Raw genomic sequence first — 55,757 nt, forward strand, 5'->3', positions numbered from 1 at the left:
CCTTTTTTCGGGGAAGTCACAAATTCTTCGCGGAACTCTGCGAAAATCCAACAAAACAAGGTGATTACAACGCGAAGAAATTCGCGTCAGCCTGGCGTTTTCGCAGGCCAGAAGTGGCCATCAGAAAGAATATTGCGCAAACCACCCTGAATGACGGAAGAAAAATCAGTCACTTAGCGTAAATCGGCGAATCCCGTCCGAATCTGCTCCCGCCTGGCGCGAATCCGCGCCTGAATCAGCCGCCAGATCAGCAGCCCGGCCAGAATCGCCGCCCAGATCCAGCCCTCCGGCCGGATGATCTTCATCTGCCAGAGGTAGTGCAGCACTGCGAGAACAGTGGCCGGCCAGATCAGCAGATGCAGCCTGCGCCAGCTGCGCCCCATCCGCCGGATCGAGGCTGCGTTCGAAGTCACCGCCAGCGGGATCAGCAGAAGGAAGGCGACGACCCCCATGATCAGATAGGGACGCTTCACCAGATCACTCAGCGCCTGCGAGATCAGCAGCCCCATATCCAGCCAGATCCAGGCCAGAAGGTGCAGCGCTATATAAAGGATCGCCAGCAACCCAGCCGCCCGGCGATGCCGGATCAGGTTCACTCCGGTCAGCGCCCGCAGCGGCGGAATCGCCAGACAGATGAACAAAAGCCAAAGCCCGGTCTTGCCCAGATCATGCTCGATCGCCTTGACCGGATCGACCAGCATCCCGCCCGAAAGCACCTGGAATGCCAGCCAAGCCAGCGGCAAGAGCCCGAGAAGCCAGACACCCCATTCCGGCAACCGTCTTGAGACCGCATTCAACCGGTCGGAAACCGCGCTCAATAGTTCACCGCCAGATCCATGCCTGCATAAAGCGCGGCCACCTCTTCGCCGTAACCGTTGAACATCAGCGTCTCCTCGCGCCCGGCGAAAACGCCGGCGCCGATCCGCCGCTCGGTCGCCTGGCTCCAGCGCGGATGATCCACCTCAGGGTTCACATTGGCATAGAAACCATATTCCGAAGGCTGCAATTCCTGCCAGGTTGTGCGCGGCTGTTCGGCGGTCAGGGTGATCTTCACAATGCTCTTGATCGACTTGAAGCCGTATTTCCATGGTACCACCAGCCGGATCGGGGCGCCGTTCTGCTTCGGCATCTCCTCGCCATAGAGGCCCGTGGCAAGGATCGTCAGCGGATTCATCGCCTCATCCAGCCGCAGCCCTTCGACATAGGGCCAGTTGATGCCGCCACCGCGCTGCCCGGGCATCTCATCGGGCCGGTAGACGGTCTCAAAAGCCACATATTTCGCCGAAGCCTGCACGCCGACCCGGTCCAGCAGGCCCGCAAGCTGAAACCCCTGCCATGGAATCACCATCGACCAGGCCTCGACACAGCGGAAACGGTAGATGCGCTCCTCGATGGGCTGGCCCTTGATCAGATCGGCGAGGTCGTAACTTCCGGGCCTGTCCACGAGGCCGCCGATACTGACCGCCCAGGGATCGGTGGTCAGCGCCCCGGCATAAGCGGCCGGATCATCCTTGTTCCAGCCGAACTCATAATAGTTGTTGTAGTTGGTGATCTCTTCCAGCGTATTCGGCGCCGCATCGGTGGAATAGCGCCCGACATCAGCGCGCGCGACCACCGGCAGCGCCAGCCCGGCCACCGCGCCCGTCAGCAAAGCGCGCCTGTTGATCCATGTCGCCTTCGGCGTGACATCTGACCAGCGCAGGGGTCCCGGGGCTCTTGCAGGCATGACATACTCCATCACGGCTTGGCTGCGCTTACCCTGACACAGAAGGCACAATTATCCAGACACAGATAAGAGAGGCCCCACGCGGCCCGCCCCTTTCATCTGTCCTTAAATATCCCCGCCGGAGGCATCCGCAGCCAGCAAAGGGGCGGCAAGGTCTCCCCTGCCGCCCCCTGTTCAAGTGCCGCACCCGCTCAGTGGACCTTAGCCTCACTCGGTCGCTGCCGGTGCGAGGCGACCACGCGGTCGCCCACCTGCAGCCCCTCGTCGCTCGCCGTCACCTTCACGACCGAGCCGTCAAGGATCTCACCGCCCAGGAGCATCTCGGCCAGCGGGTCCTGCAACTGGCGCTGGATCACCCGTTTCAGGGGCCGCGCGCCAAAGACCGGATCATAGCCCTCCTCGGCCAGCCACTCTTTCGCCTTGTCGTCCAGCTCAAGCGTGATCTTGCGATCCGCCAGCCGCCGCTCCAGCCGTTTCAGCTGGATCGAGACGATGCCCGACATATCGGCGCGGCCCAGCCGGTCGAAGATGATCATCTCATCCAGACGGTTCAGGAATTCGGGGCGGAAATGCGCCCGCACCGCTTCCATCACATCGCGTTTCGCCTGGGTCGCATCGGCGCCATCCGGCAGTTCCGACAAGGCCCGCGCGCCAAGGTTCGAAGTCAGGATGATCAGCGTCTGCTTGAAGTCGACGACACGCCCCTGACCATCGGTCAGCCGCCCGTCATCGAGCACCTGCAACAGAACGTTGAACACATCCGGATGCGCCTTCTCGACCTCATCGAACAGCACGACCTGATAGGGCCGGCGCCGCACGGCCTCGGTCAGCACACCGCCCTCATCATAGCCGACATAGCCCGGAGGCGCCCCGATCAGCCGCGCCACCGAATGTTTCTCCATGAATTCCGACATGTCGATGCGGACCATCGCAGTGTCATCGTCAAAGAGATATTCGGCCAGGGCCTTGGTCAGCTCCGTCTTGCCCACGCCGGTCGGGCCAAGGAACAGGAACGAGCCAAGCGGCTTATTCTCATCCGAAAGCCCGGCGCGCGCGCGCCGCACCGCTTTCGACACCGCTTCCACCGCCTGATGCTGGCCGATCACCCGTTTGCCGAGCTCCTCTTCCATCTTCAGGAGTTTCTCTTTCTCGCCCTCCAGCATCTTGGTCGTGGGGATGCCGGTCCAGCGCTCGACCACCTCGGCGATCTGCTCGGGCCGCACGGATTCCGAGACCAGAGCCTCGCCCTCACGCCCCTCGGCCTCACCCAGCTGCTTTTCCAGCTCGGGGATGGTGCCATATTGCAGCTCACCGGCTTTGGCGAAATTGCTTTCGCGTTTGGCCTGATCCAGCTCTGCCCGGGCGCGATCAAGCTGTTCCTTGATGTCGCGGGCCTTGTTGAGATTGTCGCGCTCGGCCTGCCATTTCGCAGTCAGCTCGGACGAATGGTCCTTCAGATTGGCAAGCTCCAGCTCCAGCTTTTCCAGCCGGTCTTTCGACGCCGCATCGTCTTCCTTCTTCAGAGCCTCGGCCTCGATGGTCAGTTGCAGGATCTGGCGATCCAGCGCGTCCAGCTCTTCGGGCTTGCTGTCCACCTCCATCCTGAGCCGGGCCGCGGCCTCATCCACCAGGTCGATGGCTTTATCGGGCAGGAAACGGTCGGTGATATAGCGATGCGACAGCTGAGCCGCCGCCACCAGCGCCGAGTCGGTGATCTTCACCCCGTGATGCAGCTCATATTTCTCTTTGATACCCCGCAGGATCGAGATCGTATCCTCGACCGTCGGCTCTTTCACCAGCACCGGCTGGAAGCGCCGGGCGAGGGCCGCGTCTTTCTCGATATATTTGCGGTACTCATCCAGCGTGGTCGCGCCGACGCAATGCAGCTCTCCCCGGGCAAGCGCGGGCTTGATCAGGTTGGCGGCATCCATCGCGCCATCGGTCTTACCGGCACCGACCAGAACATGAAGCTCGTCGATGAAGAGGATGATCTCGCCAGCCGCCGACTCGATCTCTTTCAGAATGGCTTTCAGCCGCTCCTCAAATTCACCGCGATATTTCGCACCGGCGATCAGCGCGCCCATATCCAGCGCCATCAGCTTCTTGTTGCGCAAGCTCTCGGGCACGTCACCGTCAACGATGCGCAAAGCGAGGCCTTCCGCGATGGCGGTCTTACCGACACCGGGTTCGCCGATCAGCACCGGGTTGTTCTTGGTGCGGCGCGACAGCACCTGCATGGCGCGGCGGATCTCGTCATCGCGGCCGATGATCGGGTCGATCTTGCCCTGCTCTGCGGCCTCGGTCAGGTCGCGGGCATATTTCTTCAGGGCCTCCATCGTCTCTTCCGACGAGGCAGAATCGGCCGTCCGGCCCTTGCGGATATCGTTGATAGCAGCGTTCAGCCCCTGAGCCGTCACAGCCCCGGCGGTCAGCGCATCTTTCGCGCGGGTATTCACCAAGGCCAGCGCGGTCAGCATCCGCTCGACCGGCACGAAGCTGTCGCCCGCCTTTTTGGCAACCGCTTCCGCCTCATCCAGCACGCGGACAAGCTGCGGGTCGATATAGGTCTGGCCGTCGCCGCCGGTCACTTTCGGCAGCTTCGCAATGGCAGCATTGACCGCCTCGTTGACGCGCTCGGGGCTGCCCCCCGCACGACGGATCAGATTGGAAGCAAGGCCCTGGTCATCATCCATCAGGGCTTTCAAGAGATGGTCGGGCAGCACACGCTGGTGGCTTTCCCGCATCGCAATGGTCTGGGCGGCCTGAATGAAACCGCGCGAACGCTCCGTGAACTTTTCGATGTTCATCGGTCTCTCCTTTTCATAAGCGCCGATCTTTGCGGGCGCCCTGAAAAGGCACGCCCACCCCGGCCTTCGATTTCCAATCTGGGGCGGCGGCGGGGTGGGTTCAAGCCGTCCCGCGCCTGAGTCAGCGAAAATTTCCACCCGGGTTTCCACCCGACCGGAGGGGCCGTTTTCCGCCTGGAGGCGACAGGGCTTTCGGCGGCTTTCATCCCGGTTCCCGGCGAGAGGGGCGCCGGATCTTGTCGCAGCGGCGCCCGCATGGGCAAAGTTACCAAAAAGAGGAAAGAGCATGACCGACCGACTCGAACCCATTTTGCCACAAGTGCCCGTCGAAGGCATCGCCGTCCATATCGGCCGGGCCGGGATCTGTATGGGCGACATGGCCGAGGCGCGGCTGTTGCCCGACGGGCGCGTGGGGATCTTCGCCATGGCGCGGCAGCGCATTCTGGGGATCTTTCCGGTACGCCGCGTCAGCTATCTTGGCCATCTCGGCCCTGTGGCCGAACGCATCCTGGCCCCGGCCCTGATCGAGGGGCTGATGCTGCGGCTCCGGATCGTGGTGCTGACGCCCGAGCATCTGGCGACCTCGGGCCCGCCCGAGATCCATGTCTCGGTCTGGGCCGATCCGCAGCGGCTGGCGCCCTGTCTCAGCCCGGATGCCCTGTTCGTGCCCGAGGCGTTGCAGAAGGAGGCCAATAAAGGCGACGCCCTCAGCCCGGCCTGAAATCAGGGCTCATAGCGGATATAGGCAAAGGCATGCCCATCCGGCGCCCAGGACGGTACATTGATCGTGCCCTGGCCGCCGGTGACCTCGGCCAGCACCCGCTGATTGCCGCCCTCGGGGTCCGAGATCATCAGCCGCACCGGCAGATCCGCCGGATGCCCCTCGGTACCGGGCGGGTAAGACAGCCAGCAAAGCCAGCGACCGCAGGGCGAGGGATGCGGGAACCAGTTCACCCGCTCATCCGCGAAAAGCTGGCGCTGATTGCTGCCATCCGCATCCATCACCCAGATCTGTGCATGACCGGAACGGTCGGAGTTCCAGTAGATCCGCCTGCCGTCATGGCTGAAATCCGGGCCATCACTTTGCCCCTCGCCCCAGGTCAGACGTCGCTCAGCCCCGCCCTTCACGGCACGAGTATAAACATCAATCACCCGACTGCCCTCCCTGGCAGCGACATAGGCAATCACCCGACCGCTGGGAGAAATGCCATGAAGCCAGCTCGGAGCCTCGCCGGAGACCTTCTCCGGCACGGCATCAGCGGCAATCCCAGGGCGTGGCACAGTATAGATCTGCGCCCCTTTTCCCTCATAATGGCTTCCAAACAGGATTTTCCCACGCCGCGTCACGAGATGATCATTGTTGCAACGATCCGCAATCCCGGTGCTGATCGGCTCCAACGGCAGCGGCCCCGCCTGCGAAAACATCCAGAAGCGGCCATTGATATTCACCGGAGTGACCCGCCACAGGCGACCGCCGGAATTGACAATAAGGCATCCCCCTCCGGGCCACCAGTTCGGGGCTTCCAGTCTTTCCTGGCCAGGGCGGCCTTCATGGCGCAGGATTTCGGTCACCCGGCCTTCCGGCGTGATGGTCTCAAGAACGGAAATCACTCGCGCGCCTTTGGCGTCAGCAGTTTTTTGGGGCGCAGCGCTTCAGCGGCTTTGAACAGGCCAAAGGTCTGGTTGACGTAATTCACCGCACCGCCGATCTGGTCGATATAGGTGTCAAGCTCGACTGTGCGTTCAGCCGCCAGCACCTGCACGGTGCGGGACGGGTCGATCCCCTCGAATTGCGCATAGAACAAAGGCTCCCCCCGGCGCAGCACGATATCCTTCTGCGGCTCATGCCATTCGAACGCCCACATCAGCGGGCGCGGCCAGACCGAGATCGGAAAGCGGCCGCCAAAGATGGTGCCGGGCAGCGGATCGGGGCGGTAATGCATGAAGGGGGAAAGCTGCGTGAGGTAAACCAGCTCATCCGCAATGAAACAGTAAGGCAGCGAAAGCTGGATCGTCGGGCGATCCGGGTAGCGCCATTCGGATTCATTCACAAGCGTGAGCATCTCATTCAGTTTGTTGCCCCGGACCGGGCTGGCCGTCCCCAGCCGGTTGATCAGCACCGCGCGCCCGTCTTTGTCGCGGGCAAACCCGATCTGCAGGTCGAACGGGCATTTCACCATGAAATACCGGCTTTCCAGCTGGATCACGCCCGGGCAGCGCGCGGCACTTTTCGCATGTGTCCGGTTTTGCTGGCGGAACATCACCCGTTCTGGCGGGTCATAAAGCACCGCATTCTTGTCTTTCGTCAGAAACCAGCCCACCTGGATCGGGCCTGAGCCGGGCCCTTCCTCGGGGCGCTCGACGGTAATCGTGATATCCATTGACCTGCCTTGAGATACTTTCCACCAGACTCGCGCCATTAACCTTGTCTGTCAATGAAACCCGCCCAGGTGAACAGCGGCTTAACGGCACACGCCTGTCTCTTGTCAAACCCGCGCGCGCGTGAGACAGGGGCGCATCCCCAGCCAGAACCCCGGAGAAGACCGATGGATGACCGCCTGATCGTCGCGATGGATGTGCCGAATGTGGTCGCAGGCCTCGCGCTGGCGGACCGGCTGGGGGATGCGGTCAGCTTTTACAAAGTGGGTCTGGGGATGCTGACCGGCGGCGGCCTCGCGCTGGCGATGGAGCTGAAGAACGAGCGCGACAAGCGGGTTTTCCTTGACCTCAAGCTCTTTGACATCGGCCAGACGGTTGAGAATGCGGTGAAGGGGATCGCCGGGCTGGGCCTTGATTTCCTGACCGTGCATGGCGATCCGCAGGTGGTGCGGGCGGCGGCCGAGGGCAAATCCGGCACCGATCTGAAGATCCTCGCGGTCACCGTGCTGACCTCGCTCGACCGCGCCGATCTGGATGCGAATATGATCCTGCCCGGCGATATTCACGAGATCACCGTCGAGCGTGCCCGCCGCGCGCTGGAGGCGGGGGCCGATGGTGTCATCGCCAGCCCGCAGGAAGCCGCGCTGATCCGGGCCTTGCCCGAGACGAAGGGCCGGCTGATTGTCACCCCGGGCGTGCGTCCGGCGGGGTCGGCCAGCGGCGATCAGAAGCGGATCGCCACGCCAGAAGCTGCGCTGCGCGACGGGGCCGATCATATCGTGGTCGGACGCCCGATCTGGGCCAGCGCCGACCCGGCGGCGGCAGCCCGCGCGATTATTGCGGAACTCCCCTGATCAGTGAAGCGGCCCTTCCGCGCTGAAATGGCGCGGGAAAAACGCGGCGACGCAGACCATCAGCGTCGCCAGGGCCTCTGCCGCCTCATAAGGTGACTGCATCGTCATCATATCCAGCCAGACGCCCTCGGTCGTGACCCGCAGCACCCGCGCGGTGCGGGTCGGATCGACGCTATAGCCGTGATCCGCATTCATCCGGCGGCAGAGCGTTTCCAGATAGTCATTATACTGCTCATCGTTTGAGCCGCATTTCTCCTGGTAAAGCGGTCGCCCCGAGGTCTCGCCCCAGAACGAACACCAGGCCGCCAGCCGCCCCGGCGTGCAGATCTCGGGCCGGAAATCCGCCGCCAGCATCGCATAGAGCTGCTCCGCCGCATCCACACCCGCCGCGTCGACCGCGCCGGTCCAGTTCTGCCGGTATTCGTCCGACAGATAGAGCAGCGTTTCCGAAAGGAGGTTCTCCTTGGTCTGGAAATGGAAATTCACCAGCCCATGCGACAGCCCCGCCATCCGCGCCACCTCGGACATGGTCGTCCTGGAATAGCCAAAGCGCGCGATCGTCTCGATCGTCGCCTCGATCAGCTGCACGCGCCGGGCGTCGCGCGGCATCTTGCGGGGCTGGGACTCAGGGGTATCGGTCTGCTCGATTGCGGCCATCTGTGTCTCCGTTCGCAGCCAGTCTTGCCTGAAAAATCGCTGCGTTAAAAGCGCTTTCAGATTCTGATTGACAGTTCAGTCAAAATAATTCGAGACTTTGACCAGCCGCAACAGGAACAGGTTGACGCCATGACCACCGCGCTGCATCGCAAGCTCGCGAAGTCGAATGCCCATTTCAAAAAGGCGCTGAAGAAGCTGCCGCTGGGGGTGGCCTCGACCTTCCGATACTGGGGTGACGAGCGGACGATCTATGTCCATCACGGCAAGGGTGGCCGGACCTGGGATATCGACGGCAATAATTACGTCGATTACCGGCTGGGTTACGGCCCGGCGATCCTCGGTTATGCAGACGACCGGGTTGATGCCGCCGCGCGGCGGGGGATGGAGGTCGGCGGCGTCTTCGCCCTTTCGACCGAACGCGAACTCGCCGTGGCCGAGCGCATCTCGAAAATGGTGCCTGCGGCAGAGCTGGTGCGGTTCTCCAATTCCGGCACCGAGGCGGTGATGTCGGCGCTGCGGCTGGCGCGCGCCTATACCGGCCGCGAGAGCTATCTGCTGGTCGAGGGCGGCTATCATGGCCTCTTCGACGCCGCCATGTGGATGGCCAATATGGATGAATGGGACGCCAAATCGAACAGCGACCCCGAGATCGTGCCCTATGGCAAGGGCATCCCAAACACGGTCAAACAGCTCGCCCATCTGGTGCCGATGAACGATATGCAGCGGCTGGAGGACACCTTCCGCAAGCATGGCGACGATATGGCCGCAATGCTGATCGAGCCGATCCAAGGGAATTGCTGCGGCATCTCGGCACGTAAAGACTATGTGCAACTCGCCCGCAAACTCTGCGACCAATATGGCGTTTTGCTGATCATCGACGAGGTGAAAACCGGCTTCCGCGTCGGCAAGGGCGGCATCCAGGGCATTCTGGGCGTGAAGCCCGATATCACCACCTTTGCGAAAGCGGTCGGCAATGGCTATCCGATCTCGCTGGTCGCGGGGCGCGAGGACATCATGCGCACCTTCCGCTATGGCGGCGCCTCGCATGGCGGCACCTATACCGCCCATTCCGTCAGCCTCGCCGCCGCCGAGGAGACGCTGCGCATCCTTGATGAGACTCCGGCGCTGGAGACACTGGCCAATTACGGCACGCGTCTGAAAACCGGCATCTCGGAGATCCTTTCGGCGCGCGACATCACGCATAGCTTCTCGGGCCACCCGTCGATGTTCGGCATTTTCTTCGATGCCGTGCCGCCGGACAATTACCGCGCCTGGAAGACCTCGGATTACTCCTTCTACGACCGCATGGCCTACTATCTGCATGACATGAACATCATCGTAGAGCCGGATAGCCGCGAGCCCTGGTTCATGTGCGAGGCGCATGGCCTGGACGAGAGCTGCTACACCGACACCATCCGCGCGGTGGAAACGGCGGTCGACCTGACGCTGCGCGACCAGGCAGAGGGCAAGCTGGACGCCGCCGAATGACTTATGACGCGTTGATCCTCGGCGCGGGGCATAACGGGCTGGTCACTGCCTGTTACCTCGCCCGCGCCGGGATGAAGGTGCTGGTGGTCGAGAAAAACGACTGGGTCGGCGGCGCCGCCGTCTCGCGCGAACTGACCCCGGGCTTCACCTATTCCAATTGCTCCTATGTCGCATCGCTGTTCCGCCCCGAGATCATGCGCGATCTGGAACTGCCGCGCCACGGGTTGCAGATCCTGCCCTATGAGGGCGGCGCGGTGTTTCAGGAAGGCGGCGGCTATCTCGGCATGTATCGCGACCATGACGCGAACCGTCGCGAATTTGCCCGCCATTCCGCCCGCGATGCCGAGGCCTATGACGTCTATTCCCGCGACGTGCTGCGCTTTTGCCGCTTCATCCGCCCGATGCTGTTGCGCACGCCCCCCGATCCGGCCCGCTTCCGGCCCCGCGATCTGGGGGAGCTCATGTTCATCGGCAAACAGGTCTCCGGCCTGTCGGAGCGGCAGATTGCCGAGATGGTCCGCTTCTGGACCATGTCGATCTCCGACTATCTCGACCACTATTTTGAAAGCCCGGTGATCAAGGCCTATCTCGCGGTCTCGGCGATCATCGGCACCGCCCTTGGGCCGATGTCGCCCGGCTCGGCCTATGTCCTGCTGCATCACTATATGGGCGATGTGGACGGCAATATCGGCGCCTGGGGCTTTGCGCGGGGCGGTATGGGGTCAATCACCAAAGCGCTGTCTTCGTCGCTGATGGCCTCGGGCGGAGATATCCGCACCGGTTCGCCGGTGGCGCAGGTGCTGGTGAAGAACGGACGCTCGGTCGGCGTCGTGCTGGAAAACGGCGACGAGATCCGGGCGAAGCGGGTGATTTCCAACATGGATGTCAAACGCACCATGCTGAAACATGTCGCCGAGGCCGAGCTGCCCGGCGATTACGTCGCCTCGGTCAGGAAATTCAAGACGCGCGGCTCTTCGGGCAAGCTGAACATCGCGCTGGACGGGGTGCCGAAATTCACCGCCCTGCCCGAAGGGTCAAGCGCGATCAAAGGCGATCTGCATTTCACCGATTCCATCGAGAAGATGGAGCGCGCCTATGATGACTGGAAGAATGGTCATTTCAGCCGCGATCCGTTTCAGGACGTGATGATCCCCACCATGATCGACCCGACCATGACGCCGCCGGGCAAGCATTTCATGTCCTGTTTCGTGCAATATGCACCGCCAAAGATCGGGGGCCTGGCAGAGGGGGGCCGCGACTGGGCCGATGCCGATCGCGATGCTTTCGGCCAGGCCTGTCTCGACCAGATCGAACGCTACGCGCCGGGGTTCAAAAACCTCGTCCGCCATGTCGAGGTCCGCACGCCCCGCGAGCTGGAGGCCGAGGTCGGGCTGACCGAAGGCAATATCTTCCAGGGCGAGCTGACCTTTGACCAGTTGCTCTTCAACCGCCCGGTGCCGGGCTATGCCAATTACCGAACGCCGGTTCGTGATCTCTGGATCTGCGGCTCGTCGACCCATCCCGGCGGCGGGGTGATGGGGGCGCCCGGCCGCAATGCGGCGGCCGAGATCCTGCGCGATGCGAAACTCTCTCCAAAGGATATGAGCGATGCCTGGCCCGTCCTTTGACCGCACATCCTCTGATCGCAGCGTGATCGTCATCGGGGCCGGGCCGAATGGCCTTGCCTGCGCCCATCGGCTGGCGTCAAAAGGCCGAAAGGTTACGCTGATTGAGGCCGAGGCCCATCCCGGTGGCGGTGCCCGCGCATTGCCAGACCTCGCGCCGGGCCTGACTCCCTCACTCGCGCATCTGGTCTGGCAGCTTGACCCGCGCGTCGAGGCAGCGATGGACCTTGCGCGCCATGGTCTCGCCTGGGAGGCGACCGATATCCCGACCACGGTGATCGGGCGCGAGGGCAATCTGGTAATCCGGGGCGCGCTGACCGACGGCCCGGATGCCGCCGCCTGGAAAGAACTGCACCAGCGGCTGATGTCCTTCGCGGCAGCCCTGGAACCCTTTCGTCGCATGGCACCGCCGCGCCTCCAGGCTGCGGGCAATTCCTGGGGCAGGCTTGCGAAGAATCTGATCGGCATCCGGGCGCTTGGCACCAGGGATTTCCGCGAACTTTTGCGGGTCATCCTGATCAACGCCCATGACGTGGCGCAGGATGAGCTGAGCGACCCGCGCCTGCGCGCCGCGCTTTGTTTCGATGCGGTACTGGGTGCCTGGGCCGGGCCGCGTTCGCCCAATACGCTGATCCTGCTGCTGGACCGGCTGGCGGGAGAGATCGCGGGCCGCAAAGGTGCCCTGGCTTTGCCCAAAGGCGGCATGCCGGCGCTGGCACGCGCCATGGCCAATGCCGCAACCGCAGCAGGCGTTTCGCTGCGCAGCAATGCGCGGGTCAGCCGGATCAACATCGCCGATGATCAGGTCACCGGCATCACGCTGGAAAGCGGCGAAACCCTTGCAGCCCCGCTGGTCATCTCGGCCATCGGTCCGAAGGCGACGATCCTGTCGCTGGCCGGTGCGCAGCATTTCGACACCGGCCTTGTCACCGCGCTCAGGCATCAGAAATCGCGGGGCGGCACGGCAAAGCTCCACCTCGCGCTTTCCGCGCTGCCGGATTTCCAGGGCGCCGATCCGCGCGCGCGCATCCTGCTGACACGCGATGAGCATGAGGTCGAGACCGCCTTCAACCCGGTGAAATATGGGGAAGTGCCGGCGCGTCCGGTGATGGAAGTGGTGATCCCGACCGCCTTTGGCGGCACCGGCGCCCATCTTCTGTCGGCCAATGTACAATTCGCCCCCCATGCGCCAAAGGCGGGCGAGGATGCTGCGCGGGCTCAGATGCTGGCCGCCTGCATGACACGGCTGGAAGAGGCCGCGCCGGGGATCGGCGCGCTGATCACCAAAGCCGATCTGCTGATGCCCTATGATATCGAACGGCAATTCGGCATGGCAGGCGGCAACTGGCATCATGGTGAGCTGGCGGTGGAACAGATGCTTTTCAACCGGCCCATTGCACCGCTGTCGCGCTATGCGACACCGCTGAAAGGGCTCTGGCTGACCGGCGCCGGCACCCATCCCGGCGGCATGTCGGGCGCGGCCGGACGAAACGCGGCGGATGCCGTGCTGGAGGCGAAAGCATGAGTGCATCCCCCTCTCTTCATGCGCCGCAGGCGCTGAACCATTTCAGATCTCCGCTGGCGCAAACGCCTTTCCATCCGCGCACCAATGCCGCGAACCGCTTGCAGGGCTGGGCGCCATGGGCCGGCTATATGACCGCCACCTGTTTCGGCGATTCCACCATGGAACATACGGCGATCCGCAATGCCGCGACGCTTTATGACATCTCGCCGATGGTGAAATACCGCATCACCGGGGCGGATGCGGTGGCTTACCTCAACCGCCTGACTTTGCGCGATGTGGGGAAGCTGGCGACAGGCCAGGTGCATTACACCGCCTGGACCGATGATCTGGGCAAGGTGATGGATGACGGCACGGTTTTCCGACTCGGCCCCGCCGATTTTCGCCTCTGCTGTCAGGAGCGGCATCTGCCCTGGCTGACGGAAACCGCCTGGGGGCTGGATGTGGGGCTGCGAGACGAGAGCGAAGACCTCGCCGCGCTGGCGCTGCAGGGGCCGGTCTCGGCAACCGTGCTGCAAGAGGCCGGGTTCAACGTGCAGACGCTGAAGCCCTTCCGCATGGCGAGTTTCGCCTTTCAGGGCACCGATGTGCTGATCTCGCGCACCGGATTCACCGGCGATCTGGGCTATGAACTCTGGATCACACCCGACCAGGCGCTGCCGCTCTGGGATCATCTGATGCAGGCCGGTGCGCTTTACGGGCTGATGCCGGCTGGATCCGAGGCGGTGATGCTGGCGCGGCTTGAGGCCGGCTTCATCACCACCGGCATGGATTTCGTCCCGGTGCAACATGCGGTGCGTGAGGATCGGGCGCGATCGCCATTCGAGCTGGGCCTCGACTGGATGATCGCCTGGGACAAGGGCCATTTCACCGGCCGCCGGGCGCTGGCGGCAGAGCGCGACGGCAAAACCTCGAAATGGGCGCTGGTCGGACTGGACATCCCCGGTAATGTCAGTGCGGAGGGGGCGATCCTTTACTTCGACAAGCGCCGCGAGGCCGGGTTCATCACCGCCGCCTGCTGGTCGCCGACGCTGAAACGCAACATCGCCATCGCCCAGGTCGAGGCGCGCCATGCCTCCTGTGACCATCTCTGGGTCGAAATCTACGCGCTGCGCGAGCTGCAATACCAAAAGCTGATGCTGCCGGTCACCAAAACCGCCCGCCCGTTTTTCGCACCCGAACGCCGTCGTGCCACACCACCGGGGAGATACTGATGCCACATGATATTGCACAGAACGCCCCCCATCCCGACAGCCCCCGCCTCAGCCATTGCCCCGAAACGCTTCCCCGCGCAGCCTGGATCGCCCCCGACTGGTTCACGCGTGAGATGGAGACGATTTTCGCCCGGCAATGGGTGATGGTCGGGCGGCTGGCCGATCTTCCCCCTGGCACCCTGCGCGGCGTGAAGGCCGGCGCGGCACCGGTCCTGCTGGCGCGGGCGGCGGATGGCTCGCTTTCGGCCTTTCACAACAGCTGCCGCCATCGCGGTTCGGAACTGTGCCGCGAGGGCGAGGACCGGTCCTTCGGAAAGCTGATCACCTGCCCCTATCACGCCTGGGCTTATGGCGCCAAAGACGGGCGGCTGATCTCGACCGCCCATGCGATCCCGACCGCCGATTTCCGCAAAGAGGATCACGCGCTGAAGCCGGTGGCCCTGCGTCTCTGGAACGGGTTCATCTTTCTGAACCTCTCGCGCGATCCGGGTTCGATCCTGGCCGATATGCCGCTGGACACCTATGCCAACTGGCCGATGGAGGGGCTGGTCACCGGCCATCGCTGGGAATCGGATCTCGGCTGCAACTGGAAAGCCTTTTGGGAGAATTACTCGGAATGCCTGCATTGCCCGGGCATCCACCCCGAGCTTTGCGACATGGTGCCGGTCTACCGACAGGGCATCATGGGCGCGAATGAGGCGCGGGGCTGGAGACCCGGTCAGCCCACCGGCCCGACCCTGAAACCCGGTGCCGAAAGCTGGACGCCCTCGGGCGCGCCCTGCGGGCCGGTCTTTCCCGGGCTGACCCCCGAGGAACGCGCGCGCGGCTATACATTCGTCACGCTCTGGCCCTCGACCTATATCGTCGCCCATGTCGATTATGTCCGCGCCGTACGGCTGGAGCCGGTCTCCCCCACCCGCACCCGCCTGGTGGCTGAATGGTATTTCCCGCCCGAGACGCTGGGGCAGCCGGGTTTCGACCCCGCCGCCATTGCCGCCTTTGCAAAACTGGTGATGCAGCAGGACGGCGCGGCGTCGGAGATGAACCAGCGCGGCATCGCCTCGCCTGCCTTCACACGCGGCACGCTGATGCCCGAGGAATATGAAATCCATCGGTTTCACCAATGGGTGCTGGCCGAAATGGCCAAGGATGACAGGGTCCTGGATACGGAGGCAACCCAATGACCGGCTTTCCCGCTACGCCGCTGCAATCAGACCCGATCCCTTCTGGCTGGGATCGTCGCGGACTGCCGGCCTGGACCTACCATTCCCGCGCGTTGTTCGACCTGGAACGCGAAGAGGTGTTTCTGAACCACTGGCAGGTCGCCGGCCATGTCTCGGATATTCCGGCCCCCGGCGACTGGCTGTCTTTTGATCTTCTGGGCGAGCGGGCGGTGATCATTCGTGGCCAGGACGGCGTGGTTCGCGCCTTTATGAACCTCTGCCGCCATCGCGGCGCACGGGTGGTTGACGGCGCGCAGGGGAAATGCCGGGGCGCGCTGGTCTGCCCCTTCCATGGCTGGGTCTATAACCTTGACGGCACCCTGCGCGGCGTCTCGCGCCCCGACACGTTCGGCGAGGGGCTGGACAAAAGCGCCTTCGGCCTGAAACCCCTGGAGCTGGAGATTTTCGCAGGCTTCCTGTTCCTGCGCTTTCGCCCCGGCCCGCAGCCAGCGGTCGCGGAATTGCTGGCCCCTTACGCGCCCGATTTCGCGGCCTGGCGTTCTGACCGGCTGATGCCGCTGGATATTTCCGGCTGGTCGGCCGAACTGGAGGTGAACTGGAAATCGGTCCGCGACGTGGATAATGAAGGCTATCACGTCGCCCTCGCCCATCCGTCTTTGCAGGACCTTTACGGCCGCGATTACCGCGACCTCTATTTGCCCGGGGGCTTTCATGTCAGCTACGGCTTTTACGGCGACCGCCCCGGCCGGCGCTGGTCGGTGAAGAACTATGTGAAACACTCGCCGATGCGAGACGACCTGCCGCCGCATCTGAGGCGGAACTGGGCCTATTACGGCCTCTTCCCCAATATCGTGATCGCCTTCACCCCCGAGACCGCGCAATTCTACCACGACGTGCCGCTGTCGCCGGGCAAGACCCTGCTGACCGGCCGCCAATACCGGATCGCCGATGAGGACCGCCAGACCCGCGCCGCCCGCTACCTGGCGCATCGGATCGACCGCGACACTTCGGCCGAGGATCAGCAGCTTTCCATCTGGTCGAACGAATCGATGCGGTCGGAAAATTTCGAGGGCTTCCACCTCTCGGATCTCGAATACGGGCTGCGCCGCCATCACGATCAGCTGCGCCGCCTGCTGCCGGTGATGACCCGAGGTGCCGCACCCGCAGAGGGTGAAATGCGCGCCGTTAACAAGGATTTGCTTTGCGCAGGAGAGGGCCGGGCATAGGCTTTCTTAAAAACATATAACAAACCACCCAGGGAGAACGACATGAAGCTGACCCGTCGCCACGCGCTTTCCGCCCTATCCGGTGCAGTCCTCGCCACTCCGCTTTCGGCGCCCTTCATCCGCCCGGCACGGGCCCAGTCCGGTTCGGTCAATGTCTATAACTGGTCGGACTATATCGGTGAAACGACCGTCGCCGATTTCGAGGCCGAGACCGGGATTTCCGTGGTCTATGACCTTTATGCCAGCGCCGAAGAGGTGGATGCGAAAATGCTGGTCGGCGGCACCGGCTATGATCTGGTGCTGCAATCGGGCATGTCCTATCCGCGCATGGTGGCGGCGGGGATCTATCAGCAGCTCGACCGCTCGAAACTGCCGGGCTGGAAAAATCTCGACCCCGATATCCTGAAGATCGTCGAAGATTACGACCCCGGGCTGCTGCATGGTGTTCCCTATATGTGGGGATCGGTCGGGATGGCCTACAATATGCAGATGGTGCGCGAGCGTCTGCCCGACGCCAACCTCGACAGTCTCGACGTGCTGTTCAAACCGGAGAATGCGGCGAAACTGGCGGATTGCGGGATCTCGGTTCTCGATAGCCCGACCGATGCCGGCTATATGATGCTGAAATATCTGGGCATCGACCCGAATACCGCCGGCGCCGCCGAATATGCGAAAATGGCCGAGGCCTTTGCGCCGATCCGGCAATATATCTCGACCTTTGACAATGCGAATTATCTCAATGCGATCCCCAATGGAGAGCTTTGTGTGATCAATTCCTGGTCGGGCGATTACGGCGTCGCCAAGACCCGCGCCGCCGAGGCCGGGATCGAGATGGAGCTGGCCTATTTCGTACCGGAAACCGGCGCTCCGGCCTGGTTCGACCTCTTCGGCATTCCCGCCGATGCGCCAAATACCGAGAATGCGTATAAATTCCTCGATTACCTTTTGCGCCCCGAAGTGGCGGCGGCCTGCACCAATTACACCGGCTATGCCAATGCCAATGCGGCAGCGACGCCGCTGGTCGATCCCGCGATTGCCAGCGACCCGGCGATCTATCCCGATGATGCGACCCTGTCGCGCCTCTTCACCACAAGGCCAATGTCTGAAGAGCAGGAGCGCGACCTGAACCGCGCCTGGCAGCAGATCAAGAGCGGCGGCTGAGGCGAACCCGTCATGTCAGACCCGGCCCCTTTCATCCGCATCGAGGGCGTCTCCAAACGCTTTGGGCATTTCGAAGCGGTGCGTGACGTCAATCTGACCATTGGCAAGGGCGAGATCTTCGCCCTGCTCGGCGGCTCCGGCTGCGGCAAGACCACGCTTTTGCGGATGCTGGCGGGGTTCGAGACGCCGACATCAGGCCGTATTTATATCGACGGTCAGGATATGGCAGATACCGCCCCCTGGGACCGGCCGGTGCATATGATGTTCCAGAGCTACGCGATCTTCCCGCATATGAGCGTCGAAAAGAACATCGCCTATGGGCTGAAACATGAGAAGCTGACCGCGGCCCAGCGGGCGGCCCGGGTCGGGGAAATGCTGGCCCTGGTGCAGCTGACGCCGTTTGCCAAACGCAAACCGCATCAGATTTCCGGCGGGCAAAGACAGCGTGTGGCGCTGGCGCGCGCGCTGGCGCGGCAACCCAAGGTGCTGCTGCTGGATGAACCTCTCGCGGCGCTGGACAAGAAACTGCGCGAACATACCCAGTTCGAGCTGATGTCCATTCAGCAGCGCACCGGGGTCACCTTCGTTGTGGTCACCCATGACCAGGAAGAGGCAATGACACTCGCCGACCGCATCGCGGTGATGGACAAGGGCGAGGTGAAACAGGTCGGCCCGGCAAACGAGATCTACGAATACCCGAATTCCCGCTTTGTCGCCGGCTTCATCGGCGCCATCTCCACCTATCCCGGCCGCGTCATTCGTCTCACCGGCGATATCGCCGAGATCGACATCCCCGCGATGGAGGGCACCTTCGCCGCCCGCAGCCTTCCCGGCCTGACCGAGGGCCAGCAGGTCACCGTCGCGTTGCGCCCCGAAAAAATCGCCATCTCGAAAACCTGCCCCGACGCGGTGAACGTGGTCGAGGGCCAGGTGAAAGACCTCGCCTATTTCGGCAAAGACAGCCTCTACCGCGTCACCCTGCCGGGCGGCGAGCTGATCTCGGTCCATGCGGTCAATGCGCGCCGTGCTTCGGAATCCGGTCGCCCCGCCGATTGGGATGACCGCGTCTGGCTCTCCTTCGAGCCCGCCTCAGCCATAATCCTCACGGATTGAGGAGCCAGATCATGTGGACAGAAAGCGCCCTCTCCTTCCTCTTGACTGAAATACTCCCGGGGGGTGCGGGGGGCAGGCAGCCCCCCGTCTCCGACGCCAGCCACACACCAGGAGGCCAGATATGAAAGCCCTCGCCTCCTGGTTCCACCGCCGCGGCTGGCGCGAGCTGATCATCGGCATCCCCTATCTCTGGCTGACCCTCTTCTTCCTGATCCCCTTCCTGATCGTCGTGGCGATGAGCGTCGCCACCCGCACCCCCACAGCACCCCCCTTCGGTTATGGCGGCGAGAACCCGATCCTCAATTTCGAGGGCTATGGCCGGCTTTTCACCGAAACCCTCTATATCCGCGCCTTCGTCACCTCGCTGATGAATGCCGCCATCGCCACGCTGTTCTGCCTGGCTCTCGGCTATCCGATGGCGCTCGGCCTCACCCGCGTCTCGAAATCCTGGCGCAATATCCTGTTGATGCTGGTGATCCTGCCCTTCTGGACCTCGTTCCTCTTGCGGGTCTACGCCTGGATGGGGCTGATGGGCCGGAACTCCTGGTTCAACTCGATGCTGACCGACGCCTGGAATTTCGTCGTGCCGCAGGCTTACACGCTGAACTCGATCCCGATGATGAACACCAATTTCGCGGTGATCCTCGTCATGGTCTATACCTACCTGCCCTTTATGATCCTGCCGCTTTACGCCAATCTCGAACGGCTCGACCCTGTGCTCGACGAGGCGGCAATGGATCTCGGCTCCCGACCTTTCCAGGTCTTCCGCGACGTGACCCTGCCGCAATCCATCCCCGGCATCATCGCGGGCGGCATGCTGGTCTTCATCCCTGCGGCCGGAGAGCTGGTGATCCCCTCCCTCGTCGGCAACCCGTCCTCGCCGATGATCGGCCGCATCATCTCGGATGAATTCGCGCAAGTCAGGGACTGGCCGATGGCTTCCACCGTCGCTGTGGCGCTGCTGATCCTGATGGTCGGGCCGACCATGCTTTACGCACGATACCAGCAAAAGGCCGAAAGCGCCGGCGCGGAGGACAAACCATGACCCGCCGTCCCGTCTTCCTGATCACCGTGATGTGCTTTGGCTTTGCCTTCTTCTACATCCCGATCCTGTCGATGATCGTCTATTCCTTCAATGAAAGCCGGCTTGCCACCGTCTGGGGCGGGTTCTCGACCAAATGGTATGTCTCGCTGTTCTCCAACCGCCAGGTCGGCGCCGCGCTCTGGCTGTCGTTAAAGATCGCCCTGGTCTCGGCCAGTATCGCGACGATCCTTGGTGCCATGGCCGGGATCACGCTGGCACGGTTTCGCAAATTCCGCGGCCGCACGCTGTTTTCCGGCATGGTCACCGCGCCTCTGATCATGCCCGAGGTGATCACCGGCATCTCGCTTCTGATCTTCTTCACCCTGCTGGCCAACTGGATCGGCTGGCCCGGGCAACGCGGCTTCACCACCATCACCCTGGCACATATCACCTTCTCCATGGTCTTCGTCACCACCGTCGTCCATTCGCGCATGACCCAGATGGACCGCTCGATCGAAGAGGCGGCGATGGATCTCGGCTCGCGCCCCTGGCAGGTTTTGCGGGATGTGACGCTGCCGGTGATTTCGCCGGCGCTGCTTTCGGGCTGGCTGCTGGCCTTCACCATTTCGCTGGATGATGTGGTGATCTCGTCCTTTGTCACCGGGCCGGGTGCGACCACGCTGCCCTTGCTGATCTGGTCCAAGGTCAAGCTGGGCGTCACCCCCGACATCAACGCGCTGGCGACGCTGATCGTGGCGCTGGTCGGCATCTGCGTGATCCTTGCCGGCTGGCTGATGAGCCGGGCCGAAAGGCGCCGCCTGGCCGAACAACGGCTTGCCTACAGGACGAATGGATGAGCGCCGCGCTCTGGCTTGCACTGGCCGAGCCTGCCGGTCCCGCCGGGTCCGGCAGGCGCCGCTACGCTGCTGCGATGGCACTGCATGGCGCCGGCCTTCTTTCCACCGCCCAGCTGGAATCCTACCGCGAGGCCGCCACCACCGACGCCATCGACCCGCATCGCGTCATGGCGGATCGCGGCCTCGCCCCGCCCGAACCGCCGGAGCCTGATCTGGCCGCCCGCCTCTCGCATCTTCTGCAGGAGACCGACCGCTGCCTCTCTGCCCTGACCGGTCCCGGCATTGCCGAAATCCGCAGCCTGCTCGCGCCCTCGCTGCTGCAAAGGCCGGTGCCACGGACCGGCTCTGACAATCCGGTGGTCCGCAGCCATATCGCGGCAGCGCTCGAGGCGATGCATCCCACCGATCCGACCCTTGCCGCCGCCATCGGCACGCTGGCCCGGGATCTGCCCTGGATCACCTATGACGCCTATCCCCTGTCCGAAATAGGGCCGCATTTCGGGCGCGTGCATGCCTTTTGTACGCTGGTCGGTGCGGGGGCCGCCTGGCCTGCCGATGATTTCGACCTCGGGCTTTTCCTGGTGGCGCCCGGCGTGCTTTACCGCGACCATGCCCATCCCGCGCCCGAACTTTATCTGCCGCTGACCGGCCCGCATCGCTGGCGTTTCGCCCCCGATACGCCCTTCCGGCCGCTGCCCGCCTTTCACCCTGTCTGGAACCCGCCGCTGCAACCGCATGCGACCCTGACCGGCGCCGTCCCCTTCCTCAGCCTTTTCGCCTGGACGCGCGATGTCGATCAGCCCGCCCATGTGCTGCCCGCCAGCGACTGGAGCCTTTATGAGTGACACCCTCCTGATCAATGGCCGGATCCATACGATGGATCCGGGCCTGCCGCTGGCCTCTGCCCTCCTGATTCGCGATGGGCTGATCGCCGCTGTCGGAGGCGCGGAAATCGCCGCCCTCGCACCGGGTGTCAGACAGGTCGACCTCGGCGGCCGGCTGGTGCTGCCCGGTTTTCAGGATCCGCATACGCATCTCTTGTCCGGTGGCACCGATCTCACCACCGCCGCGCAACTCTATGATGCCGAAACGCTGCATGATCTGGCGCGGCTGATCCAGGACCATACCGCGCGACGGCCCGATCTGCCGCTGATCATCGGCGCGGGCTGGCAGCCGGGCTATTTCGGCGATCACAACCTGACCGCCGCCTGGGTCGACCCGCTGACAGGCCACCGCCCGGCGCTGATCTACGATTCCAGCTTTCACTCCGCCTGTTTCAACACAGCCGCGCTGGAAATGGCGGGGATCGGAACGGACACGCCCGACCCGCCCAATGGCCATATCCTGCGTGACACCGCCGGACGCCCCACCGGGATGCTGCATGAAGACGCCATTCCCTGGGCGCTGGAACGCCTGCCCGCCTTCACCGATGACCAGCTGATCGAGGGGCTCCTGGCCGGCCAGGCCCATGCCAATCGCCACGGCATCACCGGCGTGATCGACGCGAAGATCACCGCGACGGAGGCGCGGATTTATGCCCGTGCCGCGCGTGAGAACCTTTTGACCCTGCGCGTCGCCGGTGCGGCGCATGTGTCCGAGGCCGATACACCGGAAAGCGCCGTCGCCCGGCTCAGCGCGCTGCGCGCCGCCCATCCCGGCCCCGATTTCCACATCAATGCCGCGAAATTCTTCATGGATGGGGTATTCGAGAACCGCACAGCCGCCTGTCTCGCCCCCTATGCCGATGGGCCCGGCGGCAATGCGCCCTGCATGTTCACCCGCGATCAGACGCTGGCCCTGATGACCGCGCTTGATGCGGCGCGGTTCCAGATCCATGTCCATGTGATCGGGGACGCCGCCTGCACCCGCGCGCTTGACGGGCTTGAGGCGGCTTTGGCCGCGAATGGTCCCTGGCCCGCCAGCCATCAGATCACCCATCTGCAACTGGTCGCAGCCCAGGATTTCCCCCGCCTTGCCCGCCTCGCCATGGCGAATATCCAGCCGCTCTGGGCCCGGTTCGACCCGAAAATCCCTGATATTGCGCTGGAGATGATCGGTCCTTCGCGCCTGCCACAGACCTATGCCTTCCGCGACATGCGCGACCCCGGCACCCCGATCACCCTGTCTTCGGACTGGCCGGTCTCGACCCTGAACCCGTTCGAGATCATCGAAACCGCCATCACCCGCCAGGCCCGCCAGGTCGAGGATCCAGGTCCGCCCTTCCTGCCTGACCAGGCGCTGAGCATCGGCGAATGCGTGGCGGGCTATACGGTCCAGGCGGCGCGTGCCTGCTGGCGCGAGGGCTATAGCGGGCGGCTCACGCCCGGGTTTTCCGCCGATCTGATCGTGACCGACCAGGATATCTTCACCTGCCCGCCGACGCAGATTTCCGCGACCAGAGTTCTCCTGACCCTGTTCCGAGGCCGCATGGTCTGGCGCGATCCGGGCTGCGATCTCGCAGTCTGATTGGGCGGTCTGATCTGGCATAAACCCATTCTAAACGCTCTGCATCGCAAACTGGCCCTGTTTTTCAGCAAGGGCCGGCAGGCATGGTTCCGTTTCATCTTTTTCTCCGGCTCGAAACCGGCACAGGGCGCGAGGACTGGCTGCTCATCAGCGCGGCGGCGGCGGCTCTGACGACTTTTCTCGGGCTCTGGCTCAGCGCGGGCGGGGCGGATCACGTCACCCAAAGCCTGCGCGGCGTCATCTCGGATGCGGTGAATGAAATCGGCAGCGAGGGGGCGGCCGCCACCGCCTTGCCACCAGAGCAAGGGGAAATGCCATGAAAGTCAGGATCTTGATGCTTATCCTGTTGGGAATTCTGCTTTCTGTGGTCGCGGGCTTCGGCACGTTCCAATATTCCCGCGCCCTCGAATCCGAGCTTGCGACGGCCAGGGTCAGCCTGCGCGCCTTTGGGGAGACGGTGCTGGTGCCGGTGCCCGTCCGCGACCTCGCTCCGGGCAGCATCCTCGGTCAGGACGATTTCATGCCGGTCAAGATGCCGGGCAGCTATCTGCCGGACAATGTGCTGCAAAAACTTCCCCCGGAAACCGAGGGAGGATTCGTCGCACTGGCCGCTTTGCGCAAAGGGGCGCTGGTGCTGAAAGGCGATATCGCGACCTCGGCCGGGGGGCCGGATTACGGCTTCATCCTCTCCGGCGACGCCCGGGCCATCGCGATCCGGGCACAAAATCTCGACGATTTTATTGATCGGCTGAAGGCCGGCGACCCCCTTGACCTGCTCTGGACCCGCAATACCGGCGGCGGCACCACCGAGACGCGGATGCTGGGTTCGGCGCTCCGGATCCTGGCGCTGCCCACTGGCGGTGGCGAAGGGCCGCTTGCCGACAAGCTGATCCTGGAAGGAGCCTCGCAGGATGCGATGCGGGTGGTCGAGGCCTCGTCCTCAGGTGTGTTCAGCATCCTGCCCTCGGCGCACAAACTCAGCCTTGACCAGGAGGAATTCGTCGTGGGCCCCGCCGATCTTGCCACCCTGCCGCTGGTGGTGCGTGAGGGTCAGGCAGACGGCGTCGCCCAGGTCGCGGCCCGCGCCAGGTGCCAGACCGCCATCGTGCGCGGCGGCGCGCGCTCGGTCATGGATGTGCCATGCTGAGCGAACCCCCGCCGCCGGAAGACGAGGGCCCGATGCGGATCTGCGCGATCTGCGACGGATTTGACGCGCTCCTGCGCATGTCAGCCTGGCTGGTGCATGTGCCAGCCAATGCCATCCGCACCGATCTCGGCCTCACCGAGGCGCTGGATCTGCTGCACCAGCCAGCACTCCAGGATTTCGACCAGATCATCCTTGCCCCCGATACCGGCAAGACCGCGGCGCCCAAACTGGTGACAGGTGTGTTGCAGGCGGCGGCCGGCACGGGCAGAAATCTCGTCCTGCTGCTGCCCCCGGGATCACGGCTGACCTTGCCGCAGATCCCCGGGATGCAGATCCATTACGGCCCGCCCTTCGCCGCACCGGAGCCTGTTCCCGATCATCCCGCCGACGGCAATGCCGCTTCAGCGGGCGAGGCTGCGCGGCAAGACCAGAAACCCTCCACCCCCGCGAAAGGTCTGCTGACCCGCCTTCTGCGCCGCGGCCCGGCTCAGCCGGTGGCGCAAAACGGGGTTCTGTTCGCCCCCGAACTGCCGCAACAGCCCTGCCGCATTCTGGCGTTCCAACCGGTTGCCGGCGGGACAGGCGCCACCACCCTGGCCGTCAACCTCGCTGTCGAGCTGTCGCGCCTGCCCGACCCGCCGGAAATCTGTCTGATCGACCTCAATCTGCAATTCGGCAATTCCGGCACCTATCTCGATCTGCCGGCCAATTCCCGGGTGACCGATGCCTATCGCCAGCTCGGCGCGCTGGATTTCGATTCTTTTCAATCCTGCCTCTTGCGGGTCTCGGACCATCTGCGCATCTTCGCTGCCCCGGCGGAAATCCTGCCTATTGACGGCATGTCCGACCGGGATCTGCGCCGCATCCTCTCGCTCGCGCGCGATCATGCCGATCTGGTCCTGCTCGATCTGCCGCATCTGATCACCGACTGGAGCGGGACCGCCTGGGCCGAGGCCGATGCGGTCTTCACGATCAGCCGCTCCGATGTCCGTTCCGCGCAGAATATGGTGCGCCTGCTGGCCCTTTTGCGGGCGGAGCGGCTGGCGGAAGGCCGGCTCTTTCATCTGCTGAACATGGTGCCGCCCCGCCCCGATGCCGCATTCACCGCCTCACGCAACGGGTTTGAGGCCGGGATAGGCGCCGCCTTCTTCCGCCAGCTGCCCGATGGCGGGCATGAGGTGGAGACCGCCTGCAATTCCGGAACGCCGCTCTGGAAAGCGGCTGCCACCAACCCCCTGCGCAAGGGCATTCTCGACCTCTGCGAGGCGCTGGCCCCGAAAATCGACCGCCGCCGGCAGACTGAAACGGGGGCCGTCTGATGTTCGACAAGTTCCGCCAGAGCAAATTCGGCGAGGCTGTACCGGTGCCCGATCCGGATCAGCCGCTGCTTCCGGCCGGCGATGGCGATGCGCCCCCTTCGCCCGAGATTGTCATCGCGCGCCAGCGGCGCCGGAAACTCGCCGAAATCCGCCAGCAGGCACATCAGCAATTGCTGGAAATTCTGAACCTTTCCGCACTGGTCCAGGCCTCCGAAGCCGATATCAAGGCCGAGATCGCGGCGGTCCTGAAATCGCTGATCCCCTCGCAAAGCGTGGCGGTCAGCCGCTCTGAACGCGATGGCCTTGTCGAGGATCTTTATTATGAGGTGATGGGCCTTGGCCCGCTTGAGATCCTGATCAATGACGAGATGGTTTCCGATATCCTGATCAACGGGCCCGAACAGGTCTTCGTCGAACAGGGCGGCTTGCTTGAGCTGACCGATGTGCAGTTTCAGGATGAGGCGCATCTGCGGCGCATCCTGCAAAAGATCGTCGGCATGGCGGGCAGGCGGCTCGATGAATCAAACCCTTATGTTGATTCCCGGCTGCCTGACGGCTCGCGTCTGAATGCGGTGATCGCGCCGATCGCGCTGGATGGCACGCTGGTTTCCATCCGTAAATTCCGTAAGGACAAGCTGAGCCTCGACCAGCTGACCTTCCTTGGCGCGATGAGCGAAAAGATGGCGATCTATCTGCGCACCGCCGTCGCCTGCAGGCTGAATATCGTCATTTCGGGCGGCACCGGTTCGGGCAAAACCACGCTGATGAATGCGCTTTCGGCTTTTATCGGCAAGCGAGAGCGCATCATCACGGTCGAGGATACCGCCGAATTGCAACTCCAACAGGCGCATGTCGGGCGAATGGAAAGCCGGCCCGCCAATATCGAAGGCAAGGGCGCAATCACGCAGCGCGACTGTCTGCGCAATGCGCTCCGGATGCGGCCCGACCGGATCATCGTCGGCGAGACACGTGGCGATGAGGTGATCGACATGTTGCAGGCGATGAATACCGGCCATGACGGCTCGATGACCACGATCCACGCCAATTCCGCGCGCGACGCAACCAGCCGGCTGGAGAATATGGTCGCGATGTCAGGCGTTGAGATCCCGCTCGGCGCGCTCAGACGCCAGGTCGCCAGCGCGGTCAACCTGATCGTCCAGGTCAACCGCTTGCAGGATGGCAGCCGCAAGGTGACCTCGATCACCGAGGTGACCGGCTGCGAGGGCGAGGTTCTCACCATGCAGGAGCTGTTCTATTTCGAGCATACCGGCGTCACCCCGGATGGCCGGGTCGAGGGCGGCTTTGCCGCTTCGGGGGTGCGTTCGGCCTGGACCGACCGGTTTCGCCGCTGGGGCATCGCCTTGCCTGCCGATCTCTGGGGGGTGTGACAATGCCGCTTTCCCTGACCTTCGGCCTGATCCTCTCGGCCGGCTGTGGTCTTGTCGTGCTGGCGCTGTGGCTGATTTCGGATCTCGGTGCCCGACACCGGCGGCTGACGGCGATACGGCGTTTTTCCGGAGAAGTCCGCAGCGGCGACCCGCTGCTGGAAGAGGCCGATGCTGTCGCCCTGCGCCGCGACGCACTGCACCGAAACTGGCTGACCCTGTTCGCCTCCCCCACGGGCGGGCGGGCGGATATCGTGCCCCGCCACCTCGCGCTGATCCTCATCCTCACCGTGACCACGATTATGACCCTGTTGGCGCATGTCGTTCTCGGCCTCGGCCTGACCATCGGGATTGCCACCGGGCTGATCCTGTCGCTGGTGATCTGGGTCATGCAGGTCCGCCGGCTGATCCGCCGCCGCGCCTTCGCTATCGAAGAGGCGCTGCCCGAGGCCATGGATCTGATCGTACGCTCGCTCAAGGTCGGGCTGCCGGTCGGTTCTGCGGTTCAGACCGCTGGCAAAGAACTGAGCGGCCCGCTTGCCGAGGAATTCTCGGAGACTTCGGCACGGATCAGCTATGGCCAGGAGCCGGTCGGTACGCTGCGCGACATGGCGAACCGCACCGACAGCCAGGGGTTGCGCTTCTTCGCGGCAGCCGTGGCGATCCAGTCCAGCACCGGCGGCAATCTCGCCGAGGTTCTGGAGCGGCTTTCTTCCATCGCGCGCGGGCGACAGCAATTGCGCCGCAAAGTTCGCTCCATCACCTCCGAGGCGAAATGGTCCGGCCGTTTCCTGTCCTTCTTCCCGCTGGGGGCAACGGTGATGCTGCTTGTGGTAAACCCCGACTATTTCTCGGAAATCTCCGACAAGCCCTTCTTCGTGCCGATGCTGGGCCTGGTGGCGACGCTGCTCTTTCTCAATATCCTCTTCATGCACTGGCTGGTGAAAGTGGAATGACCAATGCCGCACAACCCGGAACAGGAGGCCGGCAATGACCTCATCAGCATTCTTCCTTGGTGCCTTCATCCTCAGCGGGTCGCTGTTCTCGCTGGCGATGCTGGTGGTCAGCCGCCTGCCCGAAGGCGTCTTCCGCAGCAGGCCCCGTAATGAGCCCGCCGCCGCGCCCCTCTCTGGCGATGCGGCCGAGCTGCGGCGCCAGCTTTTCCAGGCCGGCTTCAGCCATCCCGAGGCTGCGCGCTATTTCACCATGACCAAGATCGGGCTGGCGATCGGCATGGTGGCGCTGGTGGCGGCGCTGCTCGTGCTGTCTGCGCCCCTCGCGGCGCTCGCGCCCGTGAAGAAGGCCATCGCGCTGATTGCCGGCTTTCTGCCTGGGTATTTCCTGCCCACCATGATCGTCGACCGCCGCCGCAAGGCCTGGCAAAAGCGAATTGCCATCGCCCTGCCCGATGCGCTGGATTTCATGCTGGTCTGTGTCGAGGCCGGGCAGACCACCGACCTTGCATTGATGCGGGTGGCCGAGGAAATGGCACCGGTTCACCCCGATCTCTCTGCCCGGCTGCACGCCCTGACCGAAGCCCTGACCGCTGGGGCCGAGCGCCAGGACGCCTGGAACCGTCTGTCCCAGGAGACCGGCAATGATGATCTGCGCCAGCTTGCCACTATCATTGTGCAATCCGGCACCATGGGCACCCCCGTCGCCCAGACCTTGCGGGTGTTCAGCGCCGATCTGCGCGACCGGCGGGTGCGCCAGATCGAAGAGCGCGCCAATGTTCTGCCAACCAAAATGACGCTGGGAACCATGCTCTTCACCGTGCCCCCGCTGCTGATCCTGCTGTTGGCACCGGCGGTCTATCGCCTGATGACCACCAACTGACCAGGGAGAAAGGGCATGGAACAGGGCGAAAAACAGACCGCGAATGAGGGCAGCTGGCGGCCGGCTTCGGTCTTTTGCCTGACCCTGCTGCCGGCAGCCAGCCAGATCCTCACCCCGATTGCCACCCGGCCCGAGGTGCAGCCGCTTTCTGCAGCCGTCTTCGCCGCGATCCTGACCGGGATCCTCGCCGCGCTCTTGCCGACGGACAGATTCGGCAACCGGATCATGCATCTGCTCGTCCTGATCACAGCCATGGTGCTGCTGCCTGTTTTCGGGATCAGCAGCCTCTTTCTGCCGGAAAGCCCGGGCAATGGCGGCACGGTTTTCATCACCGCGCTTTGCTGGGTGGCCGGGATCCTGCTGGCGCTGCTCGCCCGCGCCTCACGCCAGGTTCTCAGCTGGCAGGCGGTCGCCAACTCAACCGCCCTGATCCATCCGATCCATCTTTTCTTTGCCTTTTCCGTCTACTCGACGGGATTTTGGCTGATCGCGACCATGGTTCTGCCTGGTCTCAGCGCGCCATTCTCCCTTGAGCGCGCCCTTCTGGCCGCCGGGCTGGCGGCCTTCACGCCAGGCGTCACATTGCTTTTCGGCCTGGCCGTAGCCATTGCCGGCGACCGGAAGGAGATGGCTCCCTCCGATCTGACGCCGGTGCTTCTGACGATTGCCGCCGTGCTGGGCCTTGGCCTTGCCGCAAGCAATCGGATCACCGCAGAAATTCCGGCGGGCTATCTGACCCTGCTGCTTGTGCCTGCCTTGCTGGCGGTCTTCCTCTTCCGGCGTTTCGCGGCACTGACCCTTGCGGGGATGTTGCTCTTCCTTTCGACCCCTCTGCTCTGCGCCTGGCTGCTTGCCAGTCCGGCGGGTGATCCGGGCCTGCTTGCCCTGCTCGCCGCCCTGCCTTTCAGCATCATGCGCACCAGCCGCCGAAGCGGTGGCAATCTGGTGCGGCGCGCCGGCGACCCGCCGCCCGCCGTCCTTTCAGCCTTCAGCCGTAGCTCGACCAGCTGGCTGATCCTGCTCGACCTGGAAAAACGCACCGTGCATTTCCCCTTCGGATCCGCCTTCTCGGCCGAGCGCGGGCAGCCGGTCGGCTTCAACCGCATCTTTCAGGAAAGCGGTTCCGGCGGCTTGCTCGATCTTCTGCGCGAATTGCAGAAACCGGTGGGCGAGAAGCCCGCCCCGGTCCGAATTCGCCTCCAGATGAAACCGGGCGGCGAAGCGCGGCGCCAGGACAGCGAGCCGCAACTCTTCGAGGCGCGGATCCTGGAAAACAATCGCCCCATGGCCTGGCTCGCGCTGTTCAGCCTTTCGCATGAGAAGGAACTGGCCGAGCGCGCCGAGCAATTGCTCGCCGATGCCGTGCTGCGCGAAGAACGGCTGCTCTCCTTCGCCGCGCATGAATTGCGCACGCCGGTCGCCATCCTCTCCATGCTCGCCGAGGAGTTGCGCAACGGCTCTCTCTGGGAGGATGTGCGCGAGGGGTTTGAGCAAACAATGGAGCGGATCACCACTATCATCGAAGACCTCAGGGCCGACAGCGGCACCAACGCCACTCCCAGCGGTCAAAGTTTTACCCCGGCCGATCTGATCTCGCAGCTGTTCGAAATTTTCTCGCCGGTCGCCACCACCCATGGCGTCACCATCGAGGCCAGCCAGACCGACAGTGCCGATCTGCAGCTACTGGGGGATTTCGGCAGAGTTTTCATTGCCTTGTCTAAGCTGATCCACAATGGCATCATCCATTCGCGCGGCAGCATGATCCGGATCAGCGTGATTGCCAGCCGTGGCGCCGGCGCCGAGGTCACCCTGACCTGGCAGGTCGCCGATAATGGCATCGGCATCCCCGAGCCAGAGCGCGAACGGATGTTCGAGCCCTTCTGCACACCGCCCGGCGCGGCCTCGGGGCGCACGGGGGCAGGGCTTGGCCTTTATACAGCGCGCAAGGCCATAGGGCTGCTCGGGGGTGATCTCAGCCTCCTTGAATCGCAGCAGGGCACCCATTTCGTGCTGAGCCACCCGGTGCGCAGCGCCGTTCCGTCCGGCCCGGTGACCGAAGCAGCGGAGGAGGACGACCTGACGGATCCGGCGACTGCCCCACGCTGGTTTGCCCGCCATGTGCTGCTGATCGAGGATAACCGCCTCGTCGGTGAAATCACCCGCACCCGGTTGCGGCGGCTGTTCCGCCATGTCGATTGGGCCGAAACGGGGACCGATGGTCTCGAAATGTGGTATCGCGGCAGCTATGATCTGATCCTGGTCGATCAGCTGCTGCCAGGCGCCACCGGCTGCGAAATCGTGCGCGAGATCCGCAAGACCGACAAACAGGTGCCGATCATCGGCATCACGGCATCGACCCTGGGGTCAGAATGCCGGGATCTTGAGGCTGCCGGCGTCACCCTCGCCCTGGAAAAACCGCTGAGTTACACCCAGCTTATGGGCCTGGCCGAGGAATGGTTCCCCGATCAGCGTGCGCAGGCCAGCTGATCCCCGGCGGGTCCTGGGCGGTCGCAGATTCGGGACACTTCACCCCCTGTTCACCCCCTGTATCGCGCGAAAGACGTCGGGGTGCGGGCCTTTGCCAGCACCCCGGGCCAATGATCAGAGCCCTCGCGTCTCAGCTGCGCGGGCGCTTCGGCGGCGTGAAGCGCTTGGAAGTGTCGCTTGCATCTGCCGGGCGTGCCGCCGGTTTGCGCGTGGCAAAGCCTTTGCCCGCATCGGTTTTCGCGCCAAAGCTCTTGCTGCCGGCCGCGCGCGGAGCGCCCTTGCCATAGGCGGGCTTCCCTTCCACGGGCTTGCCAGATGCCGGTTTACCCGCATAGGGCTTGCCGCCATCCCGTTTTTCATAAGGACGCGACTCACCTTCCGCCCGAGGCTTGCGGGGCGCTTCATCGCGGGCGGGGCGGGCGTCACGCCCTGCCGGGGCGCCGCCATGGCTTTTGAACCCGGTCGCACGGGCCGGACGATCCGGGCTGCCGCCATGCGATCGGAAACCGGCCGAACGCGGAGCCGCTTTCGCTGGCCGGTCATCACGCATCGGGCGCTCGCCATCGGTCGGGGTCCAGCGCGGTTTGGCCGGTGCATCCTCGTCGCGGCGGGTATAGGGCTTACGCGGAGCATCTCCATCCTCACGACGCGCATAGGGCTTGCGCGGCGCATCGCCTTCCTCGCGGCGGGCATAGGGCTTGCGCGGGGTGTCGCCTTCTTCGCGCTTTGCCCAGGGTTTCTTCGGCGCATCGCCCTCTTCACGCCTGGCCCAGGGCTTGCGCCCTTCGCCGGTCTCGGCAGCCTCACGCGGTGCGCGCGGGCGGCGCGGAGCCTCCTCCTCAGCCTCGGCGCGGGGTGGACGCGGCGACCAGGCCGGTTTCCCCTCGCGCGGCGCACGTTCGGGGCGGGCACCGGTCACCCGGCCCTTCGGCCCGAATTCGGGTGCCTCGGCAGTACGCTCCATCACCAGACCCGGCTCGATCTCGGTCATCTCTTTGAACCGCGCGGCCAGCGGCTCGGCGATCTGCACGAAGGTCACATTCTGCTGTACCCGGATCGCGCCGATCCCGTCTTTCGCAATACCACCGGCTTCGCAGATCTTCGGCAAGAGCCAGCGCGCCTCGGCCCGGCCCTCATGCCCGACCGAAAGCTTGTACCAGACCGATGGCCCGAACTCGCCCCGCTCACGCGGTGGCAAGGCGGCTGGCGGCGGCAGGTCTTCGACCAGCTCTTCCGGCGCAGAGCGCTTGGCCCGCCAAAGCCGCACGAAAGCCGCCGCAATCGCCTCGCCGCCATGGGCCTCCAGCAGATCCGCCGCGATACCGGCCTCTTCGCCCGGCGCCTCGGTCAAAGCCGGGTCCGAGATCAGACGCGCATCTTCCCGCTCCTGAACCTCATCGGCACCCGGAGCCTTGCCCCATTCCGCCACCAGTTTCGCCCCCTGCAGGATGCGATTCGCCTTGCGGAATTCGGCCTGCGGCACCACAAGAACCGACGTGCCCTTGCGGCCCGCCCGCCCGGTCCGGCCAGAGCGGTGCAGCAGCGTTTCGGGATTGGTCGGCAGATCGGCATGGATCACCAGGTCGAGGCCCGGCAGGTCAATGCCCCGCGCCGCCACATCGGTCGCGATACAGACACGCGCCCGCCCGTCGCGCAGCGCCTGCAGCGCATGCAGGCGCTCGCTTTGCGACAATTCGCCCGACAAGGCCACCACCGGGAAGCCCCGGTTCACCATCCGCGCATGCAGGTGGTTCACATTGGCTCGGGTCTTGGCGAAGACAATCGCCACCTGGGCATCATACCAGCGCAGCAGGTTGAAAATCGCCGGCTCTTTGTCGCGATTCGACACAGAGACAGCACGGTATTCGATATCGGCGTGCTGGCTGGCTTCGGATTTCACCTCGACCCGGCGCGCATCGCGCTGATAGGTGGCGGCGAGCGAAGCGATCTCTTTCGGCACCGTGGCCGAGAACATCAGCACGCGCTTTTCCTCGGGCGCGGCGCCCAGCAGGAATTCCAGATCCTCGGCAAAGCCCATGTCCAGCATCTCATCGGCCTCATCAAGGACGACAGCGGCCAGCTCGGACAGATCCAGCGACTTGCGTTCGACATGGTCACGCAGCCGGCCCGGCGTGCCGACCACGATATGGGCGCCGCGATCCAGCGCCCGGCGCTCGGTACGGTAATCCATGCCGCCGACGCAGGAGGCCACGGTCGCGCCCTCATAAAGCCAGACCAGTTCCCGCTGCACCTGCAGCGCCAGTTCGCGCGTGGGTGCAATTACCAGCGCCAGCGGCTTGTCGGCGGGCAAAAGCTGGTCAATGCCGCCCAGCACCTCGGGCGCGATCGCAAGACCAAAGGCCACCGTTTTGCCGGAACCCGTCTGCGCCGAAACCAGCAGGTCACGCCCGATCAGATCGGTGGCCAGCACGGCCTCCTGCACCGGGGTCAGCGCGGAATAGCCCTTGGCTGCCAGCGCCGCCTTAAGCGGGCCCGCGAGAGAATCAATCGTCATCTATTTTCCTGTCAGGGGGCCAGTTGCCCCCGCATATGAGCCAGAGAGAAGGCCCAGAGCACCGCCGCAACCCTCCCGGTCACGGCCCGGAACAGACAGGCCTGAGGGCGCCATACAAGGTTTTGCGAGCGCTGTCCATCAATCACCGCGGCCGCGCAGGATATGACGGGGCGATGATGGCGCCCCTGTTCCGAAACGCATGTTCCGGTTATGATCCTGTGACCATGCCCAGCCTCTGCCGCGACTGCCTGACCCGATTCGAAACCGGCCGCCGCTGCCCGTCCTGCCGGTCGCCGCGCGTGATCGCGCATGTCGAGCTTGAGACCCTCACCATCGCCCATATGGATTGCGACGCCTTTTATGCCAGCGTCGAAAAGCGCGACAATCCGGCGCTGCGGGATCAGCCGCTGATCGTCGGTGGCGGCAAGCGCGGCGTGGTCTCGACCTGCTGCTACCTGGCCAGGATCCGCGGGGTGCGCTCGGCCATGCCGATGTTCCAGGCGATGAAGCTCTGCCCCGAGGCGGTGGTGGTGCCGCCCCGCATCGCGCATTACGCCGACGCCTCGCGCCAGATCCGCACCATGATGGAAGAGCTGACCCCGGATATCGAGCCGCTGTCGCTGGATGAGGCCTTTCTCGACCTCACCGGCACGGCGAGGCTGCATGGGGCGCCGCCGGCGGTGCTGCTGGCGCGGCTGACGAAACGGATGGAGAAAGAGGTCGGCGTCACCGGCTCCATCGGGCTGTCGCATAACAAGTTTCTGGCGAAGATCGCCTCGGATCTCGACAAGCCGCGCGGCTTTTCGGTGATCGGCCGGGCCGAGACCGAAGGATTTCTGGCGCCGAAGCCAGTGGGGATCATCTGGGGCGTTGGCACCGCCAGCCGCGCGGCGCTGGAGGCGGCGGGGGTACGGACGATCTCCGACCTCCTCCGCTGGGACCGCCGCGACCTGACCCTGCGCTTTGGCCAGATGGGCGACCGGCTCTGGCATCTGGCACGCGGCGAGGATCACCGCCGCGTCAGCCGCGATGCGGGCCTGAAATCCATCTCGAAAGAGACGACCTTTTTCGAGGACACCACCGATGCCGATCTGCTGGATGGCCATCTCTGGCGGCTGGCGGAACAGGTCTCGGACCGGGCCAAGGCAAAAGATCTCGCCGGTCGCACCATCACACTCAAGCTGAGAAAAGGCGATTTCCAGATCGTCACCCGCCGCCAGGCGCTGCCCGATCCGACCCAGCTCGCCGACCGCATCTACCGCACCGCGCGCGAAATGCTGGACCGCTCCGGCATCAAGGGCCCGTTCCGCCTGATCGGCACCGGCCTCACCGACCTCTGCCCCGGCCCGGATGCCGATCGCAGCCCCGATCTGCTCGACCCGGCTGCGGCCCGGCGCGTAAAGGCGGAACATGCCGCTGACGCCATCCGCGCCCGTTTCGGCAAAGACGCGATCATCAAAGGCCGTGCCCTGCGCTGATCCCATTCCCCTGACGCAAATACTCCCGCCGGAGGCATCCGCCCCCGGCCAGAGGTTCCGTCTGTCGTAAAGTCTTCAGTCGTAAAAAGGCGTCATCTGCGCCACGATCACCGAATTCTCGGCCAGGGCACGCTCCATCAGCGCAACCTCTTCCTCGCCGATCTCATCGCCCGCCGCCCTCCGCTCATCCAGCGTGCCCAGACCCTGCACCTCCAGCGGCGAAAGATCGGCATCTTTCAGGATCGCCACGGTCTCGCGCACCGCCTCGGCCTCATCAACACCCGAGGAATAGCAGAGCAACGCCGCACCGGTCGCCTTTTCCGGCAAACCGTCCCCCGCCTTGCGGCCCACCTCGACCACCAGGGAATAGACCTGCTGCGGGCGCTTTTCCTTTACCGGTTTCTCAACATCATCCATGCCCGCGCCCCCAAATCCTTCAAAGGATTTGGGCCGGTTTCTTCAAAGAAACCGACCCCCGCTTCTGTTCAGTCGCGCAACAGCTCGTTGATCGAGGTTTTGGAGCGTGTCTGCGCATCCACCCGCTTCACGATCACCGCGCAGTACAGGTTCACACCGTTTTTCGACGGCAGCGAGCCGGCGACCACGACCGAGCCCGCCGGCACTTCGCCATACATCACTTCGCCGGTTTCACGGTCGACGATCTTCGTGGATTTGCCAATGAACACACCCATGCCCAGAACCGAGCCCTCGCGCACGATGCAGCCTTCAACCACTTCCGAGCGCGCGCCGATAAAGCAATTATCCTCGATGATGGTCGGGCCAGCCTGCATCGGTTCCAGCACGCCGCCAATGCCGACGCCGCCCGAGAGGTGCACATTCTTGCCGATCTGGGCGCAGGAGCCGACGGTGGCCCAGGTATCGACCATGGTGCCCTCATCGACATGGGCGCCAAGATTGACGAAAGACGGCATCAGCACCACGCCTTTCGCGATATAGGCCGAACGGCGGACGATGCAGTTCGGCACCGCGCGGAAACCGGCGGTTTTCCACTCGGCCTCACCCCAGCCGTTGAATTTGCTGTCGACCTTGTCCCACCAGGTGCCGCCCTGCGGGCCGCCTTCCTGGATCTCCATATCTTTCAGGCGAAACCCCAGAAGAACCGCCTTTTTCGCCCATTGGTTCACATGCCAGTGGCCATCCGCCTGACGCTCGGCCACGCGCAGTTTTCCCTTGTCCAGCGCCTCAAGCGTCGCCTCGATGGCATCGCGCGCCTCGCCTTTCGTCGCCGGGGTGATGGTGTCGCGTGCCTCCCAGGCAGCCTCGATTGCGGTTTCCAGAGCGGCATTCGACATGTGCAATTCCTCGGACAGGGTTTTGTTCGGGTTCAACGGGCTATAGAGCTTGAAGCCGGGCCACGCAATCACACCCTTTCCGGGCGGCCCCTGTTCGCAGGAGGGACCATGAACGACGAGTCGCGCAATCACCCGTTCCGGGACAGCAGCCAGGATCTGATCGCTGCCGATAAATGCCCCGATACGCTGCAGACCCGGGCGCCCGCTTACCGACTGGCCTTTGCCGACCAGGATTTCCTGACGCGCGAGGATCTGCGTCCGGTGCGGCTGCAGCTGGAACTGCTGAAACCGCAGCTGATCATGGATGAGCGCGGCATCGAGACGACCATCGTGCTGTTCGGCGGCGCCCGCATTCCGGCGCCGGAACATCGCGAGCAGGCAAAGACCAAAGCTCTGGCCGATCTTTCCCCCTATTATGACGAGGCGCGGCGTTTCGCGAAGATAATGACCGAGCGCAGCCTTGCCAGCTATGGCCGCAAGGGCGTTATCGTAACCGGTGGCGGCCCGGGGGTGATGGAGGCCGGCAATCGCGGCGCGGCTGAGGCCGGCGGCCATTCCATCGGCCTCAATATCGTCTTGCCGCATGAACAGGCGCCGAATGCTTATGTCTCACCGGATCTGTGCTTCAACTTCCACTATTTCGCGATCCGGAAGATGCATTTCCTGATGCGGGCCGAGGCGATCGTGGTCTTCCCCGGCGGTTTTGGCACGCTTGATGAGATGTTCGAGGCGCTGACGCTGATCCAGACCAGGCGGATGAAGCCGGTCCCCTTCCTCCTGTTCGGCAAGAGCTGGTGGGAAAGCGTGGTCAACTGGAGCCAACTGGCCGAGGCCGGGGTGATCAGCCCGGAAGACCTCGACCTGTTCACCATGGTCGAAACCGCCGAAGAGGCGATTGCCGCTATCGACGGCTGGAAAAAACCCTGCTGATGGGCAAGCGGGGCCGCTCAGGCCCCGCCTTCCGATATCAGCCGCGCGCCGGGATAGTCATCGCCCGCTGCATCGCCGGACGCGCGAGGATCCGGTCCAGATAGGCCGGCACGTTTTTCAGCTCTGCCCAGCCCGCAATATCCGCCGCCTTGTAGAACCCTTTCAGCGTGTTGAGCCAGGGGCCAATGGCCATATCGGCGATGGTATAGTCGCCGACCAGCCAGTCCTGGCCCTCCAGCGCGCCATCGAGCACCTTCAGCAGCCGCTCCGCCTCGGCGCGGTAGCGCTCTTTCGGGCGCGGGTCCTCGATCTCTTTGCCGGCAAAATGGTGGAAAAAGCCCAGCTGGCCAAACATCGGACCAAGGCCGCCCATCTGGAACATCAGCCACTGGATCACCTGCCAGCGCTTCGCTCCGGGCAGGAATTTCCCGCTTTTCTCGGCCAGATACAGCAGGATCGCGCCGCTTTCGAACAAGGGCAGCGGCTGGCCATCCGGCCCATTGGGATCAATGATCGCCGGGATCTTGTTATTCGGGTTCAGCGACAGAAATTCCGGGCTGAACTGGTCGTTCTTTCCGAAATCGACCAGATGCGGCTCATAGGCGAGGCCGGTCTCCTCCAGCATAAGCGAGACCTTGATCCCATTCGGGGTAGGCAACGAGTAGAGCTGGATCACATCGGGATTGCGGGCGGGCCAACGGGCGGTGATCGGAAATGCTGAAAGCGTGGTCAATGCGGCCTCCTGAGCCTGTTTTGGTGAGAGATAGGCAATTTTTCCCCATGGGTAAGCCCTGTTTTATGTGCGATATTCCCGCCGCGTCTGTGCGCAAAGTGCAGAGAACAGGGCCGGGCAAATCCGGCGGTAACAAGGGACACAGTCAGATGCTCAATGAGTTCAAGGCCTTTATCTCCCGCGGCAATGTCATCGATATGGCCGTCGGTATCATCATCGGTGCGGCCTTTACCGCCATCGTCACCTCGCTGGTCGATGACCTCGTCAATCCGCTGATCGGCCTGATCATCGGCGGGATCGACTTCTCGAATCTCAGCTTCGGCCTTGGCGAGGCGCAGTTCAAGATCGGAAGCTTCATCAATGCCGTGATCAAATTCCTGATCATCGCCTGGGTGGTCTTCCTTTTGGTCAAAGGCATCAACCGCGTCTCGCAAATGGGCAAGAAAAAAGAAGAGGCCGCCCCGGATGCACCCGCCGCCCCCACCGAGGCAGAACTCCTCCAGGCGATCCTGGTCGAGCTGAAATCGAAAGCCTGACGGGTTTCAAAGCCTGAAGACCAAACGGCCCGCCTTGCGCGGGCCGTTTTTTCATGCAGCTTTGCGTGCGGGGCGTGGAGTGCAACGCCCCCTGTATTTGTCCCGGATGCTGTTCTGGATCACAGGAGGGAAATCAGGTGCCATTAGCCGGAGTTCAGAGCATCGGTGCAGGAATACGCTATGCGCTCGCAGAAGGTGACAGCCTGTTTGTCCTGCCGGGCGTGACAGTGATGAACACCGCATTGGGTACCATTCGCAATTTCGGCTCGCTGGACGGCGATCTCTATCTCGGTTCCGGTGCGGATATGGTCGACAATCGCGAAGGCCGCATCACCGGCGTGGTGCTCGGGAATGGCGGCAATGATGTCTTTATCGGCAATCCCGTCCGGGCCGAGACCTTCAATGGCGGCGAAGGCGTCGATACGGTGGATTTCCGCAATGGTGGTTCGGTGATCGTCGCGCTGGATCTCAGCCGCGCCGGCAGCGGTCAGGCGCTTGGCGATACTTATTTCAATGTCGAGAATATCTTCGGCTCGAAGCAAAATGACATCATCGCCGGCAACAACCTGAACAATGTGCTGACCGGCGAAGATGGCAATGACTGGCTGCATGGGCGGGGCGGCAACGATCTCCTGCGCGGCGGACCGGGCGCCGATACCCTGGCGGGCGGTGCCGGGAATGATGGCTTCCAGTTCATGCATAGTGATAATGTCGGCGACACCATCATGGATTTCACCAATCTGGCCGGGAACAATGATTTCTTCCATATCTCGGCGGCAGGTTTCGGCGGCGGCCTGGTCGCGGGCGCGCTGGCGGCGGCGGCCTTCCAGTCGGGCGCAAGCAATGTGGCGGGCTCTGCGGCGACCCGTTTCATCTACCGCAGCACCGACAACACCCTCTGGTATGATGCCGATGGCAATGGCGCGGGTGCGGCGGTCCTGCTGGCAACGCTGCAATCCGGCGCCACGGTGACCGCCGCAGATTTCCTGATCTTCTGATCCGCCCATCTGCCGGCAAAGGAAAACCCCCGACCGCAGGGGCGGGGGTTGACCTTGAAAGGACCGAACGGTCCCAGTGTTCACGTCCCGGAAGCCCGGGAAACGCCTCGAAGTTACCTCGCGGTGAAACTCAGAGTGCGCCTTCGCGTTGCGCTTTCTTGCGCGCGAGTTTACGCGCACGGCGGATCGCTTCGGCTTGCTCGCGAGCTTTCTTAACCGACGGTTTCTCGAAATGTTGCTTAAGCTTCATTTCACGGAAAACGCCTTCGCGCTGCAGCTTCTTTTTCAGAGCACGGAGTGCCTGTTCGACGTTATTGTCGCGGACGCTGACCTGCATGTGGTTGTCACCACCTTCCTAAGCTAGAGTTGCACATATTTGTGCAGGCCCGGCGCGCATAACAGATGCAGGGGCACCTGTCCACCTTTTGACCTGCGGAGACGGCAATGGAAGCGGCTGAAGCAAGGGAAAAACTGCTGAATGCGGCGTTGCCGCATGTGGCTTTCGACGGCTGGTCCGAGACCACGCTGAAGGCGGCAGCGGCTGATTCGGGGGTGGCACCGGGCCTGGCCGCCGCGCTCTTCCCGCGGGGTGGTGTGGATCTGGCGCTGGCCTGGCATATGCAGGGCGACCGCGAAATGGCGCGGATCCTTGCCGAAGAGGATCTCACCCTGCTGCGGTTTCGCGACCGGGTGGCGCGGGCCGTTCTCTTGCGGCTGCAGCTTGCCGATCGCGAGGCGGTCCGGCGCGGCAGCACGCTTTTCGCGCTGCCGCTTTACAGCGCCGATGGCACCCGCGCGATCTGGGGTACGGCCGATGCGATCTGGACCGCGCTTGGCGATACCTCGGATGATGTGAACTGGTATACAAAACGCATGAGCCTTTCGGCGGTCTATGCGGCAACGGTGCTGTTCTGGCTGGGCGATGACAGCACCGGCCAGCAGGCGACGCGCGATTTCCTCGACCGCCGCATCGAAGACGTGATGCGGTTCGAGAAAACCAAAGCAGCCCTTGCCAGCAACCCGCTTGGCAAGGCACTGATGGGGGGACCGCTGAGTTTCCTTGGCCGGATCCGCCCGCCCCGTATGCCCGCCGATCTGCCGGGCCAGGAAGCAAAAGGCGGCAAAGGCCCCCGTCCCTTCTGATCTGGCCTTCCCGCCCGCAAAAAGACAAAGCAAGCCCATGCCCATGACCGACAAGCTTTCTGATTCCATGCAGGCCATCGAGATCGTGGCGCCCGGAGGCCCCGATGTCCTGCAACCCTGCAGCCTGCCGGTGCCGGTGCCGGGCCATGGCCAGATCGTGATCCGGGTAGCCTATGCCGGGGTGAACCGCCCCGATGCGCTGCAACGCGCCGGCGCCTATGCGCCGCCCGCCAATGCCTCGCCGCTGCCGGGGCTGGAATGCTCAGGCACTGTGGTCGAAACCGGCCCGGGCGTGACGCGCTGGAAGATCGGTGAAAAGGTCTGCGCCCTGCTCCCGGGCGGCGGCTATGCCGAATATGCGCTTTGCCATGAGACCCATGCCCTGCCGGTGCCCGCCGGCATGTCGATGAAAATGGCCGCCTGCCTGCCCGAGACCTGTTTCACCGTCTGGTCGAACATCGTGATGCGCGGCGGGCTGAGGGCCGGCGAGAAATTCCTCGTCCATGGCGGGACATCCGGCATCGGCACCACGGCCATCCAGATCGCAAAGGCCCTCGGCGCACGGGTCTTCGCCACCGCCGGCAGCGATGAGAAAGCCCGGGTCTGCACAGATCTGGGCGCCGAGGCCGCCTTCAACTACCGCACCCGTGACTTCGTGACCGAGCTGCGCAAGCTGGGTGGCGCCGACCTGATCCTCGATATGGTGGGCGGCAGCTATATTCCCCGCAATATCAAAGCCCTGGCCGATGAGGGCCGGATCGTGCAGATCGCTTTCCTGCAAGGCGCCAAGGCCGAGGTGAATTTTGCCGAGGTGATGATGCGCCGCCTCACCATCACCGGCTCGACGCTCCGCCCGCAAAGCGACATCGCGAAAGCGCAGATCGCGCGGGATCTGGAGCGCGAGGTCTGGCCGATGATCGCGCGCGGCGCGCTGAAAGTGGTGCTCGACAGCGAATTCACGCTGCGCGACGCCGCGAAAGCGCATGAGCGGATCGAATCCCCCGGCCATATCGGCAAGATCGTGATGAAGGTCGAGAATGCCTGACCTCAACGCGGGCTGAAATCTGCGCCTCCGGCGGGAGTATTTTTATCAAGAGGAAATGCCGTCTTCCTCCTGACCCAAATACTCCCGCCGGAGGCATCCGCATTTAACCAGTCAGCGCACCGCGTCGAGCACCGCGTCTTTCAGCCGGCAATCACGGATTGTGTCCTGGCCGCAGCGGCGCGGCTCAAGGTCTTTCGTCAGGCAGATCCGCACTTCGCGGATGGCGCCGTCCTGACAGGTGATGGTCACCTGATCGGCTTTCAGCCTCGGGTTCGATTCCAGAAACGCGACTTCGATCACTTCGGCGGGTACTTTCAGCGTTTTGGACATACGCCTGAATACCGGCGGGATTTTGATGCTGTTATACGCCTCCCGCGCCGTCGCGTAATAGACGCGCGGCGCCAGGCCCGAGCAGCGACCATGCTTTTTCCACTGATAGAAGGCCGAACCCGCCCCGCCCATCACATCCGCCATTGCCGCAGATTCTCCGCGCGCAGGGTCACGCTCTGCCGTGCGACAGTAAGACGGCCAGCCCTTTTCATATTGCGGCCACAGCCCGTGCAGCACGAAGGTCAGCCCGCGTCCGATATCGCATTGCGGGTCCTGGCGCGCATCGCCCTCTGCCTCGCACCAGCCGGAGGACCAGGACAGCGCCATGACGTAATAATCGAAATCGCCGGCCTTCTCACCCTCGGCCCTTGCGGGGGACAAAGCGGCGGTTGCGGCCAGAAAGGCGCAGACGAGCGACAGGATCCGCAGCAATTTTACTTTCCCTCTCGCAGGAATCGCACTATATGGCAGGGAATTCCCCGACATCGGAGAACGTGAACCAAAAGTTCACAGCCGTTTTCCCGGCACGGGAGAGATTTGTAAAGGCCAGCCCTGCAATCGGGGCAGCAGCTGAAAGGAAGTCCTATGTCGAAGCCGATCATGGCCCGCGCGACCGCCGTATGGCTGGTGGACAATACGACCCTGACCTTTAAGCAGATCGCCGATTTCTGCGGTATGCATGAGCTGGAAGTCCAGGGCATTGCCGATGGCGATGTCGGCGGTGGCGTCAAAGGGTTCGACCCCGTGGGGAACAACCAGCTTGACCAGGTCGAGATCGACCGTGGCGAGAAAGACCCGCTTTACAAGCTGAAGCTCAAGTTCAACGCAGCCGCCGTGGGCGAGGAAAAGCGCCGTGGCCCGCGCTATACGCCGCTGTCGAAACGCCAGGACCGCCCTGCGGCGATCCTCTGGCTGGTCAAGTTCCACCCGGAACTGTCGGATGGCGCCATCGGCAAGCTGGTGGGCACCACCAAACCGACGATCCAGTCGATCCGCGAGCGCACCCACTGGAACATCCAGCACATCACCCCGGTCGACCCGGTCGCGCTTGGCCTCTGCCGCCAGTCCGAGCTGGACGCCGCCGTGCAACAGGCCGTCCGCCGCAAGGCAACCGAAGGCGGCGTGATGTCGGATGACGAGCGCCGCAAGCTGGTCTCCACCGAGCAGAGCCTCGGAATGGAGCCGGTGGCGCGTGTCGAAACCGCCCTTACCGGGCTGGAAGTCTTTGGCGAAGAGCCCGGTCGCGAAGAGGACGACACGGACGAGAAGGATTTCTCGGATGCCGACAGCTTCTTCTCACTGCCCTCGGGCGATCAGGATGACGACGAGGACGAAGAGCCCCGCCGCTAAGCGCGAAAACGCGCAGATATTGCCTTAAACCAGGCAGAAAACCGGGCCAGGCGCCCGGTTTTTTTCTTTGTCTCGCCTTAGTTCAGCGATCTTTGCCAGACATGCAGGGAGGAGGCCAGCGGGGGCTGGCCCTGTGTGATCCCACTCTGGATGTGAGTGCTGCTGCCATGAGATTTTCCCTGTTGCCGCCTCTGGCGGTCGCCCTGATTGCGCTTGCCGCGCCGGCAATCGCCTGTACCGCTGCCTCTGACCGGCAGCAGATCCGACAGGAATTCGCCCAATGGGTCAATGCGCTGCGCACCGACCGTGGGCTGCGTCCGCTGGCGATCAACCTGACGCTGGATCGCGCTGCCAGGGGACATGCCTGCGACATGGCAAAGAATGCCTTTATGAGCCATAGCGGCTCTAACGGGTCAACGCTGAAGACACGGCTGAAACGGGCGGGCTACGGGCTGAAAACCGCCACCGAGAACCTTGCGACCAGCAGTTCCGCCCCGAATTCGGCAACGCCGGCGCGGCTCTGGCTGAATTCGCCCTCGCATCTGGTCAACCTCCTCAACCCGGATATCACCGAGATGGGGCTGGAGATCACCGTGGCGCGCGGCAAGACCTATTACGTCTTTGTCGGCGGCCGGCCGCGCGGCAGCTGACCCCGCTGTTCAGCCCAAACCCGTGGCTCAGCCTCAACTCTGGCTCAGACTCCGGCTGGCCAGCGTGCTTGCGCCAGCACCTTTGCCTCGCCCTGGGGCGGGGCCTCGCCCGTCTCCCAGGCATAAAGGCGGATATGGTCGGCGCCGGCGCCATCCGGCCCGGCCATCACCCGCCATTCCAGACTGAATCCTTCGGGGATCAGCCCCTCGGCCCAGAACGTGATCTCTTCGCTTTCCAGCGCCTCTGACGGCAGCATCGGCCAGCCCGCCTCATCGCCCCAATAGACCAGCGCCTCGATCTCCGGATCCTTTGCAGCCAACACGGCCAGGGGCTGCAGGAACAGCTCTTCCGGCGTCTTTTGCTGCGGCTTTTTCGGGGCCATCGGAACCTCTCTGGAACGGGCCTGAAACTGGCCCGCATAAGCGGTGGAAAGCGCAGCCTGTCAAGCATTTGCTTCCCGGCTGGCCGGGGTCGTGCTAGGTCTGGCGCATGAGCCAGATCCCATCCAAAGAGCAGATCCGTCAATGGATCACCGACAATCCCGGCCTGTCGTCCAAGCGCGACATCGCGAAAGCCTTCGGTGTGAAGGGGGACGAGCGCAGTGAACTGAAACGCGTCTTGCGCGAGATGGAGACCGAGGGTGATCTTGCCAAACGCGCCCGGCGTTTCCTCCCCAAAGGCGAGCTGCCGCCGGTTGCGCTGCTGAAAGTATTGCCCCCCGATGCGGCGGGCGATCTTTTTGCCGAAGCGATGGAGGAAGGCGTCGATCCCGATACCGGTCGCATCCTGATCATCCCGAAAAAGGGCGATCCGGTTCTTGGCGCCGGTGACCGGATTCTGGCGCGGCTGGCGAGGGTCGATCTGGACGATTACGTCTGGGAGGCGCGGTTGATCCGGCGCATCGGTTCGAACCCGCTGAAAGTGCTGGGCGTATTCCGCAAAGGATCCGAGGGCGGGCGGATCGTGCCGATCGACAAGGGCCAGGACAAGGAATGGCGCGTTCTGCCTGATGGGGATCTGGGCGCCAAAGATGGTGAGCTGGTCGAGGGCGAGGCCGTGGGCAATCGCCGCATGGGCCTGCCCCAGGCGAAGATCGTGGCGCGTCTGGGCGATCCTGCCGGGCCTCGCGCGGTCTCGCTGATCGCCATTCACCAGCATGGTATCCCCGATCAGTTCCCCGACAAGGCGGTGGAAGAGGCCGATAACGCGGCTCCCTTTACAATGGCGCATCGCGAAGACCTGCGCGCTCTGGATCTGGTGACCATCGACCCCCAGGATGCCCGCGACCGCGATGATGCGGTGCTGGCGCTGGTCGATGACGAGCCTGGGAACCCGGACGGATTCGTCCTTTGGGTCGCCATTGCCGATGTGGCGAATTATGTCCGCCCGGGATCGGCTTTGGACCGTGAGGCAAGGCGGCGCGGCAACTCGACCTATTTCCCCGACCGTGTTGTGCCAATGCTGCCGGATACGCTGTCTGGCGATTTGTGTTCGCTGCACGAACATGTTGACCGCCCCTGTATGGCGGTGCGGATGCGGGTCAATTCCTCGGGGCAAAAGATCGCGCATCGCTTCACGCGCGGCGTGATGCGCTCGAAAGGCAGTCTGGAATACGGCCAGGTGCAGCGCGCGATTGACGGCCAGCCCGATGCGGCAACCGGGGCGCTGCTGCCGCAGCTACAGACGCTTTACGCCTGCTATGACGCGCTGAAACGCGGCCGCGCGCTGCGTCAGCCGCTGGATCTGGACCTGCCGGAACGCCAGATCGTTCTGTCCGATGAGGGCAAGGTACTGTCCGTGAATTTCAAGGACCGGCTCGACGCGCATAAGCTGATCGAGGAATGCATGGTGATGGCGAATGTCGCCGCCGCCGAGGAATTGCAGCGGGTGAAGCAGCCGCTTTTGTACCGCGTCCATGAAGAACCCTCGCCCGACAAGCTGGAGGCTTTGCGCGAGGTGGCGGAGGGGTCCGGTTTCACGCTGGCCAAGGGCCAGGTGCTGAAAACCTCGCATCTGAACCAGCTCCTGAAGCAGGCCGAAGGGTCGGAATTTGATGAGCTGATCAATATCTCGACCCTGCGGTCAATGACCCAGGCCTATTACGCGCCCGAGAATTTCGGCCATTTTGGGCTTGCGCTGAAGAATTACGCGCATTTCACCTCGCCCATTCGGCGCTATGCCGACCTGATCGTGCATCGTGCGCTGATCCGGGGGCTGGGGCTGGGTCCGGACGGGTTGTCGGATTTCGACATGGAAAACCTTGCCGAGACCGGCAAGCTGATCTCGGATGCCGAGCGCCGGTCGATGGCGGCCGAGCGCGACACTGTCGATCGCTATCTGGCGGCCTACCTCTCGGACCGGGTCGGCGCGGAATTCACGGGCCGCGTGGCCGGGGTGCAGCGGTTTGGCCTCTTCGTGAAGCTTGATGAGACCGGCGCTGACGGGCTGGTGCCGATCCGCGAGGTCGGACGCGAATTCTTCCATTTCGACCCCGACAGCCAGACCCTGATGGGTGCAGATACGGGCCTGACCATCGGCATCGGCCAGAAGGTCAGGGTGCGGCTGGCCGAGGCGGTGCCGGTGACCGGCGGGCTGATCCTTGAACTGGTCGAGCTGGAAGACCGCGCCCTGCCCTCGGGCCGGGCGGCCAATGGGCGCGGGCGGGCGCCGAAACGCGCGCTCGGCAAGGCGCGGGCGGCTCAGGCTGCGAAACGGCGGGTGGTGAGGCGCCGCAAATGAAACACCTCGCTTTGGCCGCGCTGATGGTGCTGGCGCCTCCTGCCCTTGCGCAGGTGGTTGAGGAGGCGGAAGGCGTGATGGCGGAAGGTCGCGAGGTGGAATCCGAGGCCGGTTTCCGGGCCTGGATTGGTGAATATCGCGCTAAGGCGCTGTCGGCCGGCGTGCCGGCGGCGGTCTGGGACCGCGAGATGCGTGCGGCAGAGTTCCTGCCTGATGTCGTCCGCCGCGACCGCAACCAGAATGAATTCACCCGCACGATCTGGGATTATCTCGACATTGCCGTCTCGGAGGAGCGGGTGGCGATGGGCCGTGCGGCCCTGGCGAAACATGGCGCCCTGCTGGAAAAAATCGAAGCGCAATATGGGGTTAGAAAGGAAATCGTGCTGGCGGCCTGGGGGCTTGAGACCTCTTACGGCACCTTTCGGGGCACGACTGACACCATTTCGGCCCTGGCAACGCTGACCTATGACGGGCGGCGCGAGGCGTTTTTCGGCGAGCAATTGATTGAGGCGCTGAAGATCATTGAGGCCGGCGAGGTGAGCCGCGCCGATATGCAGGGCAGCTGGGCCGGTGCGATGGGGCATACGCAATTCATGCCAACCTCCTGGCGCGATTATGCCGTGGATTTTGATGGCGACGGCCGGCGGAACCTGTGGTCCGGTGATCCGGCGGATGCGCTGGCCTCGGCGGCGCATTACCTCGCGGAACATGGCTGGGCCGCAGGCGTGCCCTGGGGGATGGAGGTGAGGCTGCCGGAGGGGTTTGACTACGACCTGACCTCAGAGCGGGTGGTGAAACCGGTGGCGGACTGGGCGGCACTTGGGGTGAAGCCGGTCGCTGGTGACTGGCCTTCGGGCGAGCGGGTTTCGATCCTGGTTCCCGCCGGCGCAGAAGGGGCGTCCTTTGCGATCTGGCCGAATTTCCAGGCGATCGAGAGCTACAATCCGGCCGATGCCTATGTGATTGCGATTGGTCACCTGGCCGACCGGATCGCGGGCGGCGGACAGATTGAGGCCGCCTGGCCCCGCCACTGGAAGGCGCTGACGCTGGAAGAGCGCAAGGAGGTCCAGTCGCTGCTATCGGCGGCCGGGTTCGAGGCCGGGGGCGTCGATGGGCGGATCGGTCCGAAGACCGTGGCGGCGGTGAAGGCCTGGCAGAAGGCGCGCGGTCTGGTGGCGGATGGCTATGCCAGCCCGGATGTGCTGCGCGGGTTGCGGACGGAGTAACGACCTCCGGCAGGCCGGAGCCCACCGAGACCATTGGTTTCCCGAACCAATGGCGAAATCCAATGGCCTCACCCCGGGATATTCAGCGACAGATGAAATCTACAGGCCGAGCAGGGCTGGCAGGTCTTTCATGCTGTGTAAGAGCGGAATGTTCAGGGCTTTGAGGCCCTGGGCGGGCGGGGCCTCTTCACCATGGGCGGCGAAGCCGAGGCAGGGGATGCCGGCGGCGATGGCGGCGCGGGCGCCTGCGGGGCTGTCTTCGATCACCACACAGGTTTCGGGGGCAGCGCCGCAGGCTTTGGCGCAGGCGAGGTAGAGATCTGGCTGCGGCTTGGGCCGCCCCATGGCCTGGCCTGAAAGCACGGCGCGGAAGCGTGGAAACAGGCCGCGCGCGCCCAGGGTGATCTCCATCTTTTCCGGCGAGCCGTTGGAGCCCACCGCGAAGGGGATGCCGGCGGCGTCGAGCCGGTCGAAGACATCGGTGACGCCCGGGATCAGCGGCACTCCGGTCTCAAGCATGGCATACATATCGGCATAGAGATCGGCGACCCAGCCTTCCGGCAGACTGGCGCCATTGGCGCGGGCGCGGGTGGCGACATCCTCGACCGTGCCGCCGATATAATCGCGCTCCAGCGCCTCAAGCGTCAGAGGGAAGCCGTGGCGGGCAAGGCTGGTGAGCATCAGCTGGAAGGTCGGGCCTTCGCTGTCGACGATCACCCCGTCACAATCGAAGAGAACGGCGGCGGGAGGGGTCATGGCACGATCCGGTTCTGGCAGCGGGCGGGCAGCGCCCGGCCCCGCGCTATCACCCGGTCCGGCGGGATGACAGATGCGGATGCGCAATAGAGAGGGATTGTGTGATAGCGGTAACGGTCAGGCTGCGACCGGCGGGCGCAAAAGGGTGATCCAGGTCTCACCATAGCGGCGCTGGTCGAGGAGTTCATAGCCGCCGGGGGGGGCGGGGGCGGTGCCTTCCTCCCAGACGATCATCGCACCCGGGACGAGCCAGTTGCCGCTCTGCGCGGAGGCGAGCGCCGCTTCGCCCAGCGATTTGCCATAGGGCGGGTCGAGAAACACGAGATCATAGCCGGGGCCGCGATTGGGGCCGAGCTTTGTCGCATCGCGGCGCCAGACATCGGTGCTGCCCATGGCCTGCATCTTCTCGATATTGCGGCGCAAAAGCGCACGGGCGGCGGTGCCGTCATCGACAAAGGCCACCCGCGCGGCGCCGCGCGACAGCGCCTCCAGCCCAAGCGCGCCGGTGCCGGCGAAGAGATCCAGCACCCGCGCGCTCTGGACCGGATTGCCGTAGCCGCCGTTCAGAAGCAGGTTGAAGATCGCCTCGCGCACACGGTCTGAGGTGGGGCGCAGATGTGCGGCCTCATCCCCCTGTCCGACATCCGCGAGTTGCAGGCCCCGCCTTGCGCCTCCGATGATGCGCATTATTTCAGCAGCGCCTTGAGGTCGGGGGCGGTGGTGATCAGTTCGGGGGAGGGCGACTTCCCCGATTCGATCAGCCTTTTGCCGACCATATAGGCGCGGGCATCGCTCATGGCGTCGACGGCCAGCAGGTCATCTCCCCGGTAATACCAATGCGACGTGCCGCCGATTTCGCGGGTGATCACCCGGTCATAGCCGATATTCAGCCCGGCAATCTGCAGTTTCAGATCATATTGGTCCGACCAGAACCAGGGCTTTGCCTCATAGCTTTTGGCGGCACCGAGCATGTTTTCCGCGACGATCTCGCTCTGGTCGATGGCATTGCCGACCGATTCCAGCCGGATCCGCCCGCCCTTCCAGGGGAAAGACGCGCAATCGCCTGCGGCCCAGATCGTCGGATCCGAAGTACGGCCATGCGTATCCGTGGCAATCCCGTTGTCGAGCGCGATTCCGGCGGTCTCGGCCAGTTCCGCGCCGGGCGAGACGCCGACGCCCACCACCACGAAATCCGCCGCGATCTCGCGCCCGTCTTTCAAAAGGACGCCCGTGACGGAAGTGTCGCCGAGGATACGGTCGAGCCCGGTTTCCTCGATGATGGTAACGCCGTGGTCGCTATGGGTCTTGCGGACGAAATCGGCGGTCTCGGCGGCGGCGACGCGTCCGAGGATGCGGGGCGCGGCCTCGATCAGGGTGACGGTGAGGCCCAGCTTTCTGGCGACGGCGGCCGCCTCAAGCCCGATATAGCCGCCGCCGACCACCACGAGGCTGCGCCCCGCAGTGAATTCGGCGCGCATCCGGTCGACATCGGCGAGGTTGCGCACGGTGAAGACGCCGTGCAGATCGCCACCAATCGCCGCCGGGAGCCGGCGGGGGGTCGATCCGGTGGTCAGCGCCAGCTGGTCATAGGGAATGGTCTCGCCGCCGACCGTCACGGTTTTCGCCGCGCGGTCGATGGCGGTGACCGGCTGGCCAAGGCGCAATTCAATATTGTTCTCGGCCCAGAATTCCGGGCTGCGCAGCCAGAGCCGCTCCTGCTCCATCTCGCCCATAAGATAGGCTTTCGACAGAGGCGGGCGCTGATAGGGCGGCGCGGATTCGTCGCCGATCAGGGTGATCGGACCATCGGCCCCGATTGCGCGCAATTTCGCCGCCAGCGCCGCACCCGCCTGACCCGCGCCCACAATCACCACCCGCATTGTCCGCCCCCTCTGGAATGTTACGGAGCGCAGCCTATAACTTCCCGGGCAACAGGCGCAACGCGCGAGGAGACACGGATATGTCGCAAATCACTGTCGGGGCGAAACTGCCCGAAGCGAAACTGCTGAAACTGGGTGAGAACGGGCCGGAAGCGGTGGATCTGGGCGAAAAGCTTAAGGGTCGCAAAGTGGTGATCTTCGGGTTGCCGGGCGCCTATACCGGCGTCTGCACCACTGCCCATGTGCCGAGCTTTATCCGCACGGCGGAGAAATTCGCGGCAAAAGGCGTGGCCGAGATCATCTGCGTTTCGGTCAATGATCCGTTTGTGATGGATGCCTGGGAGAAGTCGACCGGGGCGGACAAAGCCGGCCTGTCCTTCCTGGGCGATGCGGACGGGTCTTTCACCAAAGCGATCGGGCTGGATTTCGATGCACCGCCCGCCGGGCTGCTGGGGCGCTCAAAGCGCTATGCGCTGCTGGCCGAAGATGGTGTGGTGAAGGTGCTGCATCTGGAGGCCTCGCCCGGGCAATGCGAGATTTCGGGTGGCGAGGCACTGCTGGCTGAGGTCTGATCTTTCGGGCTGGCCTTCGCGGGGGGCTGTCTGCCCCCCGCCCCCCCGAGGATATTTCGGGACAGATGAAATCAGGGGCGCGAACTGCGAACTGTTTCGCAATGTCGAAGGCCATCATCCCGCCCTGCCCTGCAATGGCAGAGCGCAGTGGCCTCCTGCCTCGATCACCGTTCCCTCCACCGCGGCGCCGCAAGACTGCTTCCAGTCCCAAGCGGCTCTGTTGCACAAATCGGCTGCTGACCGGACTGCCCCCTTCCGCCGACAGACCTATCCTGCGACCTCTGTGATAGGTGTGCCAAGTGCGGTGAAGCCGTTCAGGACGGCTACGCGGACTTGGAACTCTGCACCTGACGGTCGAAGTCCCTGGCTGACAGGCGCTGGCCCAGCAGTTTAACGCAGTGCATTTTGGTCTCTACTCGGCTTCTACGGTGGTAGCCGCTCCATCGTCGCCAGATGATGCGCCCGACCCGCTTCGAAGTGCGCAGGATCTCGTTGCGGGCGATGGCCCCGGGGGTGTCGGGCTTCCAATCCTTGGCGTTCTTGCGGGGCGGGATGATCGCGGCGGCCCCTCGGGCGGCGATGGCTTTATGGCATTTGCGGGTGTCGAAGGCACCATCGGCGGTGACGGTTGCGATCTCCTGCTCGGGCGGGATCTGGTCGAGCATCTCGGGCAGCAAGGGCGCATCGCCCACGTTGCTGGTGGTGAACTCGGCTGCACGGATTTCCAGGGTTTTCTCATCGATCCCGATGTGGATCTTGCGCCAAACTCTGCGTTTCGAGCCGCCATGCTTGCGGGCGTTCCACTCGCCTTCACCCTCGACCTTGATCCCGGTGCTGTCGACCAGCAGGTGCAGGGGGCCGTCCGAACCACGAAAGGGAATGTTGACCTTCAGGGCCTTCTGGCGTCGCGACAGCGTGCTGAAGTCGGGCACGTCCCAGTCGAGGCCGATCAGCCGTAGCAGGCTCTCGACGAAGCCGGTCGTCTGGCGCAGCGCCATCCCGAACAGCACGACAGGTCTGGATGGCAGCGTCGCTGTAGTCGGGTTGCCGCCCACGCTTGCCGGTCGGCGCGGCCTCCCAGATCATGGCGGGATCGAACCAGATCGTCAGCGAGCCCCGGCGCTTGAGCGCCTCGTTATAGGCGGGCCAGTTCCTGGTCTTGTAGGCGGGGGGCGTAGGTCTGCTCATGCCGCACAGCTACCATGCTGGATTCTCAAGATGAATCCAGCAGCCGATTTGTGCAACAGAGCCAGGGCCTAGGCTGTATGGAAACTCACCGCGGATGATATCTGACGCGTTGCTCCGGCCAAGATGAGGCGACCAGCAACAAATCTCGACAGGACGTGGTTTGGCGGCCCTTTTCAGGCCTTCACCGCCGCCATCAGCCCTTGGATCCCGATCAGCGCCATCATCCGTTTGATGTTACAGGCAAGGACGTTCAGCGCGATCTCGGTCCTCACGTTCCTCAGCCTGCGGGTCAGGAAGTGGGTCGTGCCCATCCAGGCCTTGATGGTGCCGAAGGGATGCGCGACCGTGCCGCGGCGGATCGTCATCGGCTCAGTTGGTCCGATCAACCTGGCCCGTGCCGCCTCGATCAGATGCTCGTGCGCCCACCGGGTGATCCGGCGCTCCTTGCCGGTTGTGCAGCGGGCCTTCATGGGGCATCCGCCGCACTCCCCGGTCCAGTAGCGGCGCAGTTCCAGCCCGTCTTCCTCGGTCGTGTAGCGGTAGAGGTCAGCGCTTCGCCAGCGGGGCAGCGGTAGACATCCGCATCGGCCTCGTAGGCGAAGTCGGGCTTCACATACATACCCTTGATCCTGTTGCCGGACGTCTCCGGCTTGGGGATCGTTGTGGTGATGCCAGCCTCATGGCAGGTCAGGATCTGCCGTCCGCTGAAGTAGCCCTTGTCGGCCAGCACATGCATCGTGTCACGATGAAGCGCCTCCTGCGCGGCCAGCGCCATCGGCACCAGAAGATCGCGGTCATGGCCCTGATTGGTGACGTCATGCACGACGATCAGGTGCGTTTCCGCATCGACGGCGGTCTGGACGTTGTAGCCGACCATACCGCTGTTGCGGGCGCTCGTGGCCATGGCGCGGGCGTCAGGATCTGTCAGGGAGATCTGACCGTCCGGTGCATCGGCCAGCGCGCGATCCATAGCTTGCAGATGCTGGATGTGCTGGCGGACGCGGCCGTAGCGCTTGGCCAAATGCGCGACCTTCTCGGCCCGAACCTCGCCTTCTTCTTGTTGATCGACGCGGACCATCTCGGCGATGTAGCGTTCGACGTCCGCCTCCAGATGGGCGATGCGGCTGGCGACCTTGCCCTTGGTGAAGTTGCGATCCCGTGCATTCACTGCCCGGAACTTGCTGCCGTCGATGGCAATGCACGCGCCCTTCAGCACACCGATGCGGCGGCACAGCTCCACAAACTGGGCGCAGGTTCGGCGGATGCCAGCGCCGTTGTCGCGGCGGAAATCGGCGATGGTCTTATGATCGGGCACCAGCCGGCCCGTCAGCCACATCAGTCCGACGTTGCGGCCCCGCCTCGCGCTCCAGCCTGCGGCTCGACGGGATCCGGTTCAGGTAGCCGTAGATGAACAGCTTGAGCAGAACAGCAGGATGGTAGCCGGGGCGACCCGTGCGTGCCGCTGCCGACCGCACGAAGCCGAAGTCAGCCAGATCAAGCTCATCTACGAAGAGATCGACCACCCGGACCAGATGATCCTCATGGATCCAGTCCTCGAGCCGATCGGGGAAAAGGACTGTCTGCCCGCGCGCTACGCCTTCGATGAAACCTGACATGCCGATCCCCCGCAGCCATGCAGAAGTCTACCATAGAGCGGAGTTTCCACACACCCTCGGCCGGTTGGCGGAGCAGATCACGGAGTGGCCTGTCATGGAATCTCTTATAGCCGATCAAGGGTGGTGAAGCTTGTGCGCGCGACGGGGATGCCCATGGCCTCGGCGAGCTCTGCCTTTTCCCACCGCTCTGAGCTGGCGCCGTAGTAGGAGATCGTCCAGTTCGCCGTCTGCGGAACCCCACGCAAGATTCGCTCAAAATACGGGCGGTCGACTGCGGTAAGGCTGTGGCCGAACACGAAGATCTCTTCAATGTCGGTGAGGCCGAAAAAGAAGCGCCAATTGCGCGCGATGATCTTCTCGGTCGGTTTGAACGTGCCACGGAAGTAATCGTCGATTAGCCGATACCCACCGGCAACGCGGGTGTCGGTATCCTTATCGACTTGGCTCTCCTAGGATTCGTGATCGCCCGGCCCCCAGCCGTGGCCGAGGACGATGTCGGATGCTTCGTCCAGCAGAGATCCGCGATCAGGACATCCTGGTGAACGCGATCCTCGCCGGCACCCCGGCGGAGCGGATCCAGGCGAAGATGGAACAGCTGGAGACGCGCCAGAAGCAGTTGGAGAAAGACCTGGCCACCGCCCCTGCCCCCGGCTCGACCATCGGCATCCACCCGAAGATGGCAGAGAACTGAAAACAAAGGATCCAGGCGCTGATCGCTGACCTTACGGAGCCGGGCCAGGAGGGCGAAGCGCGGGAGGCGATCCGGGGGCTGATCGAGAAGATCGTGGCGACACCGATGCCTACCAAGGGCAAGCGGATGACGCTGGATCTGGTGCTTCACGGCGATCTGGCTGGGATTTTGGCCATGAGCCTTGGTGCCGACCAGATATCCGGACAACAAAAAACCTCCCTTTTACAGAAGGTTGATCAAAGTGTAGGTTTCTGGTTGCGGGGGCGGGATTGCGCCTTTGCTTCGCAAAGACAGAGAACCGGCTCGCCGTGATCGGTGATCACCGTGGCGTCAGGTGCGAAACGGTCGAGTTTTCGGGCCAGATCGGTGTCGAGGCCGGTCAGCCCATCCGTGTCATGGGTGGTCAGCGTAACATCGACGATATTATACCGGTTTGACCATTCCGGATGGTGATTGGCGCGCTCTGCCGCGAGGGCGGCACGGGACATGAAGGCCCAGGCCTCAGAGAAGCTGCGGAATTTCCAGATCTTGCGCAGCGCATCGCGCCCGGAGACCGCTCGCCAGCCGGTGGCTTCCAGCGCGGGAAGTTG

General features: G+C 64.0%; 51 protein-coding genes and 3 pseudogenes (1 of these 54 running past the window's edge). 34 read left to right on the top strand and 20 right to left on the bottom strand.

Features of this window, described 5'->3' with window-relative positions; genetic code table 11:
• Window positions 1-182: hypothetical protein (locus DRF71_RS28505; RefSeq protein WP_232831385.1), on the top strand; the 182-nt coding region annotated here is incomplete at its 5' end.
• Here DRF71_RS28505 and DRF71_RS08015 read toward each other — a convergent pair.
• From DRF71_RS08015 to clpB, 3 genes are all read right to left on the bottom strand, one after another.
• Window positions 174-818, bottom strand: a complete 645-nt coding sequence (locus tag DRF71_RS08015; RefSeq protein WP_112310076.1) for a protein-methionine-sulfoxide reductase heme-binding subunit MsrQ — start codon at window positions 816-818, stop codon at window positions 174-176. The two genes, DRF71_RS28505 and DRF71_RS08015, sit on opposite strands and share 9 nt — an antisense overlap.
• Window positions 815-1,726, bottom strand: coding sequence for a protein-methionine-sulfoxide reductase catalytic subunit MsrP (gene msrP / locus DRF71_RS08020; protein WP_112311218.1), 912 nt, complete (start codon window positions 1,724-1,726; stop codon window positions 815-817). Before msrP ends, DRF71_RS08015 begins: the two co-directional genes overlap by 4 nt.
• A gap of 191 nt (window positions 1,727-1,917) precedes the next feature.
• A complete protein-coding gene (clpB, locus tag DRF71_RS08025) occupies window positions 1,918-4,533 on the bottom strand; it encodes an ATP-dependent chaperone ClpB (protein ID WP_112310077.1) in 2,616 nt (871 codons plus the stop codon).
• A 286-nt stretch (window positions 4,534-4,819) separates the two neighbouring features.
• Between clpB and DRF71_RS08030 the strand changes: the two genes are divergently transcribed.
• A complete protein-coding gene (locus DRF71_RS08030; protein ID WP_157970992.1) occupies window positions 4,820-5,254 on the top strand; it encodes a hypothetical protein in 435 nt (144 codons plus the stop codon).
• 2 nt (window positions 5,255-5,256) lie between these two features.
• On the opposite strand, the gene DRF71_RS08035 is transcribed toward DRF71_RS08030, so the two are convergent.
• A complete protein-coding gene (locus tag DRF71_RS08035; RefSeq protein ID WP_112310079.1) occupies window positions 5,257-6,144 on the bottom strand; it encodes a TolB family protein in 888 nt (295 codons plus the stop codon).
• Window positions 6,141-6,914 (bottom strand): hypothetical protein, encoded by a 774-nt coding sequence (locus tag DRF71_RS08040; RefSeq protein ID WP_112310080.1) that lies wholly within the window; start codon window positions 6,912-6,914, stop codon window positions 6,141-6,143. Before DRF71_RS08040 ends, DRF71_RS08035 begins: the two co-directional genes overlap by 4 nt.
• Window positions 6,915-7,079: 165 nt before the next feature.
• Between DRF71_RS08040 and pyrF the strand changes: the two genes are divergently transcribed.
• On the top strand, window positions 7,080-7,766 hold the full coding sequence (pyrF, locus tag DRF71_RS08045) for an orotidine-5'-phosphate decarboxylase (protein WP_112310081.1): 687 nt from the start codon (window positions 7,080-7,082) through the stop codon (window positions 7,764-7,766).
• Here pyrF and DRF71_RS08050 read toward each other — a convergent pair whose 3' ends face one another.
• Entirely contained in the window at window positions 7,767-8,423 is a 657-nt protein-coding gene (locus DRF71_RS08050) for a TetR family transcriptional regulator (protein WP_112310082.1), read from the bottom strand.
• 129 nt (window positions 8,424-8,552) lie between these two features.
• Here DRF71_RS08050 and DRF71_RS08055 point away from each other — a divergent pair, with 129 nt between their 5' ends.
• The 19 genes from DRF71_RS08055 (at window position 8,553) to DRF71_RS08145 (ending at window position 31,477) form a co-directional block, all read left to right on the top strand.
• Complete coding sequence (locus DRF71_RS08055) at window positions 8,553-9,911, top strand: aspartate aminotransferase family protein (RefSeq protein ID WP_112310083.1); 1,359 nt, start codon at window positions 8,553-8,555, stop codon at window positions 9,909-9,911.
• Window positions 9,908-11,539: a phytoene desaturase family protein gene (locus DRF71_RS08060; protein ID WP_112310084.1), complete on the top strand. Its 1,632-nt coding sequence runs from the start codon at window positions 9,908-9,910 to the stop codon at window positions 11,537-11,539. Before DRF71_RS08055 ends, DRF71_RS08060 begins: the two co-directional genes overlap by 4 nt.
• Window positions 11,520-13,061, top strand: a complete 1,542-nt coding sequence (locus DRF71_RS08065) for a phytoene desaturase family protein (protein ID WP_112310085.1) — start codon at window positions 11,520-11,522, stop codon at window positions 13,059-13,061. The genes DRF71_RS08060 and DRF71_RS08065 overlap by 20 nt, the downstream gene beginning before the upstream one ends.
• Window positions 13,058-14,272 (top strand): aminomethyltransferase family protein, encoded by a 1,215-nt coding sequence (locus DRF71_RS08070; RefSeq protein WP_112310086.1) that lies wholly within the window; start codon window positions 13,058-13,060, stop codon window positions 14,270-14,272. The genes DRF71_RS08065 and DRF71_RS08070 overlap by 4 nt, the downstream gene beginning before the upstream one ends.
• Window positions 14,272-15,456 carry an aromatic ring-hydroxylating oxygenase subunit alpha gene (locus tag DRF71_RS08075; RefSeq protein WP_112310087.1) on the top strand — a complete coding sequence of 395 codons (1,185 nt, stop codon included), beginning with the start codon at window positions 14,272-14,274 and terminating at the stop codon, window positions 15,454-15,456. The genes DRF71_RS08070 and DRF71_RS08075 overlap by 1 nt, the downstream gene beginning before the upstream one ends.
• A complete protein-coding gene (locus DRF71_RS08080) occupies window positions 15,453-16,682 on the top strand; it encodes an aromatic ring-hydroxylating oxygenase subunit alpha (RefSeq protein WP_112310088.1) in 1,230 nt (409 codons plus the stop codon). Before DRF71_RS08075 ends, DRF71_RS08080 begins: the two co-directional genes overlap by 4 nt.
• A gap of 42 nt (window positions 16,683-16,724) precedes the next feature.
• Entirely contained in the window at window positions 16,725-17,843 is a 1,119-nt protein-coding gene (locus tag DRF71_RS08085; protein WP_112310089.1) for a polyamine ABC transporter substrate-binding protein, read from the top strand.
• Window positions 17,844-17,855: 12 nt separating this feature from the next.
• Window positions 17,856-18,956 (top strand): ABC transporter ATP-binding protein, encoded by a 1,101-nt coding sequence (locus DRF71_RS08090; RefSeq protein WP_112310090.1) that lies wholly within the window; start codon window positions 17,856-17,858, stop codon window positions 18,954-18,956.
• Window positions 18,957-19,077: 121 nt separating this feature from the next.
• Complete coding sequence (locus DRF71_RS08095; RefSeq protein WP_112310091.1) at window positions 19,078-20,001, top strand: ABC transporter permease; 924 nt, start codon at window positions 19,078-19,080, stop codon at window positions 19,999-20,001.
• Window positions 19,998-20,837: an ABC transporter permease subunit gene (locus DRF71_RS08100; RefSeq protein ID WP_112310092.1), complete on the top strand. Its 840-nt coding sequence runs from the start codon at window positions 19,998-20,000 to the stop codon at window positions 20,835-20,837. Before DRF71_RS08095 ends, DRF71_RS08100 begins: the two co-directional genes overlap by 4 nt.
• Window positions 20,834-21,682 (top strand): dimethylsulfonioproprionate lyase family protein, encoded by an 849-nt coding sequence (locus tag DRF71_RS08105; protein WP_112310093.1) that lies wholly within the window; start codon window positions 20,834-20,836, stop codon window positions 21,680-21,682. The genes DRF71_RS08100 and DRF71_RS08105 overlap by 4 nt, the downstream gene beginning before the upstream one ends.
• Window positions 21,675-23,303, top strand: coding sequence for an amidohydrolase (locus tag DRF71_RS08110; RefSeq protein WP_157970993.1), 1,629 nt, complete (start codon window positions 21,675-21,677; stop codon window positions 23,301-23,303). Before DRF71_RS08105 ends, DRF71_RS08110 begins: the two co-directional genes overlap by 8 nt.
• 83 nt (window positions 23,304-23,386) lie before the next feature.
• On the top strand, window positions 23,387-23,623 hold the full coding sequence (locus DRF71_RS08115) for a hypothetical protein (protein ID WP_112310095.1): 237 nt from the start codon (window positions 23,387-23,389) through the stop codon (window positions 23,621-23,623).
• Window positions 23,620-24,450 (top strand): CpaB family protein, encoded by an 831-nt coding sequence (locus tag DRF71_RS08120; RefSeq protein WP_112310096.1) that lies wholly within the window; start codon window positions 23,620-23,622, stop codon window positions 24,448-24,450. The genes DRF71_RS08115 and DRF71_RS08120 overlap by 4 nt, the downstream gene beginning before the upstream one ends.
• Window positions 24,444-25,769, top strand: coding sequence for an AAA family ATPase (locus tag DRF71_RS08125; RefSeq protein WP_112310097.1), 1,326 nt, complete (start codon window positions 24,444-24,446; stop codon window positions 25,767-25,769). Before DRF71_RS08120 ends, DRF71_RS08125 begins: the two co-directional genes overlap by 7 nt.
• Window positions 25,769-27,157, top strand: a complete 1,389-nt coding sequence (locus DRF71_RS08130) for a CpaF family protein (protein WP_112310098.1) — start codon at window positions 25,769-25,771, stop codon at window positions 27,155-27,157. Before DRF71_RS08125 ends, DRF71_RS08130 begins: the two co-directional genes overlap by 1 nt.
• Before the next feature lie 2 nt (window positions 27,158-27,159).
• Entirely contained in the window at window positions 27,160-28,110 is a 951-nt protein-coding gene (locus DRF71_RS08135) for a type II secretion system F family protein (protein WP_112310099.1), read from the top strand.
• Window positions 28,111-28,144: 34 nt separating this feature from the next.
• Window positions 28,145-28,990 (top strand): type II secretion system F family protein, encoded by an 846-nt coding sequence (locus DRF71_RS08140; protein ID WP_112310100.1) that lies wholly within the window; start codon window positions 28,145-28,147, stop codon window positions 28,988-28,990.
• A gap of 15 nt (window positions 28,991-29,005) precedes the next feature.
• Complete coding sequence (locus DRF71_RS08145) at window positions 29,006-31,477, top strand: ATP-binding protein (RefSeq protein WP_112310101.1); 2,472 nt, start codon at window positions 29,006-29,008, stop codon at window positions 31,475-31,477.
• 130 nt (window positions 31,478-31,607) lie between these two features.
• Here the strand turns inward: DRF71_RS08145 and DRF71_RS08150 are convergent, their stop codons facing one another.
• On the bottom strand, window positions 31,608-33,992 hold the full coding sequence (locus DRF71_RS08150) for a DEAD/DEAH box helicase (protein ID WP_112310102.1): 2,385 nt from the start codon (window positions 33,990-33,992) through the stop codon (window positions 31,608-31,610).
• 224 nt (window positions 33,993-34,216) lie between these two features.
• Here DRF71_RS08150 and DRF71_RS08155 point away from each other — a divergent pair, with 224 nt between their 5' ends.
• Complete coding sequence (locus tag DRF71_RS08155) at window positions 34,217-35,470, top strand: DNA polymerase IV (protein WP_112311219.1); 1,254 nt, start codon at window positions 34,217-34,219, stop codon at window positions 35,468-35,470.
• A gap of 75 nt (window positions 35,471-35,545) precedes the next feature.
• On the opposite strand, the gene DRF71_RS08160 is transcribed toward DRF71_RS08155, so the two are convergent.
• On the bottom strand, window positions 35,546-35,887 hold the full coding sequence (locus DRF71_RS08160) for a hypothetical protein (protein WP_112310103.1): 342 nt from the start codon (window positions 35,885-35,887) through the stop codon (window positions 35,546-35,548).
• Between the two features lie 68 nt (window positions 35,888-35,955).
• Window positions 35,956-36,783 (bottom strand): 2,3,4,5-tetrahydropyridine-2,6-dicarboxylate N-succinyltransferase, encoded by an 828-nt coding sequence (gene dapD / locus DRF71_RS08165; protein ID WP_112311220.1) that lies wholly within the window; start codon window positions 36,781-36,783, stop codon window positions 35,956-35,958.
• Window positions 36,784-36,891: 108 nt separating this feature from the next.
• On the opposite strand from dapD, the gene DRF71_RS08170 reads away from it, so the two are divergent.
• Window positions 36,892-37,713: a TIGR00730 family Rossman fold protein gene (locus DRF71_RS08170; protein ID WP_112310104.1), complete on the top strand. Its 822-nt coding sequence runs from the start codon at window positions 36,892-36,894 to the stop codon at window positions 37,711-37,713.
• 37 nt (window positions 37,714-37,750) lie between these two features.
• On the opposite strand, the gene DRF71_RS08175 is transcribed toward DRF71_RS08170, so the two are convergent.
• Window positions 37,751-38,446, bottom strand: a complete 696-nt coding sequence (locus DRF71_RS08175) for a glutathione S-transferase N-terminal domain-containing protein (protein WP_112310105.1) — start codon at window positions 38,444-38,446, stop codon at window positions 37,751-37,753.
• Window positions 38,447-38,595: 149 nt separating this feature from the next.
• On the opposite strand from DRF71_RS08175, the gene mscL reads away from it, so the two are divergent.
• Both mscL and DRF71_RS08185 read left to right on the top strand, forming a co-directional pair.
• On the top strand, window positions 38,596-38,982 hold the full coding sequence (mscL, locus tag DRF71_RS08180) for a large conductance mechanosensitive channel protein MscL (RefSeq protein WP_112310106.1): 387 nt from the start codon (window positions 38,596-38,598) through the stop codon (window positions 38,980-38,982).
• 230 nt (window positions 38,983-39,212) lie between these two features.
• Window positions 39,213-39,980, top strand: coding sequence for a calcium-binding protein (locus DRF71_RS08185; protein WP_112310107.1), 768 nt, complete (start codon window positions 39,213-39,215; stop codon window positions 39,978-39,980).
• 130 nt (window positions 39,981-40,110) lie between these two features.
• Here the strand turns inward: DRF71_RS08185 and rpsU are convergent, their stop codons facing one another.
• The gene (rpsU, locus tag DRF71_RS08190; RefSeq protein ID WP_082400860.1) at window positions 40,111-40,317 is read right to left on the bottom strand and encodes a 30S ribosomal protein S21; all 207 of its coding nucleotides are present in this window, start codon (window positions 40,315-40,317) and stop codon (window positions 40,111-40,113) included.
• Window positions 40,318-40,424: 107 nt separating this feature from the next.
• Here rpsU and DRF71_RS08195 point away from each other — a divergent pair, with 107 nt between their 5' ends.
• Window positions 40,425-41,123, top strand: coding sequence for a COQ9 family protein (locus DRF71_RS08195; protein WP_112310108.1), 699 nt, complete (start codon window positions 40,425-40,427; stop codon window positions 41,121-41,123).
• Window positions 41,124-41,166: 43 nt separating this feature from the next.
• A complete protein-coding gene (locus DRF71_RS08200; RefSeq protein WP_112311221.1) occupies window positions 41,167-42,168 on the top strand; it encodes an NAD(P)H-quinone oxidoreductase in 1,002 nt (333 codons plus the stop codon).
• A gap of 111 nt (window positions 42,169-42,279) precedes the next feature.
• Here the strand turns inward: DRF71_RS08200 and DRF71_RS08205 are convergent, their stop codons facing one another.
• Window positions 42,280-42,930, bottom strand: a complete 651-nt coding sequence (locus DRF71_RS08205; RefSeq protein WP_232831387.1) for a ribonuclease T2 — start codon at window positions 42,928-42,930, stop codon at window positions 42,280-42,282.
• A gap of 153 nt (window positions 42,931-43,083) precedes the next feature.
• Here DRF71_RS08205 and DRF71_RS08210 point away from each other — a divergent pair, with 153 nt between their 5' ends.
• Window positions 43,084-43,848 carry a DUF1013 domain-containing protein gene (locus DRF71_RS08210; RefSeq protein ID WP_112310110.1) on the top strand — a complete coding sequence of 255 codons (765 nt, stop codon included), beginning with the start codon at window positions 43,084-43,086 and terminating at the stop codon, window positions 43,846-43,848.
• Window positions 43,849-44,015: 167 nt separating this feature from the next.
• Window positions 44,016-44,498, top strand: a complete 483-nt coding sequence (locus tag DRF71_RS08215) for a CAP domain-containing protein (RefSeq protein WP_157970994.1) — start codon at window positions 44,016-44,018, stop codon at window positions 44,496-44,498.
• Between the two features lie 44 nt (window positions 44,499-44,542).
• On the opposite strand, the gene DRF71_RS08220 is transcribed toward DRF71_RS08215, so the two are convergent.
• A complete protein-coding gene (locus DRF71_RS08220; protein ID WP_112310112.1) occupies window positions 44,543-44,881 on the bottom strand; it encodes a hypothetical protein in 339 nt (112 codons plus the stop codon).
• 107 nt (window positions 44,882-44,988) lie between these two features.
• On the opposite strand from DRF71_RS08220, the gene rnr reads away from it, so the two are divergent.
• Both rnr and DRF71_RS08230 read left to right on the top strand, forming a co-directional pair.
• Window positions 44,989-47,238: a ribonuclease R gene (gene rnr / locus DRF71_RS08225; protein WP_112310113.1), complete on the top strand. Its 2,250-nt coding sequence runs from the start codon at window positions 44,989-44,991 to the stop codon at window positions 47,236-47,238.
• On the top strand, window positions 47,235-48,464 hold the full coding sequence (locus DRF71_RS08230; protein WP_112310114.1) for a lytic murein transglycosylase: 1,230 nt from the start codon (window positions 47,235-47,237) through the stop codon (window positions 48,462-48,464). The genes rnr and DRF71_RS08230 overlap by 4 nt, the downstream gene beginning before the upstream one ends.
• Before the next feature lie 99 nt (window positions 48,465-48,563).
• On the opposite strand, the gene DRF71_RS08235 is transcribed toward DRF71_RS08230, so the two are convergent.
• The 3 genes from DRF71_RS08235 to DRF71_RS08245 form a co-directional block, all read right to left on the bottom strand.
• The gene (locus DRF71_RS08235; RefSeq protein ID WP_112310115.1) at window positions 48,564-49,220 is read right to left on the bottom strand and encodes an HAD family hydrolase; all 657 of its coding nucleotides are present in this window, start codon (window positions 49,218-49,220) and stop codon (window positions 48,564-48,566) included.
• Between the two features lie 117 nt (window positions 49,221-49,337).
• Window positions 49,338-49,907: a 16S rRNA (guanine(966)-N(2))-methyltransferase RsmD gene (gene rsmD, locus DRF71_RS08240; protein ID WP_112310116.1), complete on the bottom strand. Its 570-nt coding sequence runs from the start codon at window positions 49,905-49,907 to the stop codon at window positions 49,338-49,340.
• A complete protein-coding gene (locus DRF71_RS08245; RefSeq protein ID WP_112310117.1) occupies window positions 49,907-51,100 on the bottom strand; it encodes an NAD(P)/FAD-dependent oxidoreductase in 1,194 nt (397 codons plus the stop codon). Before DRF71_RS08245 ends, rsmD begins: the two co-directional genes overlap by 1 nt.
• Before the next feature lie 80 nt (window positions 51,101-51,180).
• On the opposite strand from DRF71_RS08245, the gene DRF71_RS08250 reads away from it, so the two are divergent.
• Window positions 51,181-51,672 carry a peroxiredoxin gene (locus DRF71_RS08250; RefSeq protein ID WP_112310118.1) on the top strand — a complete coding sequence of 164 codons (492 nt, stop codon included), beginning with the start codon at window positions 51,181-51,183 and terminating at the stop codon, window positions 51,670-51,672.
• 267 nt (window positions 51,673-51,939) lie between these two features.
• Here the strand turns inward: DRF71_RS08250 and DRF71_RS08255 are convergent.
• The 3 pseudogenes from DRF71_RS08255 to DRF71_RS08265 all read right to left on the bottom strand — a co-directional run.
• Window positions 51,940-52,860: pseudogene (locus DRF71_RS08255) on the bottom strand (IS5 family transposase).
• Between the two features lie 173 nt (window positions 52,861-53,033).
• Window positions 53,034-54,476 (bottom strand): annotated as a pseudogene (locus DRF71_RS08260) (IS1182 family transposase).
• A 104-nt stretch (window positions 54,477-54,580) separates the two neighbouring features.
• Window positions 54,581-54,883, bottom strand: a pseudogene (locus tag DRF71_RS08265) (AbiH family protein); the annotation flags it as partial.
• Between the two features lie 92 nt (window positions 54,884-54,975).
• On the opposite strand from DRF71_RS08265, the gene DRF71_RS28510 reads away from it, so the two are divergent.
• Window positions 54,976-55,167, top strand: a complete 192-nt coding sequence (locus DRF71_RS28510) for a hypothetical protein (RefSeq protein ID WP_232831389.1) — start codon at window positions 54,976-54,978, stop codon at window positions 55,165-55,167.
• A gap of 236 nt (window positions 55,168-55,403) precedes the next feature.
• On the opposite strand, the gene DRF71_RS08275 is transcribed toward DRF71_RS28510, so the two are convergent.
• Window positions 55,404-55,757 carry the 3' portion of a 4a-hydroxytetrahydrobiopterin dehydratase gene (locus DRF71_RS08275; RefSeq protein WP_112310120.1) on the bottom strand. Its footprint extends 36 nt past the window's final position, so 354 of the gene's 390 nt are visible here — the last part of the coding sequence; its start codon lies off the right edge, out of view — the gene reads right to left on this strand; its stop codon occupies window positions 55,404-55,406.

It is taken from the genome of Pseudogemmobacter bohemicus (assembly GCF_003290025.1).
GTDB lineage: Bacteria > Pseudomonadota > Alphaproteobacteria > Rhodobacterales > Rhodobacteraceae > Pseudogemmobacter > Pseudogemmobacter bohemicus.

Excerpts from the sequence above, each read along its gene's own strand:
- msrP (WP_112311218.1), bottom strand. The coding sequence starts at position 1,726 with ATGCCTGCAAGAGCCCCGGGACCCCTGCGCTGGTCAGATGTCACGCCG.
- clpB (WP_112310077.1), bottom strand. The coding sequence starts at position 4,533 with ATGAACATCGAAAAGTTCACGGAGCGTTCGCGCGGTTTCATTCAGGCC.
- DRF71_RS08030 (WP_157970992.1), top strand. The coding sequence starts at position 4,820 with ATGACCGACCGACTCGAACCCATTTTGCCACAAGTGCCCGTCGAAGGC.
- DRF71_RS08040 (WP_112310080.1), bottom strand. The coding sequence starts at position 6,914 with ATGGATATCACGATTACCGTCGAGCGCCCCGAGGAAGGGCCCGGCTCA.
- pyrF (WP_112310081.1), top strand. The coding sequence starts at position 7,080 with ATGGATGACCGCCTGATCGTCGCGATGGATGTGCCGAATGTGGTCGCA.
- DRF71_RS08050 (WP_112310082.1), bottom strand. The coding sequence starts at position 8,423 with ATGGCCGCAATCGAGCAGACCGATACCCCTGAGTCCCAGCCCCGCAAG.
- DRF71_RS08055 (WP_112310083.1), top strand. The coding sequence starts at position 8,553 with ATGACCACCGCGCTGCATCGCAAGCTCGCGAAGTCGAATGCCCATTTC.
- DRF71_RS08060 (WP_112310084.1), top strand. The coding sequence starts at position 9,908 with ATGACTTATGACGCGTTGATCCTCGGCGCGGGGCATAACGGGCTGGTC.
- DRF71_RS08065 (WP_112310085.1), top strand. The coding sequence starts at position 11,520 with ATGCCTGGCCCGTCCTTTGACCGCACATCCTCTGATCGCAGCGTGATC.
- DRF71_RS08070 (WP_112310086.1), top strand. The coding sequence starts at position 13,058 with ATGAGTGCATCCCCCTCTCTTCATGCGCCGCAGGCGCTGAACCATTTC.
- DRF71_RS08075 (WP_112310087.1), top strand. The coding sequence starts at position 14,272 with ATGCCACATGATATTGCACAGAACGCCCCCCATCCCGACAGCCCCCGC.
- DRF71_RS08080 (WP_112310088.1), top strand. The coding sequence starts at position 15,453 with ATGACCGGCTTTCCCGCTACGCCGCTGCAATCAGACCCGATCCCTTCT.
- DRF71_RS08085 (WP_112310089.1), top strand. The coding sequence starts at position 16,725 with ATGAAGCTGACCCGTCGCCACGCGCTTTCCGCCCTATCCGGTGCAGTC.
- DRF71_RS08090 (WP_112310090.1), top strand. The coding sequence starts at position 17,856 with ATGTCAGACCCGGCCCCTTTCATCCGCATCGAGGGCGTCTCCAAACGC.
- DRF71_RS08095 (WP_112310091.1), top strand. The coding sequence starts at position 19,078 with ATGAAAGCCCTCGCCTCCTGGTTCCACCGCCGCGGCTGGCGCGAGCTG.
- DRF71_RS08100 (WP_112310092.1), top strand. The coding sequence starts at position 19,998 with ATGACCCGCCGTCCCGTCTTCCTGATCACCGTGATGTGCTTTGGCTTT.
- DRF71_RS08105 (WP_112310093.1), top strand. The coding sequence starts at position 20,834 with ATGAGCGCCGCGCTCTGGCTTGCACTGGCCGAGCCTGCCGGTCCCGCC.
- DRF71_RS08110 (WP_157970993.1), top strand. The coding sequence starts at position 21,675 with ATGAGTGACACCCTCCTGATCAATGGCCGGATCCATACGATGGATCCG.
- DRF71_RS08115 (WP_112310095.1), top strand. The coding sequence starts at position 23,387 with ATGGTTCCGTTTCATCTTTTTCTCCGGCTCGAAACCGGCACAGGGCGC.
- DRF71_RS08120 (WP_112310096.1), top strand. The coding sequence starts at position 23,620 with ATGAAAGTCAGGATCTTGATGCTTATCCTGTTGGGAATTCTGCTTTCT.
- DRF71_RS08125 (WP_112310097.1), top strand. The coding sequence starts at position 24,444 with ATGCTGAGCGAACCCCCGCCGCCGGAAGACGAGGGCCCGATGCGGATC.
- DRF71_RS08130 (WP_112310098.1), top strand. The coding sequence starts at position 25,769 with ATGTTCGACAAGTTCCGCCAGAGCAAATTCGGCGAGGCTGTACCGGTG.
- DRF71_RS08135 (WP_112310099.1), top strand. The coding sequence starts at position 27,160 with ATGCCGCTTTCCCTGACCTTCGGCCTGATCCTCTCGGCCGGCTGTGGT.
- DRF71_RS08140 (WP_112310100.1), top strand. The coding sequence starts at position 28,145 with ATGACCTCATCAGCATTCTTCCTTGGTGCCTTCATCCTCAGCGGGTCG.
- DRF71_RS08145 (WP_112310101.1), top strand. The coding sequence starts at position 29,006 with ATGGAACAGGGCGAAAAACAGACCGCGAATGAGGGCAGCTGGCGGCCG.
- DRF71_RS08150 (WP_112310102.1), bottom strand. The coding sequence starts at position 33,992 with ATGACGATTGATTCTCTCGCGGGCCCGCTTAAGGCGGCGCTGGCAGCC.
- DRF71_RS08155 (WP_112311219.1), top strand. The coding sequence starts at position 34,217 with ATGCCCAGCCTCTGCCGCGACTGCCTGACCCGATTCGAAACCGGCCGC.
- DRF71_RS08160 (WP_112310103.1), bottom strand. The coding sequence starts at position 35,887 with ATGGATGATGTTGAGAAACCGGTAAAGGAAAAGCGCCCGCAGCAGGTC.
- dapD (WP_112311220.1), bottom strand. The coding sequence starts at position 36,783 with ATGTCGAATGCCGCTCTGGAAACCGCAATCGAGGCTGCCTGGGAGGCA.
- DRF71_RS08170 (WP_112310104.1), top strand. The coding sequence starts at position 36,892 with ATGAACGACGAGTCGCGCAATCACCCGTTCCGGGACAGCAGCCAGGAT.
- mscL (WP_112310106.1), top strand. The coding sequence starts at position 38,596 with ATGCTCAATGAGTTCAAGGCCTTTATCTCCCGCGGCAATGTCATCGAT.
- DRF71_RS08185 (WP_112310107.1), top strand. The coding sequence starts at position 39,213 with ATGAACACCGCATTGGGTACCATTCGCAATTTCGGCTCGCTGGACGGC.
- rpsU (WP_082400860.1), bottom strand. The coding sequence starts at position 40,317 with ATGCAGGTCAGCGTCCGCGACAATAACGTCGAACAGGCACTCCGTGCT.
- DRF71_RS08195 (WP_112310108.1), top strand. The coding sequence starts at position 40,425 with ATGGAAGCGGCTGAAGCAAGGGAAAAACTGCTGAATGCGGCGTTGCCG.
- DRF71_RS08200 (WP_112311221.1), top strand. The coding sequence starts at position 41,167 with ATGACCGACAAGCTTTCTGATTCCATGCAGGCCATCGAGATCGTGGCG.
- DRF71_RS08210 (WP_112310110.1), top strand. The coding sequence starts at position 43,084 with ATGTCGAAGCCGATCATGGCCCGCGCGACCGCCGTATGGCTGGTGGAC.
- DRF71_RS08215 (WP_157970994.1), top strand. The coding sequence starts at position 44,016 with ATGAGATTTTCCCTGTTGCCGCCTCTGGCGGTCGCCCTGATTGCGCTT.
- DRF71_RS08220 (WP_112310112.1), bottom strand. The coding sequence starts at position 44,881 with ATGGCCCCGAAAAAGCCGCAGCAAAAGACGCCGGAAGAGCTGTTCCTG.
- rnr (WP_112310113.1), top strand. The coding sequence starts at position 44,989 with ATGAGCCAGATCCCATCCAAAGAGCAGATCCGTCAATGGATCACCGAC.
- DRF71_RS08230 (WP_112310114.1), top strand. The coding sequence starts at position 47,235 with ATGAAACACCTCGCTTTGGCCGCGCTGATGGTGCTGGCGCCTCCTGCC.
- DRF71_RS08235 (WP_112310115.1), bottom strand. The coding sequence starts at position 49,220 with ATGACCCCTCCCGCCGCCGTTCTCTTCGATTGTGACGGGGTGATCGTC.
- rsmD (WP_112310116.1), bottom strand. The coding sequence starts at position 49,907 with ATGCGCATCATCGGAGGCGCAAGGCGGGGCCTGCAACTCGCGGATGTC.
- DRF71_RS08245 (WP_112310117.1), bottom strand. The coding sequence starts at position 51,100 with ATGCGGGTGGTGATTGTGGGCGCGGGTCAGGCGGGTGCGGCGCTGGCG.
- DRF71_RS08250 (WP_112310118.1), top strand. The coding sequence starts at position 51,181 with ATGTCGCAAATCACTGTCGGGGCGAAACTGCCCGAAGCGAAACTGCTG.
- DRF71_RS28510 (WP_232831389.1), top strand. The coding sequence starts at position 54,976 with ATGCTTCGTCCAGCAGAGATCCGCGATCAGGACATCCTGGTGAACGCG.